Genomic DNA, 53,482 nt, shown 5'->3' on the forward strand with positions numbered 1-53,482 from the left:
ACGATGATCCTAGAACACCGGTTCGGACGGGCCGGGCCCGGACGGTGGCGGCGTGCCACCGTCCGGGCCCGGAACGGGAGTTGCTCGGGTCGACGACCCGTCACGCGGTCGGTCAGGCGATGGAGAAGTCGTCGCCGTAGACCGCGCCCTGGCCGTACCAGCCGTGCAGGTAGACCGTGACGGTGCCGCTGGCGCCGGTGGTGAACGGGACGGTCACCTTGCTCCAGGAGGAGCCGTTCGCCCAGGAGGAGGCGGTGGCGCCGCCGCTGACCCCGACGTACGAGTACGGGCCCTGGACCCAGGCGGTCAGGGTGTACGCGTGGTTCGGGGCCAGGGTGACGACCTGGTCGCACTCACCGGTGGTGCCGGCGGTCGGGGTGGCCTGCAGGGCCTTGGAGCCGCCGTGCACCGGGGTGGAGACGACCGCGCCGCCGCTCTGGCAGGTCCACGGGGCGAGGTTGCCGCTCTCCAGGTCGCCGTTGGTGAGGCCGCCGGTCGGGGTGGTGCCGTTGACGGTCAGCGCGTAGGTGGCGGTGTGGGTCTTGCCCGCGCCGGTGCCGGTGACGGTCAGGGTGTAGGTGCCCGGGGCCGCCGAGGCGGTGGTGGACACGTTCAGGGTGGCGGAGCCGCCCGCGGTGACGCTGGAGGCGCTCAGCGAGGCGGTGACGCCCGCCGGGGCGCCGGAGACGGTCAGGTTGACGGTCGCGGCGGTGCCGGAGGTGACCGCGGTGTTCACGGTGCTGGAGGCGGCGGAACCGGCCTGGACCGAGCCCGAGGCGGGCGCCAGGGCGACCGAGAAGTCGGAGGCGGTGGTGCCGCCGGTGACGGTCAGGGTGTAGGTCGCCGAGTGGGTGCCGCTCGCGCCGGTGCCGGTCACGGTCAGCGGGTAGCTGCCGTTGGCGACGCCCGAGGTGGTGGACACGTTCAGGGTGGCGGAGCCGCCCGCGGTGACGGTGGAGGCGCTCAGCGAGGCGGTGACGCCCGCCGGGGCGCCGGTCACCGACAGGTTGACGCTCTGGGCCGAGCCCGAGGTCACCGCGGTGTTGACCGTCGCGGAGGTGGCGGCGCCGGCCGCGACCGAGCCGGAGGCCGGGCTCAGCGACACCGAGAAGTCGTTCGCCGGCACCGAGGAGCTGGTGAACTTCGAGAAGATGTGGCTGAAGTCCCAGGTGCCCTGCGCGATGCCGGAGCACTCGTCGTGGCCGCCCTGGCCCGGGCAGCCGCCGTTGTCACGCTGCAGCGCCCAGAAGGACAGGGTGTTGATGCCCTTGGAGACGGCCCAGTTGTAGACCGTGGTGGCGTTCGCGACGGTGAAGGTCTCGGCGGCACCGAAGTCGTCGATGCCGACCATCTCGGTGATGCCGATCATGTTCCACAGCTGGGCGGCGGTCTTCGTCGGGTACAGCTTCGCCAGCTGGTTGTACAGGCCCTGCGCGGAGGTCTGGGTGTCCGCGGCCATGTCGTGCGACTGGTTGTCGTAGTAGTCGAACGTCATCATGTTGACGACGTCGATCCGCGCGTTGTTGGTGACCGCGTTCTTCAGCACCGCCAGGCCGCTGGAGGCCAGGCCGCTGGTGGTGGTCGGCAGGGTGTAGCTGAACTGGATGCTGCGGCCGTTGGCCGCCGCCCAGTCCTCGACGATCTTGATCGCCTTGTTGCGGCGGTCGATGCCGGCCGTGTTGGTCAGCGAGTTGTCCTCGATGTCCAGGTCGATCCGGGAGACGTCGTAGGTGGTGATGACGTTCTCGAACTGCGCGGCGATCTGGTTGACGTCCGTGCAGGAGTCGGCGATCTCGGTGCCCGTGTTGTCCGCGGTGTAGCCGCCGAAGGACGGGATCACGTCGCCGCCGTTGGCGCGGATGGTCGCGATGTCGGCGCCGAAGACCGAGTTCGACACCGGCATCGAGGTGTCGCCGTTCCACAGCGCGGTGCAGGAGCCCTTGGTGGCGGCCTGCAGGAACGCCATGGTGAGGTGCTTGGCACCGGACTGGGCGGCCAGGGTGGCCGGGCTCTCGCCGGTCCACGCCTCGAAGTACGGGGCGAAGACGTGCTGCGGCAGCGGGGTGGCGGCCTGCGCGGGGGCGGAGATCAGCCCCAGCGAGGCGGCCGCCATCGCGCCCGTGGCGAGCAGCGCTTGGAGTGGTCGGTGAAGGCGCATCGAGTCTCCATCAGGCATGGAAGGGTGGCCCGCGTGCCGGTGTTCGGGCACGGGGCAGGGGTCGGCCTGGTACAGGGAGTGCCGGGGTGGTGCGGGGCAATGCCTCGCCCCGGCCGGTGGTCACACCCCCACGATGCGTCCCGGTCGGGAAGTACAGCGGACTCATGGTTGGTCTGGACCACTGCGTCTGTCAAGACTCTTTACAGTTCCCCGGCAAGGCCCCGGGAGAGCTTTGCCAACCCTTGGGAATAAGGCCCCTGACGTGCCGTCGGCCCCGCCCCGAGTGCTCGGGACGGGGCCGGTGGACGGTGCGCGGCGGCGGGGATCAGCCCAGGTTCGCGCTCTTCAGCCAGCTCTTGGCGACCGCCGACGGGTCCTCCTTGTCCACCGCCACGCGCTTCATCAACGCGGTCAGCCCGGCCGTGTCGAGCTTCGCCGAGACCGCGTTCAGCGCGGCCGTCCCGGTGGCGTCCAGGCCGGCGGTGTTCACCAGCGGGGTGACGTTCTGCGAACTGAACAGGTTCTTCGGGTCGTCCAGCGACACCAGCTTCAACTGGACGATCTTCGGGTCGGTGGTGAACACGTTGCCGACCTGGATCCCGCCGTCCTTCAGCGCGTTCGCGGTGGTGTCACCGGTCGGCTTCCACTCCTTGAAGGTCAGCCCGTAGACGTCCTTGAACTGCTGCTCGCGCCGGGACTTGAACTCCGGCGGACCACCCACCACCAGGTCCTGCGCCTTGCCCGCCAGGTCGGCTATCGACTTCACGCCCAGCTTGTCGGCGGTCTCCTGGGTGACCGTCAGCGAGTCCTTGTCCTCCGCCGCCGCCGAGTCCAGCACCGCCAGCCCGGCCGGCAGCTTCGCCTTCAGCTCGGCGTTCACCGCGTCCTTGCCGGTGGCCGTGGACTTGGCGTCCAGGTAGCCCAGCAGCGCGCCGTTGTACTCCGGCAGCACCGTCAGCGCGCCGGACTGCAGCTGCCCGTACAGCACCTCGCGGCTGCCGATGTTGAACTTCTCCTCCACCTTCACGCCCTTGGCCTGCAGGGCCTGCGAGTAGATCGAGGCCAGCAGCACGTTCTCCGGGAAGTTCGCCGAGCCGACCACCACGGTCTTCCCGGACGCGGCACCCGCCCCGGAGGAGGAGGCGGACGGCGCCGGGGCGGGCGACTTCGCGGCCAGCGGGTCGCTGCCGCCGGAGGAGGAGCAGGCCGCCGCACCCGCCAGCAGGGCGACGGCGAGGGCGATACGGACCGGACGGGGCGTCATGGGGTTTCCTTCACGAGTGCGGGAGAGTCGGCGGGATCGGTCTTCACGGGTGCGGGGTCGGTCGGGGCGCCGCCGGTGCGGCGGCTCCGGGTGCGGGGTCCGGGTCGCGCGCCGGGCGGCGCGGCGAGCCGGATCAGCAGGGCGAACAGCAGCTGGACCGCCACCGCCAGCAGCACCACCAGCAGGGCGCCGCCGACCGTGGTCGGGTAGTTCCGGGTGGCCAACCCGTCGATCACGTACCGGCCGAGGCCGCCGAGGCCGACGTACGCGGCCACCGTGGCGGTCGCGATCACCTGCACCGAGGCCGTCCGCACCCCCGCCAGCAGGGTCGGCGCGGCGGCCGGCACGCACACCCGCAGCAGCGTCTGCGGGTGGGTCAGGCCGATGCCGCGGGCCGCGTCCCGGACGTCCGGGTCGGTGCCGCGCACCCCCTCGGCGGCGGCCACCAGCATCGGCGGCGCGGCCAGCGCGGTCAGCGGCAGCAGCACCGCCGCGTCACCGACGCCCGCCAGCAGCACCGCCAGCGTCACCAGGCCCAGCGTGGGCAGCGCGCGGGCGACACCCGCCAGCGCCGTCACCACGAACAGGCCGCGCCCCGAGTAGCCGATCAGCAGCCCCAGCGGCAGCGCCACCAGCGCGGCCAGGCCCAGCGCCTCGGCGGAGAACGCCAGGTGCTCCAGCACCCGGTGGACGACCGAGTCCGGGCCCGAGCGGTGCGCCGGATCGGCGAAGAAGTCGTGCAGCCAGCCCAGCCAGTTCACCGCGCCACCCCCCGGGCCCACGGCGCCAGCACCCGGCGGGCCGCCACCAGCAGCAGGTCGGTGGCCAGCGCCAGCAGCGCCACCAGGACGATCCCGGCCAGGATCGGGGTCGGGAAGGTCCGCTGGAAGCCGTCCACGAACAGGTAGCCCAGGCCGCCCCGGCCGACCAGCGCGCCCACCGCCGCCAGCGAGATCGAGGACACCGCGGCGACCCGCAGCCCGCCGATCAGGTACGGGACGGACGCCGGGAGTTCGACCGCCGCCAGTCGTCGCCACGGCCCGTAGCCCAGCGCGGTGGCCGCCTGCCGCACCGGCTCCGGCACCGCCCGCAGCCCGTCCACCGTGGTCGGCAGCAGCACCGCCAGCGCGTAGCAGGTCAGCGGCACCATCACGGTCTCCCGGGTGGCCAGCCCGGTGTACGGGATCAGCACCACGAACACCGCCAGCGACGGCAGCGCGTACACCACGTTGAACACCGCCGCGAGCGGCTGGTAGAGGCGCGGGAAGCGCGCGCAGGCCAGGCCCAGCGGCACCGCCAGCAGCAGGGCCAGCAGCACCGGGACCAGCGCGATCACCGCGTGGTCGGCCGTCAGGTCGCCCAGGTAGCCGAGGTGGTCGCCGAGCCAGCGCCAGCGGACCAGCGGCTCACCGTCCAGCATGCGGCACCTGCCCGGGTATCGGGTCGGCGGTGGCGGTGGCGGTGGCGGTGGCGGTGGCGGTGGCGGGGTCGGCGGTGCTCGGGGTGGGGTCGGCGGCCAGCGCCTCGACCACGGCGGTGCGGCTCGCGGTGCCGACCGCCCGGCCAGTGGCGTCCACCGCGACGGCGCGGCCGGACGGGGCCAGCAGCGCGGCGTCCAGGGCGGAGCGCAGCGAGTCCCGGGCCGGGGCGAACACCGGGGCCGGGTGGCGTTCGGTGCCGCGCGCCCAGTGCTCCGGGCGGCCGTCCGGGTCGAGCACCAACCGCCATTCCTCGTACGAGGGCCGCAGGTCGTCGAGGGGGACGGTGGCGGCCGGGCGCAGGCCCAGTCCGCGCAGCCCCCGGTCGCGGCCCAGGAAGGCGGCCACGCCGGCGTCCGCCGGAGCGGTCAACAGGGTGCGCGGATCGGCGAGTTGGGCGATCTCCCCGTGCTCGCGGAGCACCACCACCCGGTCGCCGAGCCGGACCGCCTCCTCGATGTCGTGCGTCACGAACAGCACCGTCTTGCCCAACTCGCCCTGGATGCGCAGCAGTTCCTCCTGGAGCCCGGCGCGCACCAGCGGGTCGACCGCGCTGAACGGCTCGTCCATCAGCAGCACCGGCGGATCCGCCGCCAACGCCCTCGCCACGCCCACCCGTTGCTGCTGGCCGCCGGAGAGCTGTGCCGGGTAGCGGCGGGCGGTCTCCGGCGGCAGGCCGACCAGCTCCAGCAGTTCGGCGGCCCGGGCCCGGGCCCGCTTGCGGTCCCAGCCGAGCAGCCGGGGCACCGTCGCCACGTTGTCGATCACCCGGCGGTGCGGGAACAGCCCCGCCTGCTGGATCACGTACCCGATGCCGCGCCGCAGCCCCGCCGCGGGCAGCGAGGCCACGTCCGCCCCGTCCAGCAGCACCCGCCCGGCGGTGGGCACCACCATCCGGTTGACCATCCGCAGGATGGTGGTCTTGCCGCAGCCCGACGGCCCCACCAGCACGGTGGTCCGGCCGGCCGGCACCTCCAGGTCCAGGCCGCGGACGGCGACCGTGCCGTCGGGGTGGCGCTTGGCGGCGCCCTCGAATCTGATCACGGAAGGGTCCTCGGAGGGTCGGCCGTCGGGTGGTCGTCAGGTCAGTGGTTCGGCTGGTGCGGGCAGTTCGGGTGGTGCGAGCGGTGCGAGTGGTGCGGGCGGTTCAGGCGGTGAGCGTGCTGCGGGCGGGGCGGGAGGTCGGCGCGGGGCGGGAGGTCATGACCCGTCGCTTGTCCGGCTTCCCGTGCCGCTCTCACCGCAAACCTTGATCCACCGGGCTGGTGGGCAGTCCGGCCGCCGCCCAGGCCACGAAGCCGCCGTCCAGGTCGGTCGCCCGGTGCAGCCCCAACTCCCGCAGCGAGGCCGCCGCCAGCGAGGACGCGTACCCCTCCGAGCAGACCACGATCCAGCGCACGCCGTGGTCCACCGCCTCCGGGATCCGGTGGCTCCCGGTCGGGTCCAGCCGCCACTCCAGCACGTTCCGCTCGATCACCAGCGCCCCCGGGATCTCCCCCTCGCGGGCCCGCTGCGCCGCCGGGCGGATGTCCACCAGGCTTGCCCCGTCCGCGAGTTCGGCCCAGGCCCGGGCCGGGTCCGGCCGGTCGAGGCCCGTCCGGGCCTTCGCCAGCAACTGGTCCACCGTCATCACCACTGCTCCGGTCCTTCCGTGGAGGTCTGCACCAGGCCGCCGGCCCGCAGTTCGTAGTGCGACATCTCACTCAGCGGCGGCGAGTACGCGTGCAGCGTCACCGCCGGGCCCTGCGCCGTGTTGCGGACGTCGTGCAGGTACTGCGGGCCGAACGCCCGCTCGCTGCCCGCCGGCAGCCGGCGCACCGTCAGCCCGTGCTCCGGCCCGGCCAGCGCCAGCTCCTCCAGCTCGCCCAGCGCCACCGTGAACGCCCCGCGCGAACCGCCGTGGTCGTGGAAGCCGGTGGACTGCCCCGGCAGCCAGCTGATCAGCCACACCTCGTAGTCCTCCGCCAGCTCCAGCCGCTCGTACCAGCGCTCCTCCGCGGACAGCCGCACCCGGTGCAGCCAGCGTTCGGGCCGTTCGGCCAGGTCGCGGACGATCCGGCGCAGCGCGTTCGGGGACAGCGGGGGGCGGGCGGTGCGGTCGGCGGGTGCGGTGGCGGGCGTGGTGGCGAGGTCGATGCTCATGGGGTCCTCCGGGGTGTGCCGGGGCGGCGGCCGTCGCCGGGAACGCGTGCGGGGGCACGGTACGGCGGGGCGCGCGGACGGCAGGACGAGGGGGCGGCAGGGCGAGGGGCGGTGACTGGCCGGGCGGGGCGCGCGGAGACCTGGGTCAACTCACAGGGCGCGCACGGAGGTTACGCGGAGAGCGTCAACAGCAGGCACACATGTCGCTCGCCTGGCGTCGCAGATCGACGTGCAGGCGGCAGACCAGGAAGGTGCCGGGGTTCATGTGGCAGATGCTTCACGACCCGGCGGCGGCCCGTCAAGTTCCGCCACGCCGAGGGTCGCATCGTGGACGCCCGCGTCTCGGTCTGCGGACGGCCGGCGGACGGCCGACGGCCCGCGCTCCGGGGAGAACGCGGGCCGTCGGGGTCCCGAGGGGTGTGCCGTTCCGGCGGTCAGTTGTCCTGGTCGGCGTTCTCGTCGGCCTGGGCGGCGGCGCTGTCCGCGGCGTCCACCTTCTGCCGCATCTGCTGGACCTGCGCGTCGTCGGCGCCGCCCCCGGACGGGCCGGAGGAGGCCGGGCCGGAGGAGGTCGGGCCGCAGGCCGTCAGCAGGGCGGCGCAGGCCAGCGCGAGGGCCGCGAGGGCCGCCCGGCCGGTGGCGGGCCGACGGGTCACTTCCCGGCCGCCGGGGCGTTCTTCGCGCACCAGTCGGCCACCGCCGCCAGGTCCGCCTTGCGGGTCTGCAGGGTCGGCAGCAGGCCGCGGCGGAAGGTCAGCCGGTCGTTCAGGTACTTCTCGATCTCGGCGTGCCCCGCCCGGTGGGCGTCGTCCACCCGCTGCTGCAGCCGGGTCACCGAACCGTTGACGGTGGCGTCGCCGTTCAGCCGCTCCAGCGCCTTGTCGATCCGCTGCTGGGTCTTCGGCAGCCGCTTGCAGACCGCCTTCGCCCCGTCCCCCTTCGGCGCCCCGCCCGCTGCCTGCGCGGGCCCCGCAGCCAGGAACGCGCCCGCCAGCGCCAGCACTCCGACGGCGGCCGCCGCCCGGTTGATGCGCATGGGTCTCCCCTTCCACTCCGAATCCCGGCCGGTTCCCCCGGCCGGGCCCGACAGTAGGGAGCCTTCTTGTGGAAACCCTGTGGAACGGCGGCCGGACGCGCGTTCGGCGGCGGCGGTGCGGGCACGGAGTCTCGGACGGTCAGGCGCCCGCCGCGTTCCGGAACGCCGGGTAGCCGGGCAGCGGATCCGCCTACCAGCGGGCGGCGACCTCGCGCAGCAGCCCCTCGAAGGCCGCGGCGAGGGCCGGACGGCCGGTCAGCCGGGCCGCCGCCTCCCAGCGGTGGCGCAGCAGTTGGTGCCGGGTCGGGACGGGGCGGCGGGTCGGGTGCATCGGCCCGTCCTCCGCGGCGCGGGGCAGCAGGAGCACGGTGGCGTTGACCGTCCAGACGGCGACGGCGTCCCGCATCCCGGCGGCCCAGCACGCGTCGTCGGCGAGCTCCGGGTGGATCAGGACGGCCTTGGCCCGGTACACGTCCTCGGTCTGCCGGGCCACGTCGGGCGGCAGCTCGAAGACGCACCAGCAGGACGAGAACGGCATCCGGCAGTACGCGGCGGTGAGGAAGACCGACTGGAAGCAGGCCGCCTCGAAGTCCAGCAGCCGCAGGCCGTCCGGGGTGAGCAGGTTGTTGTCCGGGCAGGTGTCGCCGGGCGTGAACGCCGGGTACGCCGCCCCGCCCGCGGCGCCGCCCGCGGCCAGCTCCGCGGCCAGCCCGGCGGGGACGGGCACTCCGGCCGCGGCGAGCACCTCGGGGAAGCGGGCGGCGTTCTCCGCGATCCACGGCCGCTCCGCCCAGGTCGGCATCCCGGTGTCGAACTTCCGCGACAGCGCGGCGAGTTCCTCCTCCCTCCCGACCGATCCGGCCGCCAGTCGGCCCAGCCCGCGGGCCCAGGCCAGCAGGCCCGCCCGGGCGGCCCGCGGGTCCTCGCCGAGCAGCAGGTCGGCGAGGGTGGGCGCGGGGCCCAGGTCCTCCAGCACCAGCAGCGGCAACTCCGGGTCGACCGCGAGCAGTCGGGGGCCGGCGAGCCCGAGGGTGAGCCCGGCGGCCTCGGCGGTGAAGGCGCGCAGCGCGTCCGGCCCGCCGGTGTACGCCTTGACCACGACCGACCGCCCGTCTCCGGTGCGGCAGCGCAGCACGGTGGTGCGGCGGCTGCCACCGAGGTCGACGGGCTCGGACAGGCCGGTGCCCAGCAGCCGGGCGGCGGACGCGAGGACCTGCTTCGTTCGTTCCATCCGGGCATCCTGCCACCCGACCGGTGGGTCAGCGGTGCTCTCGTTCGCTCAACCAGTACCGGGGGGAGGGGAGTTGTGCGGCCGGGGGGTCGGCGGGAAGCAGCAGCGGCAGGCGGACCTCGAAGCGGCCGCCCGGGCCGTCCGGGCGGTCGGTGGCCATGGCCGTGCCCCGGTGCAGGGCGGCCTGCTGGGCGACCAGGGTCAGGCCGAGGCCGGAGCCGGGGCTGTCCGGGCGGCGGTGGAAGCGGTGGAAGACGGCGGCGCGTTCGGCGGGCGGGACGCCGGGGCCGGTGTCGTCCACGGTCAACCGGACGGTGCCGTTCCCGACGTGCAGGCGGACGTCCACCTCGGCGGGGCGGTCCGTGGTCCGGCCGTGCACGGCGGCGTTGCCCAGCAGGTTGGCGAGCAGGATGCGCAGGCCCGCGTCCCAGCCGAACACCCGCGCCTCGGAGGGGAGTTCGGTGCGGTAGACGGTGTCCGGGTGGCGGCGGGCGGCCTCCGCGACGGCCGCGTCCAGCAGCTCCGCGAGGTCGACCGGGCCGAACGCGGAGAGCTCCACCAGATCGCCCCGGGCCAGCGCGGACAGCGCGCTCAGCAGGTCCAGCATCCGGGCGTGGTCCTGCTGCGACTCGGCCAGCACCTCGGCCCGCTCCGCCGCCGGCAGGTCCGGGTGCGCGGCCAGCACGTCCAGGTTGGTGCGCAGGCTCATCAGTGGGGTGCGCAGCTCGTGCGAGGCCGCCGACGAGAACGACCGCGCGGTGTCCAGGGCCTGCGCCGTGCGGGCCGCCTGCTCGTCGTAGCGCGACAGCAACAGGGCGATCGCGGCCGAGAGTTCGTCCACCTCGGCGGTGCCCGTCCGGGCGTGCGCGAACGCCGCGTGCCCGGCCCGCGGGTCCAACCCGGCCGCCCGGCGGCCCAGTCGGCGCAGCGGCCGGGTGGCCCGCTCGGCGAGCCCGAAGGCGATCAGCCCCGAGAGCGGCGCCGCGACCAGCGCCACCAGCAGCACCCGCCGCCGCACCGCCCGCAACTCCTCGGCCGGCTCCCCGGCCGGAGCCAGCACCCACAGCGTCCCGCCGGCGCCCCCGCCGTCCACCCGTACCGTCAACACCCGCCAGGAGAAGCCATTTTGACGGACCGTCACCGCCTTTCCGCCCGGCGCGCCCGGGAGCAGCAGCGGATCGTCCGGCTGCGAGCCCGCCGAGAGCAGCACCGTGCCGTCGGCGGCGGCCAGCCGGACGCCCGCGTCCAGGGCCGCGTCCATCAGCTTGCGCTGCTGGTTCTGCTCGACCTTCGGACGGCCCCGGCTGTCCGCCGCGAGCAGCGCCCGGGCGTTCGGCAGCACGGCGGCCGCCCGGGCGTTCAACTGCGCGTCCTGGCGGCGGTGCAGGTCCGCGCCGACCAGCGGCAGCAGCAACAGCCCGGCCACCGCCACCAGCAGCGGCACCAGCACCGCCGCCCCGATCGCGATCCTGGTCGACAGCTTCACCGGCCCGCCCCGCCCTCGTCCGGGACCCGCACACCCTCGTCCGGGACCCGCAGCACGAACCCCACCCCGCGCACCGTGTGCACCGTCCGGGGGCGGCCGCCGGCCTCCAACTTCCGGCGCAGGTACGAGACGAAGGTGTCCACGGCATCGCTGCGCACCTCGAAGCCGTAGCCCCACACCCGGTCCAGCAGCACCTCCCGGGACAGTACGATCCCGGCGTTCCGGGCCAGTTGAGCGAGCAGCTCGAACTCGCGCCTGGTCAACCGGAGTTCGTCCTCCGCCCAGAACGCCTGCCGGGTCTCCGGGTGGATCCGCAGCGGGCCGACCCGGATCGGGTCCGCGGGCTGCGGCGGCCGGCGGCGCAGCAGCGCGTGCAGCCGCAGCACCAACTCCTCCAGGGCGAACGGCTTCACCAGGTAGTCGTCCGCGCCCGCCTGCAAGCCGGCCACCCGGTCGGCCAGTTCGTCCAGTGCGGAGAGCATCAGCACCGGCGTGTCGTCCCCCCGGGCCCGCAGCGTCCGGCACACCTCCGTCCCCGACGAGCCCGGCATCCCGACGTCCAGCACCAGCACGTCCGGCGGCTCCTCGGCGAGCGCCGCCAGCGCGAGCGCGCCGTCCGCCGCGACCGCGACCCGGAACCCGCTCAGCCGCAACCCCCGCTCCAGGCTCCGCCGGATCCCCGCGTCGTCGTCCACCACCAGCACCCGCCCGGCCCCGCCGCCCACCTGCCGCACCTCCGCCCGAACCGCCCCCGTGGGGGCCACGACTCTCGCACAGGGGGATGCGCCGCGGCCGGGCGGGGGTTCAGGCGGCGGGGCCGGGCGGGGGTTCCGGCGGTGGTCAGGTGGTGGGGGCGCAGGTGCCGGTGTGGTGGTGCAGGAGGTCGTCGACGAGGCGGTGGACGTCGGCGGGTTCGATCGGGCCGAGGTTGAGGATGACCCGGAAGTAGAGCGGGGCCAGCAGGTGGTCCACGCCCTGGCGGAGGGTGGGGGCCGGTTCGCCGCGCTCCGCGGCCCTGGCCAGGATCGTGGCCAGTTGCCGTTCGCGGGCGGCCATCCGCGGGGTCGAGCCGGAGTCGGCGCAGGCGAGTTGGCCGACGGCGTGCCGGACCAGGGCCAGGGTCTCCGGGGTGGTGACGGAGGCCCGGCTCCGCTCGGCCCACTGGAGCAGGTCGGTGCGGAGGTCGCCGGTGTCCGGCGGCGGGTCCTCCGGGGCGAGCCGGGTGGCGGTGACGTCGGCCAGCAGGCCGTTGAGGTCGCCCCAGCGCCGGTACACGGAGGTGGGGTTGACGCCCGCCCGGGCGGCGACGGCCGGGATCGACACCTGGTCCGCGCCGCCCTCGGCGATCAGTTCGGTGACGGCCCGGTGCACGGCGGCGCACACCCGCGCGCTGCGCCCGCCGGTGCGGCGGACGGGCTCGGCCGGGGGCGGCCCCGGGGTGGGAGCCGGGGCGGGAGCCGGGGGCGGCTCCGGTGGCTGGCTGTTCACTCTCCCATGCTAAGGCAAAGTGATTCGCTTTAACTCCGAACAGTCGCCTAGTATCCGTTAAAGCCAACCCTTTCGCCTTAAGGGGTCACGCTTCCGGTCCCCGACCGGCCTGCCACCGAGGTGTCCATGCCGAACTCCCGCGGGCTGTCCCGCACCCCGGCCTTCTGGCTGGTCGCAGCGGCCCTACTGCTGCTGACCTTCGCCGCCGCCGCGCCCTCCCCCCTCTACGTCGTCTACCAGGCCGCCTGGGGCTTCTCCTCCGGCACCCTCACGGTGATCTTCGCCGTCTACGCGGTGTTCCTGCTGCTCGCCCTGACCACCGTCGGCAGCCTCTCCGACTTCCTGGGCCGCAAGCCGCTGCTCTACGGTTCGCTGCTGCTGGAGGCGGGGGCGATGCTGCTGTTCACCAACGCGGACGGGGTCGGCCCGCTGCTGGCGGCCCGGGCCGTCCAGGGCTTCGCCACCGGGGCCGCGACCGGGGCCCTCTCGGCCACCCTGGTCGACCTGCAGCCGGAGCGCTCCCCGGGCCTCGGCGCCCTCGTCAACGGCGCGGCCTCCACCCTCGGTCTGGCCCTCGGCGCCTTCGGCTCGGGGCTGCTGGTGCAGTACGGCCCGGCCCCGCGGGTCCTGGTCTTCGCGCTCCTCGCCGCCGGGTTCCTGCTCGCCGTCGCCGCCCTGGCGCTGATCCCCGAGACCGCCGGGCGCCGCCCGGGCGCCCTCGCCTCCCTGGTGCCGCGGGCCCGCGTCCCGCGGCAGGCCCGCCGCGCCTTCGCGGTCGGCACGCCGGCCCTGGTCGCGGTCTGGTCGCTCGGCGGCCTCTACCTCTCGCTCGGCCCCTCGCTCGCCGCCGGGGTCCTGCACCTGCACAACCACCTGGTCGGCGGCCTGGTCGTCAGCACCATGACCGCGGCCGGAACGCTCGGCTCGCTCCTGCTGCGCGGCCGCCCCGCCCGGACGACGCTCCGGTTCGGCTCGACCGCGCTGGCCCTCGGCGTGGTCGGCACCCTGGCGGCCCTCGACCGCGGCAGCGCGCCGCTGTTCTTCGCGATGACCGCGCTGGCCGGGCTCGGCTTCGGCGCGACCTTCCTCGGCGTGCTCTCCGGCATCGCCCCGCTGGCCGCCCCCGCGGAGCGCGCCGAACTGTTCGCGGCCGTGTACGTCCTCAGCTACCTGGCCTTCAGCGCCCCCGCGGTGGCCGCCGGGTTCGCCGTCCCGCACCTCGGCCTGCTGACCACCGCCACCGGCTACGGCGCCGCCGTGGCCCTGCTCGCCCTGGCCGCCTTCGGCACCACCTTCGCCCGCCCCCGCCCCGCCGCCCGGCCGAACCCGGTGGAGCCGGCCTGCCCGGTGGAGGCCGGCGGGGCGGTGCGGTCCTGACCGGGGCCACGGCTCGCCGCGCCGGGAGGAGGCGGTGATCCGCCGGCCGTCCGGGGTCTCGTCAAGGTCGGTCAACCGGCCCTCGTGGCCTGGCAGTCCGCGCGGGACGACGGACTCCTCGACACCCACCGCGACGCCTCCCCGTCCGGAGGTGCCGGGGCGTGGCGTCAGCTCGGACCGTCGCCCTCTTTGGTGGCCGGACCGTCGCCCTCCCCGGTGGCCCGGGCGGCCTCCAGCAGGCAGCTGAGGCGCCGGATCTCCGCGACCAGCCGGGGGACGTCCTGGCGGGCCGCGGCGATGAACGAGGCGTTCTCGTCCCAGCGTCCACCGACGACGTCGACGTAGCGCGGCCGCTGGACGAGGGTGGCGGCCACGAGCTGCCCGTGGTCGAAGTCCGGCCAGCGCTCGTTGAGCCCGGTGTCGGGGGCGGTGCTGACGGCGACGAGGCCCATCGCGACCTCGTCGTCGAGCTGCCGGACGTACCAGGGGCCGGGGGTGGCGGCCGCGGCGCGCTGCTCGATCTCGGCGAGTTCCTCGCCGGTCAGCGGCTCGGGCGGGTCCGTCCGGTCGCTGCCTCCGCGGGGGCCCGGCGGTTCGGGGCGGACGGGCGGCGGCGGGGTCACGGCTCGTCGTGCCAGGAGAAGGCGGTGATGCGCCAGCCGTCCGGGGTGCGGGCGAACTGGAAGGTCTTGGTGCCGCCGCCCTCGTAGGGTTCGCCGTCGAGGAGGCCGGACTTGCGGTAGGTGCCGATCCGGCAGGCCACGCCGTCGGCGATCTCGGTGCGTTCGGCGGTCTCCCACTCGTGGAAGTCGGTCAACCGGCCTTCGGAGAGCAGCAGTTCGCGCGGGGCGATGAACTCCTCGACGCCGTAGGCGGCGTAGCGGGGCGCGGTCACCACGATGACGCCGCCGGGCAGCATCAGCCGCCGGAGCCGTCCGACGTCGGCCGGGCCGCCGTGCCGGTTGTCGAAGGCGCCGAAGAACTCGGCGGTGAGCCGGTCGAGTTCGGCCTTGGCGGGGGAGTCGGTCGCGGGCATGGGGTGAACGGTAACAGCGGGCGGACGGGGGGACGACAGGAGGAAACGGGGTTGCCGGTCCTTACCCGGCCGTCGAGAATCCCGGACATGACATCTGTGATCAGGCACGTGACCGTCGACAGCCTCGACCCCTACCGCCTCGCCTCCTTCTGGTCGGAGGTGCTGGGCCAGCCGCTCCACGAGGACGACTTCCCGGGCGATCCGCAGGCGTTGATCCCGGCCGCGAACCTGCTGTTCGTGACGGTGCCGGAGAAGAAGGCCGGCAAGAACCGGATCCACTTCGACCTCCAGCCGCAGGAGCGCACGCGGGACGAGGAGGTCGAGCGCCTGCTCGGCCTGGGCGCCGTCCTGGTGGACGACCGGCGCCGGGAGGACGGAACGGGCTGGGCGGTGCTGGCCGACGTCGAGGGCAACGAGTTCTGCGTGGAGCGCAGCCAGGCGGAACGCGGGAACTGAGCGGGACGGCCCCGACGGGGGTGAATCCTTTTCGGGGGGCCGGGACTCTCATGTGCGTCACGCCGTACGGCGGAGGACGCGGACGAGGGCCTGGAGGAAGTCGTGGTGGTTGCCGTGGTGGTCGGTGCGGGTGCGGTGTTGCTGTGCACCTGCGTGCTGGTGCTCAAGCGGAAGCGGGGGAACCGTGGTTGAGACCGGCTGGCCCGACGAGGAGGTGATCGTCGCGGCGCGCGGCGGTGACCGGGACTCGTTGGCGGTCCTGGTCGCCGGGGCGCACCCGAACGTCCGCCGGTTCGCGCACTCGCTGTGCGCCAGCCCGGAGGACGCGGAGGACGCCGCGCAGGAGGCGCTGATCGTGCTGTACCGGCGGATCGGCATGCTGCGGGCCACCGGGGCGCTCGCGTCCTGGCTGTTCCGGATCGTCCGCAACGAGTGCCTGCGCCGGGTCCGGGCGCCCCGGCAGCTCGCCGCCGAACCCCCCGGCGGGGCATTGGAGTTGGCGGACTCGGCGGAGCAGGAGGCGTTGCGGCGGCTCGACACCGAGCGGGTCGCCGCGGCGATCTCCGCACTGCCCGCCGACCAGCGCCGGGTGCTGGTCATGCGCGACCTGCAGGGGCTCGGTGGGCGGGCGGTGGCGGAGGCGCTGGGGCTGAGCACGGCCGCGATGAAGTCCCGGCTGCACCGGGCCCGGGCGGCCGTCCGGGCCGAACTCGCCGACCTGCCGGGCGGCGTGCGGTGAGCGGGCGCCGGGCGGAGGGGCCCGGGACGACCGGGGCGACCGGGCGGACGGACTTCGCGAGCGCCTCGCTGGCGCGTCACCTGCTGCGCGGAGCGGTCGGGTTCGGGGCGGTCGCGGCCGGGTTCGCCCTGCTGCCGGGGTGCGGGCCGGTGGCGCTGCTGCTCGTTCCGGTCGGGCTGTTCGCCCTGCGCGGCTGCCCGATGTGCTGGACGGTCGGGCTGCTGCAGACCCTCTCCCGGGGCCGGTTGCGGCGCGAGTGCGCGGACGGCCGGTGCAGTCTCGCGGCCCGGACGGCGGGACGGTAGCGGGCCGATCATCGGATCAGCGTAGTGATCCGCCGGGTGGGGGAACGGCCGACGGTTCTGCGCCGCCCGGCCGGGACGGTCCAGCAGACTCGTCCCGTCGGGCGGCGGGCCCGAACGGACCCGGGACGGACCGTCCCGGCAGGCCCGGTGGGCCCGGCAGGCCCGGACGAGCCGACGCACGTGCCGGACGCGCACCCGAGGAGGACCCCGCCATGAGCCACGCCGCGAGCCCCGCCGCCGCGCACCGCCTCCCGGCCGGAGCGCTCCCCGGCCCAGCCGCCGGGCCGGCCGCCGGACCGCTCGCCGGCCTGCTCGACCGGGTCCCCCTCCCCGCGCCCCACCCGCACGCCGACGCGCTCCGCGAGGAGGCCGTGCACTGGCTGGCCGGGACCGGGCTACTCGACCGCGAGGGCCTCGAACGACTGCTGGAACAAGGCCACTTGGAGCTGGCCGCGCGCTGCTGGGGCGACCTGCCGCCCGGGCCCGCGCTGCGGGCCGGCACCCAGTGGCTGCTGCTCGGCTGGATCCTCGACGACCACTTCGACCGGCACTGGCTCGGCGACCCGTCCGACGAGGCCGACCGCACCGTCCGCGAACTCGCCGCGCTGCTCGGCCCGGAGCTCGGCCCCGGTGCCGTCCCGCCCGCCCCCGCGACCGCGCTGGCCCGGGCGTTCCGTACCCTGTGGCAGGACAGCATCGCCCTCGCCGGGCCCTCCTGGCGGGCCCGGCAGACCGCCGACTTCCGCAGCTACCTGGAGGGTTCGCTCGACTTCCTGCGCCTGCGCGGCGCCACCCCGACCGTCCCGCAGTACCTCTCGTACCGGGAGCAGGACGGCGCCGTCCGCTGCGCCACCGGCGCGGTCGAGCTCGCGCACCGCCTCGACCTGCCCGCGCAGTTCCACGGCCATCCCCAACTCATCGACCTGCGCGCCAGGTTGGACCACCTGATCGGCTGGGCCAACGACCTGTGCTCGTACCGGGTCGAGACCGCCGCCGGGCACGGCAACAACCTGCTGAGCGCCCTGGAGGTGCACGAGCGGCTGCCCCGGGACGCCGCCGCCGCCAAGGTCGCCGCGCTCTGCGAGGCCGAGCTCACCACCCTGGAGTTCCTCGCCGAAGGCATCGCCCGCGGCTCCCACTGGCCGCCCCAAGTGCGCTGCTACGTGAGGGCCCTGGTCCGCTTCGCGCACGCCCTGCTGCACTGGACCGCCGGCACCGCCCGCTACCGCCCGCAACCCGTTCCGCCGCCCCGCGGCCGCGGGTAGGCGACAGGGCCGCGCGTAGGCTACGGGGACGGGCGGCGGAGGGGCGGGACGATGACGCTGAACGGCAAGGGCACCCGCCCGATCACGGTCGACGGCGTGTCGTACCGCTGGCGGGTCCGGCACCGGCCCAGCTACATGCAGGCGGTGGGCCAGACGCCGTTGACGGCGGCCGTCGAACGCGCCGAACGGACCGGGTCCGTCCTGCTGCTGCGCTTCCCGCACGCCCACCCCGGCAACTGGCTCGGCCTGCCCGGCACCGCCGTCACCCCGGCCCGGATCGCCGCCGCCGTCCGGCTCGCCCGCGCCCGAGGCTGGGACCCGGAGCGGCGCACCGAACCGTTCCGCCTCGACCTGGCCCCGGAGCCGTAGCCCTCCGCCCCCGGGGCCGTGGCACCCTCAGGCCCGGGGCTCTGGTGCGCCGCTCCCGTCGCCGGAGCCCCGCCGCGCGGTCACAGCGGCGGCAGGGGCTCCTGCGCGTCCAGCCAGCGCGCCGGGACGCCGGCCAGGCCGGTGCGGGCGGCGACCACGCCGCCCGCGACGGCGCAGGTGGTGTCCATGTCGCCCCAGCCCGCCAGGGTCTGCCACAGCGCCTCGGTGAGGTCGTCGAGGTGCCCGGCGGCGGACCACAGCGCGAACGGCACGGTGTCCTGCGCGGACACCTCGAAGCCGGAACCGAGCACCGTCGCGGCGTGCCGCACGCCGGTGCCCGCCGGGAAGCGGGCCGCGATCCGCAGCCCCGAGCGGACGTCGCTCTCCGGCAGCAGGCCCGCGACCTCGGCCAGGAACTCCGCCCGCCCCGGCGCCGCCGACCCGCGCGAGCGCACCGCCAGCGCCGCGGCCAGCGCCACCGCCTGCGCGCCGACCGCCGCCTCCGGGTGCGCGTGGGTGGCCCGGGCGGAGCGCCCGGCCTGCTCGGCGACGGCCGCCAGGTCGTCCGCGAACCAGGCGCCGAGCGGGGCGACCCGCATCGCCGCGCCGTTGCCGTGCGAACCCTGCCCGCCGAACAGCGCCGAGGTGACCGCGACGTGGTCCGCCCCGTCCTGCACCGCGCGCAGCACCCGGTGCATCGACGGCCCGTACTTGCGGTGCGGGACGGCCGTGTACTCGGCCGCGAACTCCCGGGCCAGCGCGGCCGGTTCGACCTCGCCGCGGTCGCGCAGGTGCCGGGCCAGGACCAGCGCCATCGCGGTGTCGTCCGTCCAGTGCCAGGGCGCCGGGCGGACGGTCCGGGCCGCGAACTCCACGGACGCCCGCTCCACCGGCGGGTGGAACCAGCGGTCGCCGAACGCATCGCCCAGCGCCAGCCCCCGCAGGCTGTCGGCGGCGGACGGCGGGACGGACCGGAAGGCGGACACCGGGACTCCAGGGGGAAGGGGGCTGACGGGGAGGATTGTCCCGGCCGGGGACGAACGCCCGCCAACGGATTTCCCGGGACCGGGTCACCCGACTGGTACCAAAGGCTGATTCGCGGTCACCCATCGGACGGGGTTCGCTCGATCGTGGGCGGTTCGTGCTGCCGAACCTCCCCCGTGGGTCCAAGGTGGGGGCAGGACGCACTCGGAAGATCGCGTCCCGCTCGCCGCGCCAGGCCCGGGCCCGTGCGCGCGCCCCGACGGACGCCGTCCGCCGGGCACGCGCCCCCGGGGCCGCCGCGACGCGCTGAGCGGCAGGCCACCTCGCAGGGAGACGAACCGATCTTCTAGGCTCGCTCATCGGTCCCCTGTCACGGTGCCCGTCCGCGCCGAGGAACGGAGACCGACGTCCCCGGGCCCCGGGCCGAGCCGGAGCCGCGGACCGAGCGAGGAGGACGCAGTGTTGCCCAGCCCCAGGTCGCACCGTACGCAGCGACCGAGCCCGACGCCGCGCAGGACCCCCCGGCCGCTCGCCCCACCGATACCGCCCGGTGGCCCGCGACCCGCCGGGGGTGAACAGTGAGTCCCCATACCGTGGCTCCCGAGCCGCACCCCGACCGGGCACCGGCCGCCGGCGAACCGCCGGCCGTCCCCGACAGCACCGAACCACCCGCCGCCACAGCGGCGTTGCCCCCCACCGCCGCCGCCCTGCCCGGCCTCCCGCGCACCCTCACCACGCGGGCCCGGACCCTCGCCGCGGCCGTCCGCAAGCGCTGCGCCGACCTCGCCGGGATCGAGTCCCCCTCCGGCGACGCGCCCCGGCTCGACTCCCTCGCCGAAGAACTCGCCGCCGGCTACGCCGCCACCGGGGCCACCGCCGTCCGCAAGCGCTGCGCGCACGGCGACCACCTCGTCCTCGACTGGCCGGGCCAGCAGGAGGACCTCCCGCACCTGCTGGTGGTCGGCCACCACGACACCGTCTGGCCCGTCGGCACCCTCACCGACTGGCCCGTCGAGGAGCGCGACGGGCGGCTCACCGGCCCCGGCGTCCTCGACATGAAGGGCGGACTCGCCCTGCTGGAAGGCGCGTTCGCCCTCCTCGCCGACCTCGGCCAGCGGCCGCACCGACCGGTCCGGATGGTGATCGTCTCGGACGAGGAGATCGGCAGCCCCGACGGCCGGACCCAGGTCGAACGCCACCTGCGCGGCGCCGCCGCCGTCCTCGGACTCGAACCCGGACACCCCGACGGTCGCCTCAAGACCGCCCGCCGCGGCTCCACCCGGGTCCGGCTCACCGTCACCGGCCGCGAGGCCCACGCCGGCCTCGACGCCGCCGACGGCCTCTCCGCGATCGACGAACTCGTCGACCAGCTGATCACCGTGCGCGACCTCGCCCACCAGCCCGGCACCGAACTCAACACCGGACGCATCGGCGGCGGCACCCGCGCCAACGTCATCGCCGGCCACGCCGAAGCCGAACTCGGACTGCGCTTCTCCACCACCGAGGCCCAGCGCCGCACCCTCGACACCCTCGCCCACCTCACCCCCCACCGGCCCGGCGCCGACGTCCGCACCGAGGTCCTCTCCAGCCGCCCCGCCTGGCCCGAACGCACCGGCAACCCGCTGCTGAGGCACGTCCGCTCACTGGCCGCCGCGCTCGGCCAGCAACTCGACGGCGCACCCGCCGGCGGGGCGGGCGACACCAACCTGGCCGGCGCGAGGGGCCTGCCGACCCTGGACGGCCTCGGCGCGGTCGGCGGCGGCCCGCACGCCCGCCACGAACACCTCCGGATCGACCAACTAGGGCCCCGCATCGCGCTGCTGGCGGCGCTGCTGGCGGTGCCGCTGCCGCGCCTGCGCGAAAGATAAGGGGCTCACGAGAAGGAAGTCAGGGGCTCGGGGAACGGCGAGGCCGTGGCTGCGAGCGGTTCACTGCCGGAGCGCGCATCGGCTTCCGGTTCGGTTACTGCACGCAGCAGCACGAACCTCCGATGGGCTCCGGCCACCAGCAGCACGGACTCGCCGTTCCCCGAGCCCCTGGCGGTGCGTGCTCGTCTGCCGACAGTTCCCCGAGCCCCTGATTTCGCCTCCCGCCGTTCCTCCGCATTGCTTGTCATGGTGCTGCCGCTGTGTACAGAATAGAACCGACCGAACGGTCAGTCGGGAGGTGGGTCGTGGAGGCGCAGTTCGAAGCGGTGATCGCCGCGGACGCGCGGGTGGAGCCGCGGGACTGGATGCCGGACGCGTACCGGGCGACGCTGGTGCGGCAGATCGCGCAGCACGCCCATTCGGAGATCATCGGCATGCAGCCGGAGGGCAACTGGCTGACCCGGGCGCCCTCCTTGCGGCGCAAGGCGATCCTGCTGGCCAAGGCCCAGGACGAGGCCGGGCACGGGCTGTACCTGTACGCGGCGGCGGAGACCCTCGGGGTGGACCGGGCGGAGCTGACCGAGAAGCTGGTCGACGGCCGGCAGAAGTACTCCTCGATCTTCAACTACCCGACGCTGACCTTCGCCGACGTCGGCGTGATCGGCTGGCTGGTGGACGGCGCGGCGATCTGCAACCAGGTGCCGCTGTGCCGGTGCAGCTACGGGCCGTACGCCCGGGCGATGGTGCGGATCTGCAAGGAGGAGTCGTTCCACCAGCGGCAGGGCTACGAGCTGCTGATGACGATGATGGCCGGGACGGACGCCCAGCGTGCCATGGTGCAGGACGCGGTGGACCGCTGGTGGTGGCCCTCGCTGATGATGTTCGGCCCGCCGGACGGCGCCTCGCCCAACAGCGAGCGCTCGATGGCCTGGCGGATCAAGCGGCACAGCAACGACGAGTTGCGCCGGCGCTTCGTCGACATGACCGTCCCGCAGGCCGAGCACCTGGGCGTGACGCTGCCCGACCCGGACCTGGCCTGGAACGAGGAGCGCGGCGGCTGGGACTTCGGCGAGCCGGACTGGTCGGAGCTGCAGCAGGTGATCAAGGGCGACGGGCCGTGCAACGCGCAGCGGATCGAGCGGCGCCGGGCGGCCCACGAGGACGGCGCCTGGGTGCGCGAGGCGGCCTCGGCGTACGCGGCCAAGAAGGCCGCCAGGGAAGGGAGTTCGAGATGAGCGGGGAACGGGCCTCCTGGCCGCTGTACGAGGTGTTCGTGCGGCCCCGGCGCGGGCTGAACCACGTGCACGTCGGGTCGCTGCACGCGGCGGACGACAAGATGGCGCTGCTCGCGGCGCGCGACCTGTACACCCGGCGCAACGAGGGGGTGAGCCTGTGGGTGGTGCGCTCGGACGCGATCACCGCGTCCAGCCCGGACGAGCAGGACGCGTTCTTCGCGCCGAGCGGCGACAAGGTCTACCGGCACCCGACGTTCTACCCGATCCCCGAGGACGTCCCGCACATCTGACGAGCACCAAGGACTGGGCAGGGAAGGCGACATGAGCGACGACCACGTGTACCTCGCACTGGCCGGGGCGGGCGGGGAGCCGGACGGCGAAGCCCGCTGGGCCTACGGCACCGGCTTCGCCGACCCGCTGCTGGGCGTGGACGCCGCGCCGCCGGCCGGGGTGGACCCGGCCGACCTCGCCGCGTACTGCCTGATGCTGGGCGACGACGCGCTGGTGCTCTCCCAGCGGCTGGTCCAATGGGTCACCCGGGCACCGGAGTTGGAGGAGGAGGTGGCGCTCGCCAACCTCGGCCTCGACCTGCTCGGCCAGGCCCGCCGACTGCTCACCCGGGCCGGGCAGCTGGACGGCAGCGGCCGGGGCGAGGACGAACTCGCCTACTGGCGCGCGGAGTCCGAGTTCCGCAACGTGCGGCTGGTGGAGCTGGAGAACGGCGACTTCGCGCAGTGCGTGCTGCGGCTGCTGCTGTTCGCCACCGCCCGGGAGGAGCTGTACCGGCGCCTCGCCGACCACGCCGACCCGGTGCTGGCGGCCGTCGCGGCCCTCGGCGTCAAGGAGTTGGCGTACCACCGGGAGTACGCGGCCGCCTGGACGGTGCGGCTCGGCGACGGCACCGAGGAGTCGCACCGGCGGATGCGCGCGGCGCTGGACGCCCTCTGGCCGTGGCTGGACGAGCTGTTCACCCCGCACGAGGTCGAACTCCGGCTCGGCACCGACCCGTCACAGCTGCGCGCACCCGTACTCGCCGCGCTGGCAGGGGTGTTGGCCGAGGCCACGCTGCCCGTCCCCGACCTCCCCGGCCGGGCGTACGTGAACGGGCGGGCCGGGCGGCACGGGGTGCACACCGAGGCGATGGGGCCGCTGCTCGCCGAACTCCAGGTGCTGGCCCGGGCGCACCCGGGGGCGACGTGGTGAGCACCCTGCTGGAGCGGGCCCGGGAGGTCGCCGCCGCCGTGCCCGATCCCGAACTGCCCGTGCTCACCCTGGAGGACCTCGGCGTGCTGGCCGGCGTCGAGGAGACGGACGGGACGGTCACCGTCTGGCTGACGCCCACCTACTCCGGCTGCCCGGCCGTCGCCGAGATGGCCGCCGACGTGGCCCGGCGGCTGCGCGCCGCCGGGTTCGCCGGGGTCGAGGTGCGACTGCGGATCGACCCGCCGTGGTCCAGCGACCGGATCAGCGCCGCGGGCCGCCGCAAGCTCGCCGCGGCGGGCATCGCGCCCCCGCACCCCGGCGGACTGCTGCGACTCGGCCCGACCCGGCGGGCGGTGGCCTGCCCGCAGTGCGGGTCCGAGGACACCGAGGAGCTGTCCCGGTTCGGCTCCACCGCCTGCAAGTCGCTGTGGCGGTGCCGCAGTTGCCGGGAACCCTTCGACCGGATCAAGGAGATCTGATGGCCGTCCGCCGCCCGCGGTTCCACCCGCTGCCGATCGGCACCCTGGAACGGCTCTGCGAGGACGCCGTCGCGGTCACCTTCGACGTCCCCGCCGACCTGGCCGCCGAGTTCGCCTTCCGCCCCGGCCAGAGCCTCACCCTGCGCCGGATCGTCGACGGCGCCGACGAGCGCCGCTCCTACTCGCTCTGCTCCCCGGTCGGCGGCCCGCTGCGGATCGCCGTCCGCGAGGTGCCCGGCGGCCTGTTCTCGCACTGGCTGGTCAGCGGCGCGAAGACCGGCGAGGTCGTCGAAGTCCTGCCCCCCGCAGGGGCGTTCGCCGCCGACCCGGCCGAACCCGGCGAGCACGTGCTGATCGCGGCCGGCTCCGGCATCACCCCGATGCTCTCCATCGCCGCCTCCGTGCTGGCCGGGCACCCCGACTCCCGGGTCACCCTGCTCTACGGCAACCGGCGCAGCGACACGGTGATGTTCGCCGACGAACTCGCCGACCTCAAGGACCGCCACCTGGACCGCTTCCAGCTCGTCCACGTGCTCTCCCGGGAGAGCCGCGACGCCGAACTGCTCAGCGGCCGCCTCGACCCCGACCGGGTCGCCGCCCTGCTGACGGCCCTGGTGGACGTCCCCGCCGTCGACCACTGGTGGCTGTGCGGACCGTACGAGATGGTGCGCGGGGCCAGGCAGCTGCTGGCCGAACTCGGCGTCCCCGCCGGGCGGGTGCACCAGGAACTGTTCCACGCCGAGGACGAGCACCCCGAGGAACGGCACCCCGAACCCGCGCCCGACGCCGCCGCCAGCGAGGTCACCCTCGTCCTCGACGGCCGCTCCAGCACCCTCGCCCTGCCCCGCGACCGCTCCGTCCTGGACGGCGCCCAACGCGCCCGCCCCGACCTGCCGTTCGCCTGCAAGGGCGGCGTCTGCGGCACCTGCCGCGCCCTGGTGCGCGAGGGCGAGGTCGAGATGCGGCGCAACTTCGCCCTGGAGGAAGCCGAGTTGGCCGCCGGGTACGTCCTCACCTGCCAGGCCCGGCCGGTCTCCGACCGGGTCACCGTGGACTACGACGCCTGACCCTCAGGCCCGTTCGGCCACCGCGTCGATCAGGGCGGCCAGTTCGGCGGGGCGGGTGAACATCGGCCAGTGGCCGGAGTCCAGGTCGACGTACTCGACCCGCTCCATCCGGGACACCTCCGGCGCCGCGCCCTGCGCGACCCACCCCCGCACCTGCTCCGGCGGGGCCTCGGCGCACAACATCGTCACCGGCACGCCGTAGCGCCGCTCGTCCGCCAGCCGGACCGGCGCCAGCGCGACCCCCGCCGGGACGGGGACGGCCTCCGCCTCGAACCGGGCCCGCAGCTCCGCGTCCAAGTCCGCGCTGGTCGGCCCCGCGAAGGGCTCCCAGCCGGGGAACGGCACCACGCCGTCGACCACCGGGAACAGGTCCGCGTACGGGTGCCCGTCCCCGTGCGGGAAGCCGTCCACCAGCACCAGTCCCGCGACCTCGCCCGGCCGGGCGTCCACCGCCATCCACCCCAGCGAACAGGCCGCCGAGTGCGCCACCAGCAGCGGCTTCCCCGCCGCCGCGTCGACGGCGGCGAGCACCACCGCGAGCTGCTCCGCGAGGGTGGCGTCGGAACGGCCGTCCCCCTGACCGGGCAGGGTCAGCGGCACCGGGCGGTGGCCGCGTTCGACGAGGGCGGGCACGACCGCGTTCCAGGCGGTGGTGCCGTTCAGCCAGAGGCCGCTGATCAACAGGACGTCCATGGGAGTCCCCTCCGTTCAACGTTCGAGCAGGTCACTGACCATGCTAGGAAGGGTTCCGGACGATCAGCTTCCTAAATGCAGGAAGAGCCCCGCCAGGGGCTCGGGGAACGGCGAGTCCGTGCTGCTGGTGGCCGGAGCCCATCGGAGGTTCGTGCTGCTGTGTGTCTGTGACAGAACCGGAAGCCGATGCGCGCTCCGGCAGTGCACCGTCAGCAGACTGGGCCTCGCCGTTCCCCGAGCCCCTGGCTCGTTTCTCTAGGGTGTCGGGTGTGGCGAACACGGAGATCAGCCCCACCGCTCGGGCGTTGCGGGCGCTGGAGGTGCTGCGGGAGCGGCCCGGGACGACGTCGGAGCAGTTGGCGGCGCGGCTCGGGGTGAGCGACCGGGCGGCGCGGCGGTACGTGGCGATCCTGCGGGAGGCCGGGGTGCCGGTGGAGTCGGAGCGGGGGCCGTACGGGGGGTACCGGCTGGGGCGGGGGGCGCGGTTGGCGCCGGTCTCGTTCACCCAGGAGGAGGCGCTCGGGCTGGTGATGGCGGTGCTGGACGGGCGGCCGGCGGCCACCGACCCGGCGGACCCGGTGGGGGCGGCGCTGGGGAAGGTGGTCCGGGCGCTGCCCGAGGCGATCGGGCGGCAGGCGGCCGCGCTGCGGGCGCACGCGGCGGCGGCGCCCGACCCGTACCCGGCGCACCCGGACCCGGTGGTGGTCAGCGCGCTGGTCGAGGCGATCGCGGCCCGGCGGCGGGCGGTGCTGGACTACCGCAGCGGCGGCGGGAGCGAGTGGCGGGCGGAGGTCGACCCGTGGGCGGTGGTGGTGCGCCGGGGCCGCTGGTACCTGCTCTGCCACTCGCACCGGGCCGGCGCCGTCCGCACCTACCGGATCGACCGGGTCCGGGCCGCCGAGCGCTCCGGCGTGCCGTTCGACCCGCCGGAGGGGCTGGACCCGGTCGCCGTGCTGGAGCAACACCTCGGCACCGGCTGGGCGTTCCGCACCCGGGTGCTGTTCGAGGCGCCGTTCGAGCAGGTCGTCCCGTGGGTCGGCCCGACCATGGGGCGGCTCGAACCGGCGGGCGAGCACTGCCTGTTGGAGGGCAGCACCCGCAACCCGGCGATGTACGCGGGGGAGTGGCTGGCGGCCGTCCCGTTCCCGTTCAAGGTCCTGGACGGGCCCGAACTGCGGGCGGCGGTGGCCGCGTTGGCGGCCCGGTTCGCGGCGGCGGCCGGGGTGGACTGAAGGTCAGACCGCGGCGGGCTGCGCCGGTGCCCCCAGCAGGCGGACCACCTCGTTGACGGCCGCGCGGCCCGCGCGGTTGGCGCCGACGGTGGAGGCGGAGGGGCCGTAGCCGAGCAGGTGAATGCGGGGGTCGTCGGCGACCTCGGTGCCGTCCATCCGGATGCCGCCGCCCGCGGTGCGCAGGCCGAGCGGGGCGAGGTGGGTGAGCTCGGCCCGGAAGCCGGTCGCCCAGATGATCGCGTCGACGGCCAACTCCTGCTCGCCCCAGGCGATTCCGTGCTCGGTGAGCCGGTCGAACATCGGTCGGCGGTGCAGCACGCCCAGCTCCTCGGCGCGGCGGTAGGCCACGCTCGGGCCCAGGCCCGTCACCGAGACGACGCTGCGCACCGGCAGTCCGGCCCGGACCCGCTCGTCGACCCGGGCGACCACCTCGCGGCCGAACTCCTCGGTGAACGGCCCCTGGTGGACCACCGGCGGGGTGCGGGTCACCCACACCGTCTCGGCGACCGCGCCGACCTCGGAGAGCACCTGGACGGCCGAGGCGCCGCCACCGACCACGACGACGCGCTGACCGGCGAACCCGGCCGGGCCGCGGTAGTCGGCGTAGTGCAGCTGCCGCCCGGCGAAGCGGCCGGGGTAGCGGGGGAGGAAGGGCCGGGTCCAGGTGCCGGTGGCGTTCAGCAGGGCGCGGGTGGCCCAGCGGCCGGCGTCGGTCTCCACCAGCAGCCGCCCGTCCGGCCCGCCGTCGGCCCGCCCGTCCGGGCGTTCGCGCACGGCGAGCACCCTGACCGGCCGCAGCACCGGCAGCGCGTGCCGGGCCTCGTACGCGGCGAAGTAGCCGGGGACGGCGATCCGGGCCTGGACGGCCGGGTCGGTGGCGGGGAGCTCGAAGTCCGGCAGGTCGTGGAAGCCGTGCACGGTCGCCATGGTGAGCGAGGGGGAGCGGTGCGCCCAGGCGCCGCCGGGGGCGTCGTCCGCGTCCAGCACCACGAAGCCGGTGTGCGGGGCGAAGCCGCGGCGGCGCAGGTGGTAGGCGGCGGACAGGCCGGCCTGGCCCGCGCCGATCACCAGCGCGTCCACCTCGCGGACGGCGCCGGCGGGGTCGGCGCCCGCCGCGGTACTTGCACGTTCAACGGTCACACTGGTGAAACACCGGGGCGCGGTCGGCTGTTCCCCGGCAGCAGCGCCACGGCCGCGGCGGCCAGCCGCTCCGGGCCGCCCGGGCACAGGTCGAGGAACAGCCGGGGCTCGGTCAGCTCCAGCTCGATCAGCGCGGGCGCGCCGTCCGGCAGCCGGACCAGGTCGACCCGGGCGTACAGCAGCTCGCCGGGCTCCGCCGCCGCGGCCAGCACCCGTTCGGCGAGCGCCAGTTGGTCGGCGTCCGGCTCGCGGGCCGCGTCCGCGAAGCCGCCGCCCAGCATCGGGCCGCGGCGCACCGCGTGGCTGAACTCCCCGCCCAGGTACAGCAGCGAGGTCTCGCCCTCGTCCTCCACCATCGCCAGGTACGGCTGCACCATGGCCGTCCGCCCGGCCGCCGTCAGCGCGGCGACCTGGGCCAGCGCCGCGGCCCGGTCGGTGGTGCGGACGGTGTCCCGCGCGCCGGAGGAGACCGTCGGCTTGACCACCAGCTCCGGCCAGTCGACCGCCGCGACCGCGTCCAGCGGATCGTCCGGGGCGACCCAGAGCGTCGGCACGACCGGCAGCCCGGCGGCGGCCAGTTCGCGCAGGTAGGTCTTGTCGGTGTTGCGCTCCAGCACCCGGGCCGAGTTGGCCAGCCGGGTCAGCGCGGAGACCCGGCGGGTCCAGGCCAGGAACTCCCGGTGGTGCAGGATGTAGTCCCAGACGCTGCGCACCAGGACCAGGTCGTAGCCCGCCCAGTCCACCGCCGGGTCGTTCCAGAACACCGCCTCCGCGTGCACCCCGAGCCGGGCGAGGGCCGCCAGCACCGGCAGCCGCTCCACGTCCTCGACCCCGCGGCAGGTGGCGTACGCGACCCTGGCGGGACGGCGGACGGGCGGGTGCGGGGCGGTGCTCACAGCAGGCTCCTGGGATCGGGGCGGGACGGTGCCAGGCGAGCGTCCACCGGCCCCCTGAGCAGTGTCAATCGGTATTTCGTACCGTCGTCCCGCCCCGCCCGCCGCCGTGATCGCCACGTGTCCGGGCGGATGCGGAACGTGATCGTCCGGGAGTGGCCGCCGAGGCCCGGCGGCAGGTGGTTAGGGTACGTGGGACCCCGGACCGTTCTGCCACGGAGAGCCGCGCCCCCCATGCCACCCCCGCCCCCGGCGGTCCGCCGCCACCGCCTGGCCCTGCAACTCTGCTTCGCGATCCCCGGACTCTCGCTCGCCACCTGGGTGACCCGCACCCCCGACGTCCGGGACCGGCTCGACGCCTCCACCGCCGAGATGGGCCTGGTGCTCTTCGGCATGGCGGCCGGCTCGATGCTCGGCATCCTGGTGGCCGGCGCCCTGGTCGCCCGATTCGCCACCCGCCCCGTCGTCGTCACCGGCATGTCCCTGGTGCTGGCCAGCGTCGCCGTGACCGCCCTCGGCGCGGCCGTCGCCTCCGCCCCGCTGGTCACCTTCGGCCTGTTCCTGATCGGCTCCGGCGTGGGCCTCTCGGAAGTCGCCAGCAACGTCGACGGCTCCGTCGTGGAACGCGAGTACGGCCGCCCGGTGCTGCCCGCCCTGCACGGCTGCTACAGCCTCGGCACCGTGATCGGCGCCGTCCTCGGCGTCGCCGGGGCCGCCGCCGGCCTGCCGGTGCCCTGGCACCTGGCGGCGGTGCTGCTCCTGGCCACCGCGCTGTTCGCGCTGGCCCTGCCCGGCCTGCGCCCCGGACTGGGACGCGCGCTGCCCGGGGAGGCGGAGGAGGACGGCGCGCGCGAACGGCGGCTGTACCTCGACCCGAAGCTGCTGCTGATCGGCGGCGTGCTGTTCGCCATGACGCTCGCCGAGGGCGCCGCCACCGACTGGCTGCCGCTGCTGATGGTCGACGGCCACGACATGCCGGCCGGCCTGGGCTCCGCCGTCTACGCGGGCTTCGCCGCCACCATGGCGGTCGGCCGGTTCGCCGGCGGCCCCGTGGTCGCCCGCTTCGGCCGCCCCGCGGTGCTCGGCGGCGGCGCCCTGCTCGCCGCGGCCGGCATCGCCCTGGTCTCCTTCTCCGACGCCCCCGCCGCCGCGGGCTGCGCCGTCCTGCTCTGGGGCCTGGGCACCGCGCTCGGCTTCCCGCTGGCGCTCTCCGCGGCCGGCGAGTCCGGCCCCGACACCACCGGCCGGATCGCGCTGACCTCCCGGATCGGCTACGTCGCCCTGCTCGCCGGACCGCCCGTGCTCGGCCTGCTCGGCGAACGCCTCGGCCTGCGCGCCGCGATGGTCCCCGTCCTGCTGCTCGTCCTCGCCGCCGCCGCGCTCTCCCCGGCCACCGGCCCCCGCCGCGGTGACGGCTCCCCGAACGAGGGGCAACCGTCCGGCGACGCCCGCCCGCCGGCCCCCGCCGCCCGCTAGCGTCGCGACGGGCGAAGGCCGCCTGACGCGGCACCGGGTTCGCGGACGGCCGGCCCGGCGGCCGGCACGGCGACCGGCCCGACGGTCGGCCCGGCGACCGGCCCGACGGTCGGCCCGGCGACCCGGAACGGGGGACGACGGTGGGCCGGTCGGACGAACTGTGGGCCGAGGGCCGGATGCCGGTCCGGTGCGGACTCTTCCGTCCGGACGGCACCGGGCGGGAAGCCGACTGCGACGGCGCGGACTTGACCCGGTTCGCCCCGGGGGAGCCGCTCGCCCCGGGCGCGGCGGACTCCGAGACCTTCACCAACAACTGCGGGAACACGCTGACGTTCGACCCCGCCTCGCCCGAATTCTCCGGATAGCGCGCGGCCCGCCGCCGGGCGGTTCCCCGAAGCGGCCCGGTACCCGGCGGAATTGACGGCACGTCGGGCCCGGCGGAATTGTCAGTGGCCCGCCGTAGTGTGGGAACAACGCTGGAGGGGGCGCCGGAAAAGGCGTCGGGAAAGGCGTTGGAAAAGGGGTCGAGCATGTCCGCGAACGCTTCCGCGAACCGCATCGCGCACAAGGTCAACCACGTCTCGCTGGTGGTCGACAAATCCGGTTCGATGCAGCGCCACGAGGCGCAGCTGATCCGCGTGGTGGACGAATTCGTGAAGGGCCTCCAGGAGGAGTCCGACCGCCTCGGCCACGAGACCCGGATCAGCCTCTACGCCTTCGACCACGAGGTGCACAACCTGGTGTGGGACATGGACGTCAAGCACCTCCCCTCGCTCAAGGGCCTCTACGCGGTCGACAACGGCGCGACGGCGCTGATCGAGGCGGCGGTGAAGTCCATCGACGACCTGAAGCACGTCTGGGAGGGCTACGGCGAGCACTCCTTCCTCCAGGTCGTCGTCACCGACGGCGAGGAGAACGCCTCCGGCTGCTCCGAGCACGGCCGGATGCACGCCCGGATGAAGCCGGCCGAGGGCAAGGCCGTGCTGCGCGGCTGGATGGACCGCATCCGCGGCGCGCTGGCCGAGCTCCCCGAGCACTGGACGTCGGCGATCCTGGTCCCCAACTCGCTGGCCAAGCGCACCGCCCAGGAGTACGGCTTCCCGGCCGGCAACATCGCGATCTGGGACGCCGACTCCACCGGCGGCGTCGAGGAGGCCATCGACACCGTCAAGACCGCCGCCACCAGCTTCCTGCGCGGCCGCGAGAAGGGCGTGCGCGGCACCAAGCAGCTGTTCACCATGGGCAAGGACCTCAGCGCCGACGAGGTGAAGGCCAGCCTCGACGCGCTGGCGGCCGACACGTACGCCCTCGTCCCGGTCGACCGGCAGGCGGCGCTGCGCGAGTTCGTCACCGGCGCCGGGCACCCGTACCGGACGGGCTGCTCCTTCTACGAGCTGTCCAAGCGGGAGAAGATCCAGGCCGCCAAGCAGATCGCCGTCGCCGAGAAGGACCCGGTCACCGGCGAGCTGACCGGCCGGGTGTTCTCCGGTCCGGCCGCCCGCGGCCTGCTCGGCCTGCCCGCCGCGGAGGCCACCGTGAAGCCCGGCGACAACCCGGCGTACACCGTGTTCGTCCAGTCGACCTCGGTCAACCGGAAGCTGCTGCCCGGCACCCGGCTGCTGGTCATGCTGTAGCCGCGGAGCACGGACCGCGGCCCCGGAGCGCACCGCTCCGGGGCCGTCCGGGCACGCGCTCCCCGGTCTCAGTCCAGCGGCTCGATCACCGCGGCCGTGCCGTACGCGCAGACCTCGGTGCCGACGTCCGCCGCCTCCGTGACGTCGAAGCGCATCATCAGCACCGCGTTGCCGCCCCGGGCCCGAGCCTGCTCGACCAGGCGCTCCATCGCCTGGTTGCGGGTCTCCACCAGCGTCTTGGTGAGGCCCTTGAGCTCGCCGCCCATCAGGGACTTCAGCCCCGCGCCGATCTGCGAGCCGATGTGCCGCGACCGCACCGTCAGCCCGAACACCTCGCCGATCACCCGGACCACCCGGTGGCCCGGAACGTCGTTCGTGGTCACCACCAGCACACCGCCGGACGGGTCCTGCCCGCCGCCGAAATCGTTCAGTTCGCTCATGCCTCCCAGCCTCCCGCCCGACCCGGCCCGTCGGCTACCCCGGCGCGCCGAGCGGCCCCGTTCCGCGCCCGCGCGCCACCGCTGCCGGACACCGGATCGGAAGAGCTGATGGACACCGGGCACCGGGTTTGTCAACCTTGTCGCATGGGCGAGCGAAACGATCAGCCACAGGGGTCGCACGCGGCGGAGGAATCCGGCGCGCAGGAGATCGAGGCCACCGTGGTACTGGGCCTGCGGATCACCGACTGGCCGGCCTTGCGCGCCGCCGCACGGGCCGCCGTCGAAGAACTCGACTTCGCCGGCATCGACCCGGAGGGCCAGCGCGCCCAACTGCTGCGCGAAGTCGCCGAGGACCCCAACGCGGCCCTCGGCGCGCTGCTCCACCCCGACCGGCTGGTCGCCTCGCTGCCCGGCATCGAGGCCCTCGGCGGCACCCTGGAGATCAGCGTCACCGACGACTTCGCCCCCGACTTCGCCGAGCTCTTCCCGCTCGACGACGACGGCGACACCGGCGACTGGACGCTCACCCCGCGCACCGCCTGCCTGGTCCACACCCAGCTGATCAGCCTCGCCGACGCCGCCTACGAGGACCTCGACGACCACGGCGACGACCCCGTCACCGTCGCCGACGAGAGCGACTGGACGGTCTTCGGCCGCCTCCCGCAGCGCACCTGGAACCTGCACCGCGGCTGGCGGCGCACCTTCGCCCGGGCCTTCGACGACCTCGCCGACGACCTCGCCATCGGCGAGTGGCCGCTGCCCCGCTGCCCCGCCGAGGACGTCGCGCTGCGGCTCGCCCTGGCCGACGCCCGCACCCTGCTCGGCGCCCAGCCCGAATCGGTCGCCGACATGATGGGCGACCTGCCCGCCGACCTGTACGACTACGACTGGGACGGCTGCTCCGACGAACTGTTCGGCGTCTACGGCCCCGACGAGGAGGACAGCGACCTCGACGCGGGCCAGCGGATCGACCAACTCCTCGCCGCCACCCACCCCGAGGGCTGGTTCCTCGACTACGAGGACGCCGAGGAACGCGACCCCGGCCGGGGCTACCGCCGCTGAACTGGCATGCTGGGAGGGTGAGCTCACCCTTCGACCCGCCCGCCGCCCGGCCCTCCGCCGACCTGCCCGCCCCCGCCGACGCGCCCGCCCCCGCCGACGCGCCCGCCCCCGCCGACGCGCCCGCCCCCGCCGTGGGCGGGCACGCCGAGGACCGCGACACCCGCCCGCAGTACGTGCTGCCGCTGGTGGTCCGGCTGGAGCGCACCGACCCGCCCGCCCGCACCGACGCGCTGGAGACCTCGGCGCGCGCCGTCCTCACCCTGCTCGCCGACCCCCGGGTCACCGAGCCGGACGGCGAGTGGGCCGAGCGGGTCGCGGCCTGGGAGGACGCCCGGATCCGCAAGGTGGTCCGGCGCGCCCGCGGCGGCGAGTGGCGCAAGGCGGGCGAACTGCCCGGCATCACCGTCACCGGCCCGGGCGGCGCCGAGGTGCGGGTCTTCCCGCCGGTCCCGCTGGACGGCTGGCCCAAGGAACTCGCCAAGCTCCAGGTCTCCGGCACCGACCTCGACGACCCCGAGCCGCCCGGCCCCGCCCCCGAAGGCGTCCCGGTGCTCTGGCTCAACCCCGCGCTCGAAATGAGCGCCGGCAAGACCATGGCCCAGACCGGTCACGCCGCCCAGCTCGCCTGGTGGGAACTGGACGGGCCGCAACGCGAGAAGTGGGCCGCCGCCGGCTTCCCGCTGGCCGTCCGCACCGCCCCCACCACCGACTGGCCCGCCCTCACCGACGGCCGCCTCCCGGTCGTCCGCGACGCCGGCTTCACCGAGATCGCCCCCGGGCTAACTGTTGCACTCGAAGGCGGCACCGTCTACTGCCCCACCCCGCGCCTGCAACGCTCGCGACCGCACTAGTCTGACCTGGGCACGGCAACGTGGCAGGTCAGGTGCGCTGGTTCCGGGTGTCCCGCCGCGCCTCCGCGCACAAGCGCGACCGGACCGGTGCGGTTCTTCCTGCGGGGCCTCCGCGCCGTATCGGGTGCGTGCAGGGTTTCCGCGCCGACCTGCTGGAGAGGCCTACCAAAGGACGCGGTTCCGCCCCGGCTCACCAAAACCTCCTGCACGGGCGAAGCGCGTGGCGGCCTCCTGCTGGAAGTCGGCCACTACTTCGAGCAGAGGACCTCGTCCGACCGGTGCCGCACCGACGCCGCCGCGGACACGGAGCGCCCGCCCGGACCCGTGCACTGGCACCGGGCCCGAAGTCCGTCGTCCGCTGAGCGCGATGTCGGGCGGGCAGTCGCAGCGGATGCACCTGGCGCTGGCGGTGGTGTGCGTGGCGGCGGGTGGGGTTTGCCGGGGCGGGAGGCGGACATGCGCGGGGCGGTGCCGGATCCGGTTGAGCAGACAGCCCGCGCCGGGGCCGCTGGTCGGTGCCGGGTGTCCTGCCCGGTGCTGACCGGCGGGTGGGGGTCCTTCAGGTGTCCGTCCCGGGGGTATCGGCGAGGGCGTCGCGGATGGTGGGGCGGGTGGGCAGGACGGTGTCCATCTCGGTGATCTCCAGCAGCCTGCGGGCCGGGGCGGAGGGCTGGGCGAGCAGCAGGGCGGCGCGGGTGCGGCGGGCGGTGCGGTGGGTCTTGAACAGCAGGTGGAGGGTGGCGGTGTCGCAGAACCGCACGGCGGACAGGTCGATTACCAGGCGTCGCGGGCGGCGGGCGAGCGCGCGGGCCAGGGCGTGTTCCAGTTCGGGTACCCGGTCGTGGTCGAGGTCTCCGGCGGGGCGGAGCACCACCACGGCTCCGGGCAGGTCGGTCATGGTGATCCGCAGGCCGGGGTCGCGGCGGTGGCCGGGGGCGCGGGGATGGGCGGGCATGGGGCGGCCTCCGTTCGGGTCCGCGGCTCAGGGGTGTTCGTGGTGTTCATGGTCGCCACCCGGAAGGGGAGCGTCGGTACCGGTCGCGGGGGCGAGGTCGCCGAACAGGGCGAGCAGTCCGGCGATCTCGTGGCGGGACTCCGCGGGTGGCGGAAGAAGGCGTGCCGGACCACCTGGTAGTGGTTGCGGTGCCCGTTCCGGGTGCGTCCGCCACACCACAAGTATGAACCCGGATTCCGGTTTCCCCGGTCCGGTTTCCCCGGGGCAGGGGCCTGGCAGCGCCCCGCTCCCGGCGGCCGCGGTCGCGGGTCCTGCCCCGAGGTGTGGTGGACGGCGGCCCGGGTATCCGCGGGGCACCACACGATCCGTCGCGGGGCGACCCATGCGAAACGATTCGGACCCGGAACCGCCGCGCCGTCGCCTGTCGTTCCCCGCCCGCACCGAGGCACCGGTCGGGCCCGCCCTGGACTTCACCCGCCGGGCCCTGGCCGCGTGGCACCTGTGGGAGCCGCCGCCCGATCGGCCCCACCTGGCCGACGACACCCTCCTCGTGGTCGGCGAGTTGCTGTCCAACGCCTGCGACCACGGCGGCGGACCGCGCTACCTCGAACTCGAACGCCGTCCCGGCGCCGTCCGCGTCACGGTCGGCGACCGCAACCGCGTCCTGCCCCGGCGCCGCCCCACCGGGCCGGGGGCGCCCCACGGCTTCGGCACCGTCGTCCTCGACCGGCTCACCACGCGATGGGGGGCGGTGGCGGGGCACGCCGGGAAGTCCGTGTGGGCGGAGCTGGCGACCGGGTAGCCGTGGCCGGGGGCGGGCCCGGCCGGTCTCGGGCGTAATGGAAGGGACGGCGGACGCGGGGGCCGGGGCGGATCAGGAGGCAGGCATGGCGGTGAGCGGCGGCGAACGGCGGCGCGGCGGAGGAGCGGAGCGCCCCGCGGGGACCGGGGAGCACCTGCTGGAGGTGCTGCTCGACCGGGCCCGGGAGCTCGCGCCGGCGCTGATCGCCCCGCTGGTCGCCGAGGCGGTGGCCGGGCTGGGCGGCCGGGAGCCGGCGCTGCTGCTGCAGGACTACGGCCAGTCGGTGCTGGTGCCGCTGTCCGGCGAGGGCCTGGCCGGGGGCCCGCCGCTGCCGATCGTCGGTTCTCCGGCCGGTGAGGCGTTCCTGCGGGGCACCGCGGTGGAGGTGCCGCAGGACGGCGGGGTGCGGGTGTACCTGCCGCTGCTGGACGGCGGGGACGAGGCGGGGGTGCTGGCCTTCACCCTGGACGCGGTCGGCGACGGCGACCGGCTGCCGCTGCGGCGGCTGTCGGCCCTGGTGGCGGACCTGCTGATCACCAGGAGCGGCTACACCGACCTGGTCTTCCGGGCCCGGCGGCTGGAGCCGATGAGCGTGGCCGCCGAGATCCAGTGGTCGCTGCTGCCGCCGCTGTCGATGTCCGTGCCCCGGGTCGCGGTGGCGGGCATCCTGGAGCCCGCCTACCAGGTGGCCGGCGACAGCTTCGACTACGCGCTCGACGACGACGTGCTGCACGTCGCCACCCTGGACGCGATGGGCCACGGCCTGGACGCGGCCACCATGGCGACGGTGGCCGTCGGCGCGTACCGGCACGCCCGCCGCGCGGGCGTCGGACTCGCCGGGATCTACGCCTTCATGGACCGGGCCGTCGCCGAGCAGTTCGGCCCCGACCACTTCGTCACGGCGCAGATGATGCGGCTCGACACCGCCACCGGCCACCTCCAGTGGGTCAACGCCGGTCACCCGAAACCGCTGCTGATCCGCGACGGCGCGGTCGTCGGACGGCTGGAGAGCGCCACCACGCTGCCGGTCGGCTTCGGCGGCGAGCAGCCGGTGGTCAGCGAGCGGGAGCTCCGGCACGGGGACCGGGTGCTGTGCTTCACCGACGGCCTGGTCGAGGAACGGGGCGCGGGCGGCGAGCAGTTCGGCGAGGAGCAGCTGATCGACTGGGTCGACCGCATCGAGCGCACCGGCTCCGGCGTGCGGGCCACGGTGCGCGCCCTCTCGCACGCGCTGAAGGCCCGCCGGGGCGGGCGCACCAGCGACGACGCCACGCTGTTCCTGATCGAGTGGCGCTGAGCGGCCCGACCGCTTCTCCCGGTGCCGCCGGCCCGGCGGCAACTCGCCTCAGTCGAGCAGGAGTTCGGCCGCCGGTGTGTGGTTGCCCGTGGCGGAGGCACCGGTCATCGCGGCCGCGGCGGTCGCGGGCGGGGTGTCCGGAGGCACCACCAGGAGCAGGAAGTGGTCCTGGAAGCCCCGGGTGACGCTGATCGTGGCGTCGCTGCCGTCGAACCGGTTGATCCTGACCATCACGCCGTCGACCACGACGGACCGCGGCACGCCGTCCCAGGCCGGGGTGTCCAGGCCGACCCGGACGATCCGGCCCAGGTGGGCGCCCAACGCGGTCACCAGGTCCGGGAGTTCGGCGAGGAGGTGGGTGCTGCGGGGCCACCAGGCGCCGTCGAAGACGCCCTCCCGGGAGAGGGTCGGCTCCAGGGTGAGGCGCGGCAGCAGGGGGGAGCCGGGCACCGACCACGGGCCGGGGGAGGAAGGGATGGGAAGGGGGATCGGCATCACGGCTGGCCGCCCGTCCGGTCCGTTGCGGGACCACTCATGACCCAGGGCGACGTCGGCGCGGGTGCCGGTGTGCGGGATGTCCTCGGCTGTACTCCCCACGCTACTCCGCGCCCCGTCCGGCCGGGCCGCGGTCGGCGCCACCGCCCACCAGCGCGGCCCGTTCGCCTGGCCGACCCTGGGGCTGGCCCTCGCCGCCGTGGCCATGCGGGTCAGGCGCCTGACCGTCTGGCCCGTGGTCGACGAGGACGGCTACCCCCTCGGCGTGCTCACCGCGGACCGGACCGCGCTCCTGCTCGCCGCGCCGGGCGAAGGGGCGGAGGAGTGAGCCCGGCGTTGCGGCCCGGTCCCCTCACCGTGAGGCGGAGCTGACGCACCGTCCGGCTACCGTTGCGCCGTCCAGTAGGCGGCGCGCTGCCGTCGCGGAACCGCCCGCCGACCGGCCCCGCGGGTGCCGTCGAAGCGCGCGGTCGCCGCCGCCCCGTCGGGGCGCGGCCGTGGCCCCTCCCGGCGGGCCGGTTCCCGTGCGAGCACGTCGCTCGCGGCCCGGGTGTTGCGCGGGTCGGACGCCTCCGCCATGAACCGGTCGGCGTCGACCGGGTCCGTCTGCGGGGGGACGACCAGCAGGTCCAGCCGCCGACCGTACGAGCAGAGCATGACCATGTGCTTGTCCTGCTCGGTGGTGTACCAGCCCGCGTGGACGACGTGGCAGGCCACCGGGACCCGGCGGGGGACCACCGGCCACTGTGCAGGGTTCACGGTGATCCGGGTGACCCGCCCCCACCGCGCGTCCAAGGCGGCTGCCAGCGCTGGAAGTTCGCGCAGGAGATCGTTCGACCGGGGCCACCAGGCACCGTCCAGCCGGCCCGGCTTCCGCCGTTCGGGGGCGAGCAGGAGCCGCAGGGGGCGGCCGGGAACGGCGGGTGCGGCGCGATCGGGGATCGCCTTCATGGTCGGAGACCCGCCTCCGGGCCCGGCTGCACCGGATCCGGGATCAGTCGTTCGCCGGAGACGGGGCCGGTGTCCGGTGCCGGTCCACGCAGTGCCCTCGGTGCCGACCAGCCTACTCCGGGCCGGCACCGGCAGTACGCCCCTCCCGGCCGGGAGGAGGAGGGCGGGTCGGGGGAGGGCGGAGAGTAGGCTGGACATCACCGAAGGCACTTCGCATGCCGGCACCGGATACTGGCGTCGTCTCCGGCGAACGGCGATGCCGGGTCCGAGCCCTCGGGCCGGTCCCGGAGACAGGTCCTCAGTCATGACCACGACATTCGATCGTGCCGCGGCGGCACCCGCCGCCCTGGAATCCGTCCCGCGACTCTCCCTGGCCCCCGGCGGTGTCCGGCCCGGCCGCCTGGACGGAGCCTGGTGGCCCCGCTCGCGCGACCTCCTCCTCGAACTCCCCTCCCTGGCCGCCGAACTCGACGCGCGGTGGGGCCGGGTCACCCGGATCACCGTCAACCCCGCGCAGTGGCCCGTGGTCCCCCGGCGCGTCCCGGTCACCGGGCACACCGTCCACGTGGGCTGGTACACCACCGAGCAGGACGAGCACATGATCATGGTGTGCTCGTACGCCCCGCGCCGACTGGACCTGCTGGTCGTCCCGCCGGGGACGGACAGCGCCGACGCCGCCCGGCTGATGGCCGAGGCCGCCGACCCGGCGAACACCCGGACCGCGAGCGAACTGCTCGCCGCGGGCGGCGGCGGGGCGCGCCCCGGGCCAGGTTCCGGGTTCCTGCCGTCGTCCGTCGCACCTCCCGGCGGCGCCGGCGCGGCCGACCGGCGGGCGGACACCGCCCGGAGCCGGGCCGCCTCCTGGCCCGCGCCGGCGTAGACGGCCGACGGGAGCCGCGCCGCGGGCCGCGGCGGGTCGGTCCGGTTCCGGTCCGGGGCCGCCGAACCGCTCCGGTCTCCTCCAGGAGGCCGGAGCGGCGGGCGTGTCAGCGCGGCGCGGGGGCGGGGCGTTCGAGTGGAGACGGGGTGCCCGGCCCCGGTGGGCCGGGCACCCCGTGGGTGCGGGAGGGGTGCCGCGCGTCACCAGTAGTGGCGGCGTCCGGCGACCTCGTGGCCGAGCGCGCCCGCGACCACCAGGCCGAGGCCGACGACGGCGAGGATGATGCCGATGGTCCACAGGACCGGGATGCCGGCCAGGAAGCCGATGGCGAGGAGGATGACTCCGAGGATGATCATGGTGACCTTCGTTCCTGTTCCCCCCGGGTGGTGCGGTGCTCCGCGGTGCGGAGTCGGTGCTGCTCCTTTCGGTGGTGCGCCCGTCGTGGCGTCCGGCGGCCGGCGCGCGGGCCGGGGCCGGTCCTCGCGGCGGGTCAGGGTCCTCCGGGGGTGAGGCCGGAGAGGAGGATGTCGAGGCCGCGTTCGAGTTCGGCGGCCCCGTCGTAGGAGGCGAGTTCGGCCGCGAGGCCGCGCAGGAGGGGGAACTCGCGGAGCGGGAGGCGGTACAGGCCCAGGCGGAGCAGGTCGTCGGTCTCGTCGGGGTTGTCGACGAGTTCCTGCAGTTCGTTCAGGACGTGGCCGTGCAGGAGCCCGGTCAGTGAGCGGTATGCGTGCAGGGCGGCGGCGCCCGTGAAGCCCGCCCCGGTCAGGAGGGCCAGGACGTCCTCGAGGGGGCGCAGGGTGCCGGCGGGGCGCAGGGCGAGGGGCGTGGCCAGGGGGCGGGTCACCAGGAGGGGGACGGCGTTGGGGTGGTCGAGCGCCAGTTGCCGGTAGCCGCGGGCGAAGGCGCGCAGCTGGCCGGCCCAGTCGGGGTCGCCGGGATCGATGCTCAGCCGGCGCAGGAGCGTGTCGGCGACGCCGTCGAGGAGGGCGGCCTTGTTGGGGGCGTGGCGGTACAGGCTCATCGGGTCGTGGCCCAGGGCGCGGGCCAGGCGCCGCATCGACAGCTTCTCGACGCCGTCGCGGTCGACGATCTCCAGCGCGCAGGCCAGCATGCGCTCCAGACTGAGCCGCTCCGCGGAGGGCGCTTCGGCGTCCCGGTCGGACGCGCGGGTCGGGGTCGGGGTGACTGCCATGTCGGAGCCTCCTCGTCGTGCCGGGGTCGTGCCGGGCGTGAGCGCCGGTGACGCAAAGTTCGTAGTCATACGGTGTAGACACCAGTGTAGTGCAGGCGTTGACTGTAGGCATACGACGTAGACCCGTTGGGAGCACGTCATGATCATCCTTCTCGGACTCCTCCTCCTGGTCGCCGCGGCCACCGTCGGAGTGGCGGGGATCCTCGGCAACACCGGCAGCGCGCACGAACTCAACGGCGCCTTCTCGGTGTTCGGCCACCACATGACCGGCTCCACCGGGATGCTCTTCCTCTGGGGCATCGCGGTCGGAGCCGCCGCCGTACTCGGCCTCGCCCTCCTGCTGGCCGGCCTCCGCCGCCGCGCGGCCGCCCGGCGCGGACGGCGGCACTCCCGCCACGAGGCGGCGGACGCCCGCGCCCACGGCCGTGCCCCCGTCGGACAGCGCGACGACGACGTCCGCACCGACCCGGCGACGGCCGACGGGTACCGCGACGACTTCGCCCGGCAGCGCGAGACCCCGGACAGGACTCCCGACCACGCCCGGGAGCAGACCGCGGGCACCCGGACCCGCCCGATGCCGCAGGACCCCGGACCCGCGGCCGACGACGGGAACCGCAGGTCGCGGCTGCCGTGACCGGGGCGCCGTGCCGGGCGAACGGTGCAGGTCCGGGCGTCCCCCGTCCCTCGGTGCCGCTACGGGTGCGCGGAGGCGGAGTCGTCGACGGCCGTCGGCACCCGTCCGGGCCTTCGCTGTTCAGCTCACCTGCCGGGCTGCTGGGACGGCCCGGCAGGTGAGTGCGATCCGGGGCGGTGAGGTTCTCGGTGCCGGGTGCGTGCCGGGGTGCATGTGCTGGAGCGGGGCGTGAGCGAGATCGCCCCCGGCAGCGCCACCGTCGCCGCCGAGGGCGGCGAGGACTTCTGCCCCACCCCGCGCCTGCCGCGCCCGTGAGCGCACCGCGCTGACCCAAGAACGGCGCCGCGGCAGGTCAGGCGCGCCTTCTCCGCCGGGGCGCCGGGCTTCCGGTGGGTTCACCGGCCGGGGCGGGCGGCGGTCCGGGCGGCGGTCCGGGCGGCGGTCCGGGCGGCGGTCCGGGCGGCGGTCCGGGCGGGTGCGGTCCCGGTGGGCGGGCCGGTCAGCGCATGAGCACGATTCCGGCGAGGACGACCGCCCCGGCCGCCAGTCGGACGCGGCCGAAGGGCTCGCGCAGGAACAGGGTGGCCAGGAGGGCGGCGACGAGGATGCCGGTCTCGCGCAGGGCGGCCACGGCAGCCACGTCGCCGTGGGCCTGGGCCCAGATGACCAGGCCGTACGCGGTCATGGAGAGCGCGCCGCCAGTCAGTCCGGTGCCGAGGACCGGGCGCAGTTGTGACAGCAGGGCCCGGCGGCGCCGGGCCAGGGCGATCAGCGGCAGGACCGGGCCCTGGCACAGGAAGAGCCAGGCGACGTAGGGCAGCACGCTGTCGGTCCGGTGCACGCCCACGCTGTCGACGAGGGTGTAGGCGGCGATGACCACGCCGGTGCCGATCGCGGCGCCCACGGCGGGCAGGTGGCTGCGGCGCAGGCGCCCGGAGGCGAGGGTGAGCGCGGCGAGTCCGCCGGACACCAGCAGGACGCCCGCGCCCTGGAGCGGGGTGAGCGTGCCGCCGAGAACGGTGACCGAGGTGACGGCCACCAGCAGCGGGGCGACTCCGCGGGCCAGCGGGTACGTCTGGCCGAAGTCCCCGAGTTGGTACGCCCGCAGGAGGAACAGGTGCGAGGCGGCCTCCAGTGCGGCCGAGGCCGCCAGGAACGGCCAGGCGCGGGCGGAGGGCAGCGGCACGCAGCAGGCGAGGACGGCACCACCGGCGGTGTAGGCGCAGTTGATGAGCGCGAACCCGACGAGTTTGTCCGGGATCCGGTGGGCCATGGCGTTCCAGACCGCGTGGAGGACCGCGGCCGCGAGGACGGCGGCGAGGGCGGGGCCGGGAAGTGGTGCGGGCATGGCGGAGCGACTCCTGCCGAGGGGAGGTATGGAATGGAATTCCACAGTAGACTACGAACATGGAACAGAATTCCGGCACGGGTGGGCTCGCCGCCCGGATCAGGGCCAGGCTGCCCGAACTGCCCGAGACCGAGGCCCGGGTGGCGCAGGTGGTCCTCGACCAGGGCGCCGCCCTGGTCCGACTCAGCGTCAGCGACGTCGCCGCGCTCGCCGGCACCGCGGCCTCCACCGTCGTGCGCGCCTGTAAACGGCTCGGCTTCCGCGGCTTCCAGGAGCTCAAGATCGAGGCGGCCCGCCAGGCCGAGAAGCCCCCGCCCCCGACCACGGACGACCCCGTCGCGAACGTGCTCGGCCAGGTCCTGCACGCCTCCCGCGAAGCCCTCGACGGCATCGCGACCACCCTCGACACCGCCGCGCTCGCCGCCGCTGCCGCCGCCCTCGACGCCGCGCCGCAGACCGTCGTCGCCGCGGCCGGACTCTCGGGCGCCGTCGCCCTCGACGCCGCCTACCGCCTGCGGGCCCTGGGCTGCCCCGTCGACGCCCCCGCCGACCCCCTCACCGCCCAACTCGCCGCCGCCCGGCTGCCCCCCGGCGGCGTCTGCCTCGCCATCAGCCACACCGGAGCCACCCGCAGCACCGTCGACGCCGCCCGCCGCGCCCGCACGGCCGGCGCCCGCGTCGTCGCCCTCACCAGCTACGCCCGCTCACCGCTGAGCGAGACCAGCGACCACGTCCTCGTCGCCGGCGGCCAGGACCTCGTCTTCGGCCTGGAGACCTCCGCCAGCCGGATCGCCCACCTCGCCACCGTCGACGCCCTCGCCCAGACCCTGATGGCGCTGCGCCCCGACACCGCCCGTACCCACCTCGACCTCTCCGCCGACATCACCGCCGACCACGCCCACTGACCTCGGCCCGCCCGGAGACGTCCTGCCCCGCGGGCCGGCCCCCGCGGGGGCCGGTCGCGGTCAGCGGTCGGAGAGCCGGATGGGGGCGGGGTCGAGGGGGTCGAACCAGCCGAGGAACTCGCGCAGGTCGGCGGGGGTGCCGCGGGTGATCTTCGCCTGCCCGGCGTCGACGGCCTGGGCGAGGGTGCCGTACAGGTCGCGGTAGACCATGCCGAGCACGACGGGCTTGGTCAACTCGACGGCGAGGTCCGGGTGTTCGGGCAGGCCGGGGACGGCTTCGAGGACGCCGCGACGCACGTGCAGGGCCAGGTCCTGGCCGCTGTCGGTGAGGTGGAGGTGGAGCGTCCGCTCGGCGTTCGCGCTGCGCGCGGGGTCGATGCGGACCCGCAGGCCCTCCAGCAGGGCGGTGGCGGGCAGGGCGGCGATCTGGTCGGGGGCGTCCAGGCTCAGTTTGCGGCTGTAGTCGATGGTGCCGTCCAACTCGCGGGCGGCGGTGAGGTAGTAGTTGCGCCAGTTGCTGTTGGGGGTGGTGTAGCCGATCCGCCGCAGGGCGTCCGCCTTGACCTGCCGGGCCTCGCGGTCGGTGGTGTCGATCCGCACCAGGTGCCGGGCCAGCTCGGCGGCCCACTGGTGGTCCCCGCCGTCCGCCGCCTTGCGGGCCTCGGCGAGGACGGCCTCCCGGCCGCCCATCAGGTCGACGTACCGGCGCGAGGACTCGGCGGGGTGCAGCGGGTCCAGGCTGGTGGGGTCGGAGTCGAACCAGCCGAACTCGCCGACGTAGATCTCGCGGACGGAGTGCGGGACGCCCCCGTAGAAGTCGCCCAGCCACTCGCTGGCGGCCAGGTGGGCGGGCAGCCGCACCTCGCGGACCAGGTCGTCGGGGAGCAGGCCGCGGTTCATCTGCCGCAACGTCTGGTCGTAGACGTAGGAGATGGCGTCCCGGTAGTCGCGCAGCACCTTGGCGACCTCGGCCCGGCCGGCCACCGGCCGCCCGTGCGAGGGGATCATGAACTCGGCGGGCAGCGGGCGCAGGTGCCGGTCGATGGACTTGAACCACTGCTGCGGGTCGCGGTAGCGCGAGCCGCGGATGGTGTGCAGGTTGGGGAAGGACTCGCCCTGGATCACCTCGGCGGACTGCAGCACGCCCAGGTCCGGGAACCAGGTGATCAGTTCGTCGATGGCCTCGCTCGGCGCCCAGGAGTGCACCATCCGCACCCCGGCCACCGTGTGCTCCAGCCGGTCGTCGACCAGGACGGTGGGGGCGATCAGCGAGATGGTGCGCATCACGAAGTCCGGCCCCAGGCCGCCGTTGACCCGGCCCTCGGGGCCGGTCTCCAGCAGCGAGCCGAGCGAGTACTCGACCCGGGCGGCCAGCAGCGGGCCGGTGCCGGAGGCGTTCCCGGCCAGCACGTTGGCCATGAAGTCGCGGTGCGCGATGATCACGCACTCGCCCGCGTCGACCTGCTCCTGGGTGACGAACGCCTTCACCCCGGCGTAGTGGTCGGTGTGCCAGTGCGAGTAGACGATCGCGCGGATCGGCAGGTCGGAGATCTTCCGGACCTCCTCCAGCTGCCGCCGGCCCTTCTCCACGTCCTCCGGCGGATCGATCAGGATCAGCCCGTCGGTGCCCACCACCAGGGTCAGCGCCGACAGCGCGTACCCGAAGACCTGGTAGACGCCGCGGCCGACCACCTCGAACACGCCCGGGTCCATGGTGCGCGAGTGCTCGGTCATCGCCCGCGGCACCGTGTCCGCGTACTCGGTGTACGCGCTGTTCTCCCCCGAGGGCGTGAACGTCATCCCCTCGTCCGCGCCCAGCCAGTACTTGCGTCCTGCCGTCATCGCCACACTCCCGCCGCCACGCCGTCAGATCCCCCCGTCCTCCGCGGGCCGGAGCCCCCGCCACACCCGGTGCTGGACCATCCGGGTGGTGCGGGGGCTCCGGGGTGGGGCGGATCGGGCGGGTGCGGCTGCCGGTCTGGACCAGGCTCACCGGCGGGTCGACGGACAGGCTGTCGTAGGGGCCGCCGCTGTCCCAGATCCGGTAGGAGACGGAGGCCAGGGTGGTGGACCAGTTCAGCTTCAGCTTCTTGACGCGCAGGCCCAGGTTGATGCTCCCGCCGAGGTCGACGGTCGCCCAGGGGGTCTCGGCGGGGGCGGCGCGGAAGGTGACGCTGGGCGCGGCGGTCACGCTGGGGCCGGCCGCGCCGTAGAGGTAGAGGTAGAGGTAGAGGGTGAGCTTGGCGGGCAGCGCCACCGTCACCGAGACGGAGGGGGAGAAGGCGGTGTGGAAGCCGGTCTCCGCGGGGGTGGTGAGGTTCTCGGCGTAGAAGCCGCCTCGGTAGCCGACCGCGCCGCCGACGACCTGGTGGTAGTGGCCGCTGAAGGAGACCTCCAGGCCGCCCTTGCCGTCGAGTTGGAGGGAGAGCGACAGTTCGGGGGTGATCACGACGGGCACGGGGCCGATGGCGAAGGTGATCGGGTTCAGTTCCACCTTGGCGAGTTCCTCGTTGAGGAACGACTTGTTGAAGTAGGCCGAGAGCTTCGCGTCGAGGGAGGCGCGGACGTCGGCGGTGGCCCGGAAGTCCGCGGTGACCCCCTTGAACAGGGAGAAGTCCAGCGACGCCGACCAGTGCGGGTCCAGGGAGATCTCGCCGCGCAGCGCGGAGGAGACGGTGAGGGTGCGGGTCGGGTCCTCGGGGTTGGGCGTCACGGTGACGCCGAAGTCCCAGCCCGCCGCGGCGCTGATCGCCCGTGGGCGGCGGCCGCGGTCGTCGAGGTTGAGCCGGACGCCGGGGTGCAGGGAGCGCACGGAGCGGATCTGGTCGCGCTCCAGCACGCCCGCGAACGAGGCTTCGCCGTCGTCGATCGCCTGCTCCAGCGTGGCCTCGGTGGTGCGCACGACCAGGGAGGAGCCGTTGTCGTCGAGCCCGGCCACGGTCCGCAGGACGCCGCCGGGCACCTGGGCGTTGGCCGCGCCGACGATGATCTGCCCGGCTCGCAGGCCGCGGACCTGGTCGGTGGGGGTCCTGAAGGTGACGGTGTCCTCGGTGGCGGCCGACATCCCGGCGACGGAGTCGGGCGACAGGACGACCGTCTTGTCGTCCACCCGCACGCCCGGTTCGACGGCCTCGGCGGCCTTCGCCTGCGGGCCGGTGCCGACGGCGTTGCGGGCGGCCACGGAGACGGCGTAGTCGTGGTCGGGGGCGAGGCCGTCCACGTGCAGGGAGGTGTCGGAGGTCTCCAGGACGCGGTCGTCGACCGAGACCGTGTAGCCGGTGAGCGCGGAGCCGCCGTCGTCCAGCGGCGCGCTCCAGTGGACGTCGAGGCCGGTGCCGTCGGCGGACGGGGAGACGCTGACGTCGCCCGGGGCTCCGGGGGCGCGGGCGGGGCCGGGGGTGACCTGCCCGCTGGCCGCCTCGCCGGGGCCGGTCCTGTTCTCGGCGCGGACCGCGACGGTGTACTCCCGGCCGTCGTCCAGCCCGCCCAGTACGGCGCCGGTGGTGTCGGGGCCGGTCTCCACCCGGTGGCCACCGGGCTCCGCGGTCACGACGTAGCGCGTCAGCGGGGAACCGCCGTCGTCGGCGGGGCCCCAGAGCACCTCGGCCGAGCCCTCCCGGCCCAGGACGGGCGCCGTCGGTGCCAGTGCCGGGCCGGGCTGCACCGGGTCGGAGGGCAGGGAGGTGGCATCGGCGCCGTCGGTGTTCTGCTGGCTGACCGTCAGGCGGTAGGTCGTCCCGTTGGCCAGGCCGGTCAGCCGGTCAGCCGGTCAGCCGGGCCGTCCGGGCGTCCGACGGCACGGTGAGGCTGCCGCCGCCGGGGGTCGCGGTGACGACGAAGCCCCGCGGGCCGCCCCGGCCGCCGATGAAGTCCACGTCGACCGCGCCGTCGCGCGCGACCACGTCGGTGATCAGGGGCGGCGTGATGGTGGGAACGGGCGCCGGCTCGGCCGCCGGTGCGGCACCGGCGCTCCCTGCGGCGCCGGCCAGCAGCGTGCCCGCCAGGAGCACGGCGAGGATCCTCCGCACAGTTGCGACCTCCAAGAACCGGGATGGTTACTCCACGTCACATCGATGTGTGCTGAGAGTTATCACGGCTGTTCAGCGGCTCCGTGGAGGACACGTCTCGGGGAGGCGGCCCCGAGCGGGTCAGGCCGGCCCCCGGCCGGGGCCGGGGGCCGGTCGAGGATCTGACGCGGGGTGCGGGGTGCGGGGTGCGGGCGGTCAGAGGCCGGCGATGACGGTGTCGCCGGTGAAGTCGAGCTCGGCGACGCCGGTGGTGGAGCAGGCGTCGAGCTGGGTGTTCGCGGCGACGGCGGTCGAGCTGACGGTGGCGCCCTGGAAGGTGCCGGCGGTGATGCTGCCGGCCAGTTCGACGACGGTGGTGCCGTTGACCACGCGGGTGTTGATCCGGGTGAAGCTGAAGGTGCTGGTGGTGGAGTTGTTCCAGGTGTAGGTCTTGCTGCCGGTCGGGAAGTTGAGCAGGTCGGTGCAGGTGAGGGTGGTCGTGTAGTGGTCCGAGGCGGTGGCGGAGGTGTAGCCGGTCGGCAGGCCGGTGCACGTCCAGGTGGTGGCGGCGTCGACGGTGACGCTCTGCGCGGTGTCGGTGATCGCCGGGCTGTAGTCGGCCGTGGTGCTCGCGGTGCAGTCGAGCACGACGGTGTCGGCGTGGGCGGTGCCGGCCGGCACCAGGACGGCGGACAGGGCGGCGGCGGACAGGGCGGCGGCGAGTCGGTGCGGGGAGCGCATGGGGAGCCTCCGTACGTCGGTGGGTGAGGGTTCTCCCATGATGGGCCGTCACATCACGGGAGAACAGCCGCGCATCGGGCCCGCCGCGCGCCCGCGGGGGCGCGGGCGAGATCGCCCTCGGCCGCGCCGCCGACGCCGCCGAGGGCTTCCGCTCCGCCCCGCGCCCGCTGCGCCGGTGATGCGCCACGTCGGCCCCGAAGCGGCAACGTGGCAGGTCAGCAACGGTTGTCGGGCGTGCAGGAACTGCCGGTGGTGGGGGTGCCGAGAGTGATGAGCCGTGGAGATGCGGGAACGCTGCAGCAGCCGCCGTCCTGCCCCTGGTCCTGGGTGGGTTCGTCGTACAGGCCGGCGCCGCCGCAGACGCCGGTCTCGGGGAGGGTGAGTTCGACCCGGGCGGCGGCCTCGTGGTCGCCGGCCAGGGCGGCGGCGACGGAGCGGACCTGTTCGTAGCCGGTCAGGGCGAGGAAGGTCGGGGCGCGGCCGTAGGACTTCGTGCCGACCAGGTGGACGTCCTGCTCGGGGTGGCTCAACTCCCTGGCGCCGTGCGGGTAGACGGTGCCGCAGGAGTGCTGGTTGGGGTCGATCAGCGGGGCGAGCGCGACGGGCGCCTGGAGGCGGTCGTCGAGGGCGAGGCGCAGTTCGGTGAGGAAGGACAGGTCGGGGCGCAGGCCGGTCAGGACGATCACCTCGTCCAACTCCTCGGTGCGGGTGCCGTCTTCGGCGACGAGGGTCAGCGTGCCGTCGGTGGCGCGTTCGACGGCGGCGGTGCGGAAGCCGGTGAGTGCGGTGGCGTGGCCGTCCTCGACGGCCTGCTTGGCGGCGAGGCCCAGGGCGCCGCGGGCGGGGAGCTGGTCGGCGGTGCCGCCGCCGTAGGTGGAGCCGGTGAGGCCGCGGCGCAGTACCCACACCGCGTGGGTGTCGGGCGCGTCCTGCGCGAGGTCGGCGAGGGCCGCGAGCGCGGTGAACGCGGAGGCGCCGGTGCCGACGACGGCGGTGCGCTTCCCGGCGTACCGGGCCCGGACGGCGGGGTCGCGCAGGTCGGGGACGCGGTAGGAGATCCGGTCGGCGGCGACGCGCTCGCCGAGGGCGGGCAGGCCGTCGGCGCCGAGCGGGTTGGGGGTGGCCCAGGTGCCGGAGGCGTCGACGACGGCGCGGGCGAGCAGGCGTTCCTCGCGGCCGTCGGCGCGGGTGACGTGGACGGTGAAGGGCTGCTGCTCGCGGTCGGCGTCGACGATCCGGTCGCGTCCCGCGCGGGCGACGCCGGTCACGCGGGCGTCGTAGCGGACGCACTCGTCGAGGACGTCGGCGAGCGGCTGCAGGTACCGGGCGACCCACTCGCCGCCGGTCGGGTAGGCGTCGGCGTCGGGGCGGGTCCAGCCGGTGGGGGCCAGCAGTTCCTCGGCGGCGGGGTCGACGACCTCCGCCCAGGGGGAGAACAGCCGCACGTGCGCCCACTCGCGGACGGCGGTGGCGGCCGACGGCCCGGCCTCCAGCACCAGCGGTTCGAGACCGCGCTCCAGCAGGTGGGCGGCGGCGGCCAGGCCGATCGGTCCGGCGCCGATCACGAGGACGGGCAGGCCGGTGGTGTCGGAGGTCATGGCGGCTGGCTCCCCTTCGCGCTGGGCGGTGCGGCCCCGCCGCGATCCGCCTGATTCGACAGACGTCGATGTGCTGTCGTCTCCGACCTTGCCCACTGAATCGATGGATGTCAATATAGGCGTATGTCGAATTCGAGGGTCGAGTTGCCGGTGCTCGCACCGGAGGTGGTGCCGTGCTGCCCGCCGCTGACCTCGGCGGAACTCTCCGAGGCGGACGCGGCGCGGATGGCGACGATGTTCAAGGCGCTGGGCGACCCGGTGCGGCTGCGGCTGTTCTCGAAGGTCGCCTCCCACCCGGGCGGCGAGGCGTGCGTGTGCGACATCCAGGACGTCGGCGTCTCCCAGCCCACCGTCTCGCACCACCTGAAGAAGCTCCGCGAGGCCGGACTGCTGGCCTCCGAGCGGCGCGGCACCTGGGTGTACTACCGGGTCGAGCCGTCCGTCCTGGCCGGCCTGGCCCGACTCCTCGACCTGAACCGCTGACCCGAGACCCCGAAGGAGAGCTCTGGTGCCCGTCAGGCTTCCGCCGCTCGCCCCGATGCGGCCCGAGCACGCCGAGCAGGTGCTCGCGATCTACCGGGCGGGCATCGAGGGGGGAAACGCCACCTTCGAGACCGAGGCGCCGAGTTGGGCGACGTTCGACGCCGCCCGCCTGCCCGCACACCGGCACGTCGCCCTCGGTCCGGACGGGAAGGTGCTCGGCTGGGCGGCGGTGAGCGCGGTCTCCACCCGCCCCGCCTACGCCGGGGTGGTCGAGCACTCCGTCTACGTCCACCCCGGCCACCGCGGCCGGGGCATCGCGGGCGCCCTGCTGGCGGCGCTGATCGACTCCACCGAGGCGGCCGGGATCTGGACGATCCAGTCCGGCGTCTTCCCGGAGAACACCGCCAGCCTCGCCCTGCACGCCCGCGCCGGCTTCCGCGTCATCGGCACCCGCGAACGCATCGCCCGCCACCACGGCGTCTGGCGCGACACCGTACTGATCGAACGCCGCAGCCCGTTGATCGGCTGAATCCGGCTGTCCGGACCCCTGGAGGGGACGGCGCGGCGGAGGAGGACGGCGTGGTGGCCCTCGACGCCGCCTGGGCGCGGGAGCAGTTCGCCCGGTTCCTCGGCCCGACCGGGTACCACCGGCTGGTCGACCGATGGGCCCGATCCCGAAGGGGGCTCGGTCAGCTCGCCAGGGCGAACTTCCTGCGCCGGGCGAGGGAGACGTAGACCAGGGCGATCAGCACCGGGACCTCGATCAGCGGGCCTACGACGCCCGCGAGGGCCTGGCCGGAGGTGACGCCGAAGGTGCCGATGGCCACCGCGATGGCGAGTTCGAAGTTGTTGCCGGCGGCGGTGAAGGCGAGGGTGGCGGTGCGGTCGTAGCCCAGACCCAGGCTCTTGCCGAGGGCGAAGGTGCCGAACCACATGAGCGCGAAGTAGGCGAGCAGCGGCAGGGCGATCCGGGCGACGTCCAGCGGCCGGGAGGTGATCGTCTTCCCCTGGAGGGCGAACAGGATGACGATGGTGAACAACAGGCCGTACAGGGCCCAGGGGCCGATACGCGGCAGCAGTTTCGCCTCGTAGCGTGCGCGGCCGAGCCTCCGCTCGCCCAGGCGGCGGGTGAGGAACCCGGCGATCAGCGGGATGCCGAGGAAGACGACGACGTTGAGGGCGATCCTCCCCATGGAGACGTCGAGGTGCTCGCCCTCGCCGAGGCCCAGCCAGCCGGGCAGCAGGTCGAGGTAGAACCAGCCCAGCAGGCCGAACATGACGACCTGGAAGACGCTGTTGAGCGCCACCAGGACGGCGGCGGCCTCGCGGTCGCCGCAGGCGAGGTCGTTCCAGATGACCACCATGGCGATGCAGCGGGCCAGTCCGACGATGATCAGCCCGGTGCGGTACGCGGGCAGGTCGGCCAGGAAGATCCAGGCCAGGGCGAACATCACCGCCGGGCCGACGATCCAGTTGACCACCAGGGAGGAGGCCATCAGGCGGCGGTCGCCGGTGACGGTGTCGAGCCGGTCGTAGCGGACCTTCGCCAGCACCGGGTACATCATGACCAGCAGGCCGAGCGCGATCGGCAGCGAGATCCCGCCGACCTCCACCTTGGCGAGCGCGTCGTTCAACCCCGGGATCAGTCGGCCCAGGCCCAGGCCGACGGCCATCGCCAGCAGGATCCACACCGCCAGGTAGCGGTCGACGAAGGAGAGCTTCCCGGCGACCGACGCCGACGCTGCTCCAGCTGCTCCGGCGTCCGGCGCGGCCTCGGTGCGGGGCATCAGCAGGACCTCTTGGTGTCGGCGTGGGTGCGGGCGGTGGCCGCCAGGTCGGCGAACCGCGCGGACAGCGACTCCAGCACCTCCGGGCGGAGCCGGTAGTACGTGAACCGGCCGCAGGGCTCGGTGTCCACCACTCCGGCGTCCCGCAGCACCTTGAGGTGGTTGGAGAGGTTGGTCTGGCGGGCACCGGTCTCCGCCACCAGGTGCGTGGTGCACAGGGTCTCGCGGGCCAGCAGGGTCACGATCTGCAGCCGCAGCGGATCGGACAGCACCCGCAACAGTTCAGTGTCGACTGACATCACCATGGGCTGATACTTTCATATCAGCCGGGGCTGACGCCAGTGACAGCTGATGCTTCCTGCGGTCGCTGCCGCCCGCCCGGTCCGGATGCCCGACCCGAACGAAGGACCGTCCACCGATGACCGCCGCCGCGCCGCTCGCCTCCGTGCTGTTCGTCTGCGTCCACAACGCCGGCCGCTCCCAGATGGCCGCCGGGTTCCTCGCCCACCTGGCGGGTGACCGCGTCGAGGTCCGCTCCGCGGGCTCCGCCCCCGGCGACGAGGTCAACCCGGCCGCCGTCGCCGCGATGGCAGAGGCCGGCGTCGACATCTCCGACCGGAAGCCGAAGATCCTCACCACCGAGGCCGTCCGGTCCTCCGACTACGTCATCACGATGGGCTGCGGCGACGCCTGCCCCTTCTTTCCCGGCAAGGAGTACCTGGACTGGAAGTTGGAGGACCCGGCCGGCCGAGGAGTCGAGGCCGTCCGCCCGATCCGCGACGCCATCAAGGCCCTGGTCGAAGACCTGATCGCCGAGATCGACGCCAAGGCCGGTGCCGGACGGCACGACTGACCCCTCGCCCGCGCAGGCCGACGGCGGCAGCGACTTCGGCAGCGACTTCGGCGGCGGGGTAGCGCGGCCGGACGGGTGAGCGGGGTGCGGCGGACCGGGGCTCCGGGGGCGGGGCGCCGGAGACTGGTCCGATGATCGGTTCGGTGCGGGAGTGGGTGCTGCCGGAGCGGCAGCGGCGGTCGGTGGAGGAGTTGCGGGGGGACCTCGACCTGTCGGCGGGGGAGGTGCGGGCCAAGCGGTCGGCGTTCTGGACGATGCTGGTGCTCTCGGCGGTGATCGCCGCGTGCGGGGTGCTGACCGACTCCACCGCGACCGTGATCGGGGCGATGATCATCGCCCCGCTGTCCACCCCGATCATGGGGATCGCGCTGGGCGTGGTGCGGCGCAGCATCGGCGGCGCCGGGTGGTTCGTGCTCGGCGGTGTCGCGCTGGTGGTGGCGGTCGGGGCGCTGGCCTCGCTGGTCGTC

Annotated in this window: 60 protein-coding genes and 1 pseudogene (1 of these 61 cut by a window edge); 28 read left to right on the forward strand and 33 right to left on the reverse strand. The window is 75.0% G+C overall.

Annotated elements, in window-relative coordinates; genetic code table 11:
- Window positions 1-112: 112 nt before the first annotated feature.
- From ABD345_RS06445 to ABD345_RS06505, 13 genes are all read right to left on the reverse strand, one after another.
- Window positions 113-2,158: a glycosyl hydrolase family 18 protein gene (locus ABD345_RS06445; protein ID WP_344550819.1), complete on the reverse strand. Its 2,046-nt coding sequence runs from the start codon at window positions 2,156-2,158 to the stop codon at window positions 113-115.
- A 325-nt stretch (window positions 2,159-2,483) separates the two neighbouring features.
- The gene (locus ABD345_RS06450) at window positions 2,484-3,422 is read right to left on the reverse strand and encodes an ABC transporter substrate-binding protein (RefSeq protein ID WP_344550820.1); all 939 of its coding nucleotides are present in this window, start codon (window positions 3,420-3,422) and stop codon (window positions 2,484-2,486) included.
- Complete coding sequence (locus ABD345_RS06455) at window positions 3,419-4,183, reverse strand: ABC transporter permease (RefSeq protein WP_344550821.1); 765 nt, start codon at window positions 4,181-4,183, stop codon at window positions 3,419-3,421. The genes ABD345_RS06450 and ABD345_RS06455 overlap by 4 nt, the downstream gene beginning before the upstream one ends.
- Window positions 4,180-4,842: an ABC transporter permease gene (locus tag ABD345_RS06460; protein ID WP_344550822.1), complete on the reverse strand. Its 663-nt coding sequence runs from the start codon at window positions 4,840-4,842 to the stop codon at window positions 4,180-4,182. The genes ABD345_RS06455 and ABD345_RS06460 overlap by 4 nt, the downstream gene beginning before the upstream one ends.
- Window positions 4,829-5,944, reverse strand: a complete 1,116-nt coding sequence (locus ABD345_RS06465) for an ABC transporter ATP-binding protein (RefSeq protein WP_344550823.1) — start codon at window positions 5,942-5,944, stop codon at window positions 4,829-4,831. The genes ABD345_RS06460 and ABD345_RS06465 overlap by 14 nt, the downstream gene beginning before the upstream one ends.
- Window positions 5,945-6,137: 193 nt before the next feature.
- Entirely contained in the window at window positions 6,138-6,530 is a 393-nt protein-coding gene (locus tag ABD345_RS06470; RefSeq protein WP_344550955.1) for a rhodanese-like domain-containing protein, read from the reverse strand.
- Window positions 6,530-7,042, reverse strand: coding sequence for a cysteine dioxygenase (locus ABD345_RS06475; protein ID WP_344550824.1), 513 nt, complete (start codon window positions 7,040-7,042; stop codon window positions 6,530-6,532). The genes ABD345_RS06470 and ABD345_RS06475 overlap by 1 nt, the downstream gene beginning before the upstream one ends.
- A 434-nt stretch (window positions 7,043-7,476) precedes the next feature.
- Entirely contained in the window at window positions 7,477-7,698 is a 222-nt protein-coding gene (locus tag ABD345_RS06480) for a hypothetical protein (protein WP_344550825.1), read from the reverse strand.
- Window positions 7,695-8,078 carry a hypothetical protein gene (locus tag ABD345_RS06485; protein ID WP_344550826.1) on the reverse strand — a complete coding sequence of 128 codons (384 nt, stop codon included), beginning with the start codon at window positions 8,076-8,078 and terminating at the stop codon, window positions 7,695-7,697. Before ABD345_RS06485 ends, ABD345_RS06480 begins: the two co-directional genes overlap by 4 nt.
- A 190-nt stretch (window positions 8,079-8,268) precedes the next feature.
- Window positions 8,269-9,309: a hypothetical protein gene (locus ABD345_RS06490; RefSeq protein WP_344550827.1), complete on the reverse strand. Its 1,041-nt coding sequence runs from the start codon at window positions 9,307-9,309 to the stop codon at window positions 8,269-8,271.
- A 28-nt stretch (window positions 9,310-9,337) separates the two neighbouring features.
- Window positions 9,338-10,795 (reverse strand): sensor histidine kinase, encoded by a 1,458-nt coding sequence (locus ABD345_RS06495; protein WP_344550828.1) that lies wholly within the window; start codon window positions 10,793-10,795, stop codon window positions 9,338-9,340.
- On the reverse strand, window positions 10,792-11,520 hold the full coding sequence (locus tag ABD345_RS06500) for a response regulator transcription factor (RefSeq protein ID WP_425556774.1): 729 nt from the start codon (window positions 11,518-11,520) through the stop codon (window positions 10,792-10,794). Before ABD345_RS06500 ends, ABD345_RS06495 begins: the two co-directional genes overlap by 4 nt.
- A gap of 115 nt (window positions 11,521-11,635) precedes the next feature.
- Entirely contained in the window at window positions 11,636-12,283 is a 648-nt protein-coding gene (locus tag ABD345_RS06505; protein WP_344550830.1) for a TetR/AcrR family transcriptional regulator, read from the reverse strand.
- Window positions 12,284-12,409: 126 nt separating this feature from the next.
- Here ABD345_RS06505 and ABD345_RS06510 point away from each other — a divergent pair, with 126 nt between their 5' ends.
- Window positions 12,410-13,660, forward strand: coding sequence for an MFS transporter (locus tag ABD345_RS06510; RefSeq protein WP_344550831.1), 1,251 nt, complete (start codon window positions 12,410-12,412; stop codon window positions 13,658-13,660).
- Window positions 13,661-13,827: 167 nt separating this feature from the next.
- On the opposite strand, the gene ABD345_RS06515 is transcribed toward ABD345_RS06510, so the two are convergent.
- Both ABD345_RS06515 and ABD345_RS06520 read right to left on the reverse strand, forming a co-directional pair.
- Entirely contained in the window at window positions 13,828-14,283 is a 456-nt protein-coding gene (locus tag ABD345_RS06515) for a hypothetical protein (RefSeq protein ID WP_344550832.1), read from the reverse strand.
- Entirely contained in the window at window positions 14,280-14,696 is a 417-nt protein-coding gene (locus tag ABD345_RS06520) for a Cif family virulence factor (RefSeq protein ID WP_344550833.1), read from the reverse strand. Before ABD345_RS06520 ends, ABD345_RS06515 begins: the two co-directional genes overlap by 4 nt.
- Window positions 14,697-14,783: 87 nt before the next feature.
- Between ABD345_RS06520 and ABD345_RS06525 the strand changes: the two genes are divergently transcribed.
- The 5 genes from ABD345_RS06525 (at window position 14,784) to ABD345_RS06545 (ending at window position 17,830) form a co-directional block, all read left to right on the forward strand.
- The gene (locus tag ABD345_RS06525) at window positions 14,784-15,152 is read left to right on the forward strand and encodes a VOC family protein (protein WP_344550834.1); all 369 of its coding nucleotides are present in this window, start codon (window positions 14,784-14,786) and stop codon (window positions 15,150-15,152) included.
- Between the two features lie 184 nt (window positions 15,153-15,336).
- The gene (locus tag ABD345_RS06530) at window positions 15,337-15,891 is read left to right on the forward strand and encodes an RNA polymerase sigma factor (RefSeq protein ID WP_344550835.1); all 555 of its coding nucleotides are present in this window, start codon (window positions 15,337-15,339) and stop codon (window positions 15,889-15,891) included.
- The gene (locus ABD345_RS06535) at window positions 15,888-16,196 is read left to right on the forward strand and encodes a hypothetical protein (protein WP_344550836.1); all 309 of its coding nucleotides are present in this window, start codon (window positions 15,888-15,890) and stop codon (window positions 16,194-16,196) included. Before ABD345_RS06530 ends, ABD345_RS06535 begins: the two co-directional genes overlap by 4 nt.
- Before the next feature lie 212 nt (window positions 16,197-16,408).
- Complete coding sequence (locus ABD345_RS06540) at window positions 16,409-17,461, forward strand: terpene synthase family protein (RefSeq protein ID WP_344550837.1); 1,053 nt, start codon at window positions 16,409-16,411, stop codon at window positions 17,459-17,461.
- A gap of 51 nt (window positions 17,462-17,512) precedes the next feature.
- Entirely contained in the window at window positions 17,513-17,830 is a 318-nt protein-coding gene (locus ABD345_RS06545; RefSeq protein WP_344550838.1) for a hypothetical protein, read from the forward strand.
- Between the two features lie 80 nt (window positions 17,831-17,910).
- Here ABD345_RS06545 and ABD345_RS06550 read toward each other — a convergent pair whose 3' ends face one another.
- Complete coding sequence (locus ABD345_RS06550) at window positions 17,911-18,816, reverse strand: ADP-ribosylglycohydrolase family protein (protein ID WP_344550839.1); 906 nt, start codon at window positions 18,814-18,816, stop codon at window positions 17,911-17,913.
- A gap of 591 nt (window positions 18,817-19,407) precedes the next feature.
- On the opposite strand from ABD345_RS06550, the gene ABD345_RS06555 reads away from it, so the two are divergent.
- The 6 genes from ABD345_RS06555 to paaE all read left to right on the forward strand — a co-directional run bounded on the left by ABD345_RS06555 (window position 19,408) and on the right by paaE (window position 24,666).
- Window positions 19,408-20,682, forward strand: coding sequence for a M20 family metallopeptidase (locus ABD345_RS06555; protein WP_344550840.1), 1,275 nt, complete (start codon window positions 19,408-19,410; stop codon window positions 20,680-20,682).
- 365 nt (window positions 20,683-21,047) lie between these two features.
- Complete coding sequence (gene paaA, locus ABD345_RS06560) at window positions 21,048-21,917, forward strand: 1,2-phenylacetyl-CoA epoxidase subunit PaaA (RefSeq protein ID WP_380276535.1); 870 nt, start codon at window positions 21,048-21,050, stop codon at window positions 21,915-21,917.
- A complete protein-coding gene (paaB, locus tag ABD345_RS06565) occupies window positions 21,914-22,207 on the forward strand; it encodes a 1,2-phenylacetyl-CoA epoxidase subunit PaaB (protein WP_344550842.1) in 294 nt (97 codons plus the stop codon). The genes paaA and paaB overlap by 4 nt, the downstream gene beginning before the upstream one ends.
- 31 nt (window positions 22,208-22,238) lie before the next feature.
- Window positions 22,239-23,120 (forward strand): 1,2-phenylacetyl-CoA epoxidase subunit PaaC, encoded by an 882-nt coding sequence (paaC, locus tag ABD345_RS06570; protein WP_344550843.1) that lies wholly within the window; start codon window positions 22,239-22,241, stop codon window positions 23,118-23,120.
- Window positions 23,114-23,599: a 1,2-phenylacetyl-CoA epoxidase subunit PaaD gene (paaD, locus tag ABD345_RS06575; RefSeq protein ID WP_344550844.1), complete on the forward strand. Its 486-nt coding sequence runs from the start codon at window positions 23,114-23,116 to the stop codon at window positions 23,597-23,599. The genes paaC and paaD overlap by 7 nt, the downstream gene beginning before the upstream one ends.
- On the forward strand, window positions 23,599-24,666 hold the full coding sequence (paaE, locus tag ABD345_RS06580) for a 1,2-phenylacetyl-CoA epoxidase subunit PaaE (protein ID WP_344550845.1): 1,068 nt from the start codon (window positions 23,599-23,601) through the stop codon (window positions 24,664-24,666). Before paaD ends, paaE begins: the two co-directional genes overlap by 1 nt.
- 3 nt (window positions 24,667-24,669) lie before the next feature.
- Here paaE and ABD345_RS06585 read toward each other — a convergent pair whose 3' ends face one another.
- Complete coding sequence (locus ABD345_RS06585; protein WP_344550846.1) at window positions 24,670-25,359, reverse strand: alpha/beta fold hydrolase; 690 nt, start codon at window positions 25,357-25,359, stop codon at window positions 24,670-24,672.
- Between the two features lie 269 nt (window positions 25,360-25,628).
- Between ABD345_RS06585 and ABD345_RS06590 the strand changes: the two genes are divergently transcribed.
- Entirely contained in the window at window positions 25,629-26,591 is a 963-nt protein-coding gene (locus ABD345_RS06590; RefSeq protein WP_344550847.1) for a helix-turn-helix transcriptional regulator, read from the forward strand.
- A gap of 3 nt (window positions 26,592-26,594) precedes the next feature.
- On the opposite strand, the gene ABD345_RS06595 is transcribed toward ABD345_RS06590, so the two are convergent.
- Window positions 26,595-27,731 (reverse strand): NAD(P)-binding domain-containing protein, encoded by a 1,137-nt coding sequence (locus ABD345_RS06595; protein WP_344550848.1) that lies wholly within the window; start codon window positions 27,729-27,731, stop codon window positions 26,595-26,597.
- Window positions 27,728-28,627: an ATP-grasp domain-containing protein gene (locus tag ABD345_RS06600; protein ID WP_344550849.1), complete on the reverse strand. Its 900-nt coding sequence runs from the start codon at window positions 28,625-28,627 to the stop codon at window positions 27,728-27,730. Before ABD345_RS06600 ends, ABD345_RS06595 begins: the two co-directional genes overlap by 4 nt.
- A 231-nt stretch (window positions 28,628-28,858) precedes the next feature.
- Here ABD345_RS06600 and ABD345_RS06605 point away from each other — a divergent pair, with 231 nt between their 5' ends.
- The 3 genes from ABD345_RS06605 (at window position 28,859) to ABD345_RS06615 (ending at window position 31,734) form a co-directional block, all read left to right on the forward strand.
- Window positions 28,859-30,100 carry an MFS transporter gene (locus ABD345_RS06605; RefSeq protein WP_344550850.1) on the forward strand — a complete coding sequence of 414 codons (1,242 nt, stop codon included), beginning with the start codon at window positions 28,859-28,861 and terminating at the stop codon, window positions 30,098-30,100.
- Window positions 30,101-30,240: 140 nt separating this feature from the next.
- Complete coding sequence (locus ABD345_RS06610) at window positions 30,241-30,465, forward strand: hypothetical protein (RefSeq protein ID WP_344550851.1); 225 nt, start codon at window positions 30,241-30,243, stop codon at window positions 30,463-30,465.
- A 165-nt stretch (window positions 30,466-30,630) separates the two neighbouring features.
- Window positions 30,631-31,734: a vWA domain-containing protein gene (locus ABD345_RS06615; protein WP_344550852.1), complete on the forward strand. Its 1,104-nt coding sequence runs from the start codon at window positions 30,631-30,633 to the stop codon at window positions 31,732-31,734.
- Between the two features lie 68 nt (window positions 31,735-31,802).
- Here the strand turns inward: ABD345_RS06615 and ABD345_RS06620 are convergent, their stop codons facing one another.
- Window positions 31,803-32,174, reverse strand: a complete 372-nt coding sequence (locus ABD345_RS06620; RefSeq protein ID WP_344550854.1) for a YbjQ family protein — start codon at window positions 32,172-32,174, stop codon at window positions 31,803-31,805.
- A gap of 144 nt (window positions 32,175-32,318) precedes the next feature.
- Between ABD345_RS06620 and ABD345_RS06625 the strand changes: the two genes are divergently transcribed.
- A complete protein-coding gene (locus ABD345_RS06625) occupies window positions 32,319-33,236 on the forward strand; it encodes a hypothetical protein (protein ID WP_344550855.1) in 918 nt (305 codons plus the stop codon).
- Between the two features lie 62 nt (window positions 33,237-33,298).
- Complete coding sequence (locus ABD345_RS06630; RefSeq protein WP_380276537.1) at window positions 33,299-34,087, forward strand: peptidyl-tRNA hydrolase; 789 nt, start codon at window positions 33,299-33,301, stop codon at window positions 34,085-34,087.
- 559 nt (window positions 34,088-34,646) lie between these two features.
- On the opposite strand, the gene ABD345_RS06635 is transcribed toward ABD345_RS06630, so the two are convergent.
- Window positions 34,647-35,042, reverse strand: coding sequence for an STAS domain-containing protein (locus tag ABD345_RS06635; protein ID WP_344550856.1), 396 nt, complete (start codon window positions 35,040-35,042; stop codon window positions 34,647-34,649).
- A gap of 382 nt (window positions 35,043-35,424) precedes the next feature.
- Here ABD345_RS06635 and ABD345_RS06640 point away from each other — a divergent pair, with 382 nt between their 5' ends.
- Together ABD345_RS06640 and ABD345_RS06645 are read left to right on the forward strand one after the other, a co-directional pair.
- Window positions 35,425-35,844 carry an ATP-binding protein gene (locus ABD345_RS06640; protein ID WP_344550857.1) on the forward strand — a complete coding sequence of 140 codons (420 nt, stop codon included), beginning with the start codon at window positions 35,425-35,427 and terminating at the stop codon, window positions 35,842-35,844.
- Window positions 35,845-35,929: 85 nt separating this feature from the next.
- Window positions 35,930-37,141: a PP2C family protein-serine/threonine phosphatase gene (locus ABD345_RS06645; protein WP_344550858.1), complete on the forward strand. Its 1,212-nt coding sequence runs from the start codon at window positions 35,930-35,932 to the stop codon at window positions 37,139-37,141.
- Window positions 37,142-37,189: 48 nt separating this feature from the next.
- Here ABD345_RS06645 and ABD345_RS06650 read toward each other — a convergent pair whose 3' ends face one another.
- Window positions 37,190-37,591, reverse strand: a complete 402-nt coding sequence (locus ABD345_RS06650; RefSeq protein ID WP_344550859.1) for a DUF5994 family protein — start codon at window positions 37,589-37,591, stop codon at window positions 37,190-37,192.
- Between the two features lie 124 nt (window positions 37,592-37,715).
- Here ABD345_RS06650 and ABD345_RS06655 point away from each other — a divergent pair, with 124 nt between their 5' ends.
- Entirely contained in the window at window positions 37,716-37,964 is a 249-nt protein-coding gene (locus tag ABD345_RS06655) for a hypothetical protein (RefSeq protein ID WP_344550860.1), read from the forward strand.
- Window positions 37,965-38,020: 56 nt separating this feature from the next.
- Here the strand turns inward: ABD345_RS06655 and ABD345_RS06660 are convergent, their stop codons facing one another.
- Window positions 38,021-38,893 (reverse strand): DUF5994 family protein, encoded by an 873-nt coding sequence (locus ABD345_RS06660; RefSeq protein WP_344550861.1) that lies wholly within the window; start codon window positions 38,891-38,893, stop codon window positions 38,021-38,023.
- Here ABD345_RS06660 and ABD345_RS06665 point away from each other — a divergent pair.
- On the forward strand, window positions 38,892-39,467 hold the full coding sequence (locus ABD345_RS06665) for a DUF5994 family protein (protein ID WP_344550862.1): 576 nt from the start codon (window positions 38,892-38,894) through the stop codon (window positions 39,465-39,467). The two genes, ABD345_RS06660 and ABD345_RS06665, sit on opposite strands and share 2 nt — an antisense overlap.
- Before the next feature lie 200 nt (window positions 39,468-39,667).
- Here ABD345_RS06665 and ABD345_RS06670 read toward each other — a convergent pair whose 3' ends face one another.
- Both ABD345_RS06670 and ABD345_RS06675 read right to left on the reverse strand, forming a co-directional pair.
- The gene (locus ABD345_RS06670) at window positions 39,668-39,823 is read right to left on the reverse strand and encodes a DUF6131 family protein (protein WP_198545077.1); all 156 of its coding nucleotides are present in this window, start codon (window positions 39,821-39,823) and stop codon (window positions 39,668-39,670) included.
- 134 nt (window positions 39,824-39,957) lie between these two features.
- The gene (locus tag ABD345_RS06675; protein ID WP_344550864.1) at window positions 39,958-40,659 is read right to left on the reverse strand and encodes a TetR/AcrR family transcriptional regulator C-terminal domain-containing protein; all 702 of its coding nucleotides are present in this window, start codon (window positions 40,657-40,659) and stop codon (window positions 39,958-39,960) included.
- 139 nt (window positions 40,660-40,798) lie between these two features.
- Here ABD345_RS06675 and ABD345_RS06680 point away from each other — a divergent pair, with 139 nt between their 5' ends.
- Window positions 40,799-41,293 (forward strand): hypothetical protein, encoded by a 495-nt coding sequence (locus tag ABD345_RS06680; protein ID WP_344550865.1) that lies wholly within the window; start codon window positions 40,799-40,801, stop codon window positions 41,291-41,293.
- 499 nt (window positions 41,294-41,792) lie between these two features.
- Here the strand turns inward: ABD345_RS06680 and ABD345_RS06685 are convergent, their stop codons facing one another.
- A complete protein-coding gene (locus ABD345_RS06685) occupies window positions 41,793-42,641 on the reverse strand; it encodes an EamA family transporter (protein ID WP_344550866.1) in 849 nt (282 codons plus the stop codon).
- 59 nt (window positions 42,642-42,700) lie between these two features.
- Here ABD345_RS06685 and ABD345_RS06690 point away from each other — a divergent pair, with 59 nt between their 5' ends.
- Window positions 42,701-43,546 (forward strand): MurR/RpiR family transcriptional regulator, encoded by an 846-nt coding sequence (locus tag ABD345_RS06690; protein ID WP_344550867.1) that lies wholly within the window; start codon window positions 42,701-42,703, stop codon window positions 43,544-43,546.
- Window positions 43,547-43,606: 60 nt separating this feature from the next.
- On the opposite strand, the gene ABD345_RS06695 is transcribed toward ABD345_RS06690, so the two are convergent.
- The 5 genes and pseudogenes from ABD345_RS06695 to ABD345_RS06715 form a co-directional block, all read right to left on the reverse strand.
- Window positions 43,607-45,388 (reverse strand): alkyl/aryl-sulfatase, encoded by a 1,782-nt coding sequence (locus ABD345_RS06695; RefSeq protein ID WP_344550868.1) that lies wholly within the window; start codon window positions 45,386-45,388, stop codon window positions 43,607-43,609.
- A gap of 1,351 nt (window positions 45,389-46,739) precedes the next feature.
- Window positions 46,740-47,210 (reverse strand): annotated as a pseudogene (locus ABD345_RS40270) (fibronectin type III domain-containing protein); the annotation flags it as partial.
- 97 nt (window positions 47,211-47,307) lie between these two features.
- On the reverse strand, window positions 47,308-47,589 hold the full coding sequence (locus ABD345_RS06705) for a hypothetical protein (protein ID WP_344550871.1): 282 nt from the start codon (window positions 47,587-47,589) through the stop codon (window positions 47,308-47,310).
- A gap of 180 nt (window positions 47,590-47,769) precedes the next feature.
- Window positions 47,770-48,294 (reverse strand): hypothetical protein, encoded by a 525-nt coding sequence (locus ABD345_RS06710; protein ID WP_344550872.1) that lies wholly within the window; start codon window positions 48,292-48,294, stop codon window positions 47,770-47,772.
- A 215-nt stretch (window positions 48,295-48,509) separates the two neighbouring features.
- A complete protein-coding gene (locus tag ABD345_RS06715; protein ID WP_344550874.1) occupies window positions 48,510-49,892 on the reverse strand; it encodes an NAD(P)-binding domain-containing protein in 1,383 nt (460 codons plus the stop codon).
- A 123-nt stretch (window positions 49,893-50,015) separates the two neighbouring features.
- On the opposite strand from ABD345_RS06715, the gene ABD345_RS06720 reads away from it, so the two are divergent.
- Together ABD345_RS06720 and ABD345_RS06725 are read left to right on the forward strand one after the other, a co-directional pair.
- Window positions 50,016-50,375 (forward strand): ArsR/SmtB family transcription factor, encoded by a 360-nt coding sequence (locus tag ABD345_RS06720; RefSeq protein ID WP_344550875.1) that lies wholly within the window; start codon window positions 50,016-50,018, stop codon window positions 50,373-50,375.
- A 55-nt stretch (window positions 50,376-50,430) separates the two neighbouring features.
- Window positions 50,431-50,904, forward strand: coding sequence for a GNAT family N-acetyltransferase (locus ABD345_RS06725; RefSeq protein ID WP_344550958.1), 474 nt, complete (start codon window positions 50,431-50,433; stop codon window positions 50,902-50,904).
- Between the two features lie 160 nt (window positions 50,905-51,064).
- Here ABD345_RS06725 and arsB read toward each other — a convergent pair whose 3' ends face one another.
- Window positions 51,065-52,162 (reverse strand): ACR3 family arsenite efflux transporter, encoded by a 1,098-nt coding sequence (arsB, locus tag ABD345_RS06730; RefSeq protein ID WP_344550876.1) that lies wholly within the window; start codon window positions 52,160-52,162, stop codon window positions 51,065-51,067.
- Entirely contained in the window at window positions 52,162-52,467 is a 306-nt protein-coding gene (locus ABD345_RS06735; protein ID WP_344550877.1) for an ArsR/SmtB family transcription factor, read from the reverse strand. The genes arsB and ABD345_RS06735 overlap by 1 nt, the downstream gene beginning before the upstream one ends.
- Before the next feature lie 113 nt (window positions 52,468-52,580).
- Between ABD345_RS06735 and ABD345_RS06740 the strand changes: the two genes are divergently transcribed.
- Both ABD345_RS06740 and ABD345_RS06745 read left to right on the forward strand, forming a co-directional pair.
- Window positions 52,581-53,015: an arsenate reductase ArsC gene (locus ABD345_RS06740; RefSeq protein ID WP_344550878.1), complete on the forward strand. Its 435-nt coding sequence runs from the start codon at window positions 52,581-52,583 to the stop codon at window positions 53,013-53,015.
- A gap of 131 nt (window positions 53,016-53,146) precedes the next feature.
- On the forward strand, window positions 53,147-53,482 hold the beginning of the coding sequence (locus ABD345_RS06745; RefSeq protein WP_344550879.1) for a DUF389 domain-containing protein. Its footprint extends 651 nt past the window's final position; the window shows 336 of its 987 coding nt (coding positions 1-336); the start codon lies at window positions 53,147-53,149; the stop codon falls past the right edge of the window.

This window comes from Kitasatospora saccharophila (genome assembly GCF_039529925.1).
In the GTDB taxonomy this organism is placed as follows: Bacteria; Actinomycetota; Actinomycetes; order Streptomycetales; family Streptomycetaceae; genus Kitasatospora; species Kitasatospora saccharophila.

What these genes read in the sequence shown, in the direction of transcription:
- ABD345_RS06445 (WP_344550819.1), bottom strand. Translation starts at nt 2,158, where the DNA reads ATGCGCCTTCACCGACCACTCCAAGCGCTGCTCGCCACGGGCGCGATG.
- ABD345_RS06450 (WP_344550820.1), bottom strand. Translation starts at nt 3,422, where the DNA reads ATGACGCCCCGTCCGGTCCGTATCGCCCTCGCCGTCGCCCTGCTGGCG.
- ABD345_RS06460 (WP_344550822.1), bottom strand. Translation starts at nt 4,842, where the DNA reads ATGCTGGACGGTGAGCCGCTGGTCCGCTGGCGCTGGCTCGGCGACCAC.
- ABD345_RS06470 (WP_344550955.1), bottom strand. Translation starts at nt 6,530, where the DNA reads ATGACGGTGGACCAGTTGCTGGCGAAGGCCCGGACGGGCCTCGACCGG.
- ABD345_RS06475 (WP_344550824.1), bottom strand. Translation starts at nt 7,042, where the DNA reads ATGAGCATCGACCTCGCCACCACGCCCGCCACCGCACCCGCCGACCGC.
- ABD345_RS06485 (WP_344550826.1), bottom strand. Translation starts at nt 8,078, where the DNA reads ATGCGCATCAACCGGGCGGCGGCCGCCGTCGGAGTGCTGGCGCTGGCG.
- ABD345_RS06490 (WP_344550827.1), bottom strand. Translation starts at nt 9,309, where the DNA reads ATGGAACGAACGAAGCAGGTCCTCGCGTCCGCCGCCCGGCTGCTGGGC.
- ABD345_RS06510 (WP_344550831.1), top strand. Translation starts at nt 12,410, where the DNA reads ATGCCGAACTCCCGCGGGCTGTCCCGCACCCCGGCCTTCTGGCTGGTC.
- ABD345_RS06520 (WP_344550833.1), bottom strand. Translation starts at nt 14,696, where the DNA reads ATGCCCGCGACCGACTCCCCCGCCAAGGCCGAACTCGACCGGCTCACC.
- ABD345_RS06525 (WP_344550834.1), top strand. Translation starts at nt 14,784, where the DNA reads ATGACATCTGTGATCAGGCACGTGACCGTCGACAGCCTCGACCCCTAC.
- ABD345_RS06540 (WP_344550837.1), top strand. Translation starts at nt 16,409, where the DNA reads ATGAGCCACGCCGCGAGCCCCGCCGCCGCGCACCGCCTCCCGGCCGGA.
- ABD345_RS06545 (WP_344550838.1), top strand. Translation starts at nt 17,513, where the DNA reads ATGACGCTGAACGGCAAGGGCACCCGCCCGATCACGGTCGACGGCGTG.
- paaA (WP_380276535.1), top strand. Translation starts at nt 21,048, where the DNA reads ATGCCGGACGCGTACCGGGCGACGCTGGTGCGGCAGATCGCGCAGCAC.
- paaB (WP_344550842.1), top strand. Translation starts at nt 21,914, where the DNA reads ATGAGCGGGGAACGGGCCTCCTGGCCGCTGTACGAGGTGTTCGTGCGG.
- paaC (WP_344550843.1), top strand. Translation starts at nt 22,239, where the DNA reads ATGAGCGACGACCACGTGTACCTCGCACTGGCCGGGGCGGGCGGGGAG.
- paaE (WP_344550845.1), top strand. Translation starts at nt 23,599, where the DNA reads ATGGCCGTCCGCCGCCCGCGGTTCCACCCGCTGCCGATCGGCACCCTG.
- ABD345_RS06585 (WP_344550846.1), bottom strand. Translation starts at nt 25,359, where the DNA reads ATGGACGTCCTGTTGATCAGCGGCCTCTGGCTGAACGGCACCACCGCC.
- ABD345_RS06605 (WP_344550850.1), top strand. Translation starts at nt 28,859, where the DNA reads ATGCCACCCCCGCCCCCGGCGGTCCGCCGCCACCGCCTGGCCCTGCAA.
- ABD345_RS06615 (WP_344550852.1), top strand. Translation starts at nt 30,631, where the DNA reads ATGTCCGCGAACGCTTCCGCGAACCGCATCGCGCACAAGGTCAACCAC.
- ABD345_RS06620 (WP_344550854.1), bottom strand. Translation starts at nt 32,174, where the DNA reads ATGAGCGAACTGAACGATTTCGGCGGCGGGCAGGACCCGTCCGGCGGT.
- ABD345_RS06625 (WP_344550855.1), top strand. Translation starts at nt 32,319, where the DNA reads ATGGGCGAGCGAAACGATCAGCCACAGGGGTCGCACGCGGCGGAGGAA.
- ABD345_RS06635 (WP_344550856.1), bottom strand. Translation starts at nt 35,042, where the DNA reads ATGCCCGCCCATCCCCGCGCCCCCGGCCACCGCCGCGACCCCGGCCTG.
- ABD345_RS06640 (WP_344550857.1), top strand. Translation starts at nt 35,425, where the DNA reads ATGCGAAACGATTCGGACCCGGAACCGCCGCGCCGTCGCCTGTCGTTC.
- ABD345_RS06645 (WP_344550858.1), top strand. Translation starts at nt 35,930, where the DNA reads ATGGCGGTGAGCGGCGGCGAACGGCGGCGCGGCGGAGGAGCGGAGCGC.
- ABD345_RS06655 (WP_344550860.1), top strand. Translation starts at nt 37,716, where the DNA reads ATGTCCTCGGCTGTACTCCCCACGCTACTCCGCGCCCCGTCCGGCCGG.
- ABD345_RS06665 (WP_344550862.1), top strand. Translation starts at nt 38,892, where the DNA reads ATGACCACGACATTCGATCGTGCCGCGGCGGCACCCGCCGCCCTGGAA.
- ABD345_RS06660 (WP_344550861.1), bottom strand. Translation starts at nt 38,893, where the DNA reads ATGACTGAGGACCTGTCTCCGGGACCGGCCCGAGGGCTCGGACCCGGC.
- ABD345_RS06670 (WP_198545077.1), bottom strand. Translation starts at nt 39,823, where the DNA reads ATGATCATCCTCGGAGTCATCCTCCTCGCCATCGGCTTCCTGGCCGGC.
- ABD345_RS06675 (WP_344550864.1), bottom strand. Translation starts at nt 40,659, where the DNA reads ATGGCAGTCACCCCGACCCCGACCCGCGCGTCCGACCGGGACGCCGAA.
- ABD345_RS06680 (WP_344550865.1), top strand. Translation starts at nt 40,799, where the DNA reads ATGATCATCCTTCTCGGACTCCTCCTCCTGGTCGCCGCGGCCACCGTC.
- ABD345_RS06685 (WP_344550866.1), bottom strand. Translation starts at nt 42,641, where the DNA reads ATGCCCGCACCACTTCCCGGCCCCGCCCTCGCCGCCGTCCTCGCGGCC.
- ABD345_RS06690 (WP_344550867.1), top strand. Translation starts at nt 42,701, where the DNA reads ATGGAACAGAATTCCGGCACGGGTGGGCTCGCCGCCCGGATCAGGGCC.
- ABD345_RS06695 (WP_344550868.1), bottom strand. Translation starts at nt 45,388, where the DNA reads ATGACGGCAGGACGCAAGTACTGGCTGGGCGCGGACGAGGGGATGACG.
- ABD345_RS06710 (WP_344550872.1), bottom strand. Translation starts at nt 48,294, where the DNA reads ATGCGCTCCCCGCACCGACTCGCCGCCGCCCTGTCCGCCGCCGCCCTG.
- ABD345_RS06715 (WP_344550874.1), bottom strand. Translation starts at nt 49,892, where the DNA reads ATGACCTCCGACACCACCGGCCTGCCCGTCCTCGTGATCGGCGCCGGA.
- ABD345_RS06720 (WP_344550875.1), top strand. Translation starts at nt 50,016, where the DNA reads ATGTCGAATTCGAGGGTCGAGTTGCCGGTGCTCGCACCGGAGGTGGTG.
- ABD345_RS06725 (WP_344550958.1), top strand. Translation starts at nt 50,431, where the DNA reads ATGCGGCCCGAGCACGCCGAGCAGGTGCTCGCGATCTACCGGGCGGGC.
- arsB (WP_344550876.1), bottom strand. Translation starts at nt 52,162, where the DNA reads ATGCCCCGCACCGAGGCCGCGCCGGACGCCGGAGCAGCTGGAGCAGCG.
- ABD345_RS06735 (WP_344550877.1), bottom strand. Translation starts at nt 52,467, where the DNA reads ATGGTGATGTCAGTCGACACTGAACTGTTGCGGGTGCTGTCCGATCCG.
- ABD345_RS06740 (WP_344550878.1), top strand. Translation starts at nt 52,581, where the DNA reads ATGACCGCCGCCGCGCCGCTCGCCTCCGTGCTGTTCGTCTGCGTCCAC.